Origin of the sequence: Paracoccus sp. SSJ (assembly GCF_030234105.1) — a bacterium.
Lineage (GTDB): Bacteria > Pseudomonadota > Alphaproteobacteria > Rhodobacterales > Rhodobacteraceae > Paracoccus > Paracoccus denitrificans.
This window is the reverse complement of record NZ_JASSPE010000005.1, coordinates 167,083-222,578: the sequence shown is the minus strand read 5'-3', so window position 1 is coordinate 222,578 and position 55,496 is coordinate 167,083. Positions and strand designations below refer to the sequence as shown.

The 55,496-nt window shown below is 66.5% G+C and carries 59 protein-coding genes and 1 tRNA gene (2 of these 60 only partly in view); 34 read left to right on the top strand and 26 right to left on the bottom strand.

Annotation, left to right across the window (positions count from 1 at the left end):
• The 8 genes from QPR87_RS07685 to rph form a co-directional block, all read right to left on the bottom strand.
• Positions 1-182 carry the start of an ATP-dependent Clp protease proteolytic subunit gene (locus QPR87_RS07685; RefSeq protein ID WP_011746367.1) on the bottom strand. Its footprint begins 454 nt before the window's first position, so only the first 182 of its 636 coding nucleotides appear in the window; it begins with the start codon at positions 180-182; the stop codon falls past the left edge of the window.
• Between the two features lie 75 nt (positions 183-257).
• Positions 258-1,385: an S-(hydroxymethyl)glutathione dehydrogenase/class III alcohol dehydrogenase gene (locus tag QPR87_RS07680; RefSeq protein WP_011746366.1), complete on the bottom strand. Its 1,128-nt coding sequence runs from the start codon at positions 1,383-1,385 to the stop codon at positions 258-260.
• Between the two features lie 103 nt (positions 1,386-1,488).
• Positions 1,489-2,073, bottom strand: a complete 585-nt coding sequence (gene gfa / locus QPR87_RS07675; protein ID WP_011746365.1) for an S-(hydroxymethyl)glutathione synthase — start codon at positions 2,071-2,073, stop codon at positions 1,489-1,491.
• A gap of 90 nt (positions 2,074-2,163) precedes the next feature.
• Positions 2,164-2,517: a YbaN family protein gene (locus QPR87_RS07670; protein ID WP_104493191.1), complete on the bottom strand. Its 354-nt coding sequence runs from the start codon at positions 2,515-2,517 to the stop codon at positions 2,164-2,166.
• A gap of 1 nt (position 2,518) precedes the next feature.
• The gene (hemW, locus tag QPR87_RS07665; RefSeq protein ID WP_285048994.1) at positions 2,519-3,703 is read right to left on the bottom strand and encodes a radical SAM family heme chaperone HemW; all 1,185 of its coding nucleotides are present in this window, start codon (positions 3,701-3,703) and stop codon (positions 2,519-2,521) included.
• A gap of 8 nt (positions 3,704-3,711) precedes the next feature.
• Entirely contained in the window at positions 3,712-4,086 is a 375-nt protein-coding gene (locus QPR87_RS07660) for a RidA family protein (RefSeq protein WP_285048993.1), read from the bottom strand.
• The gene (rdgB, locus tag QPR87_RS07655; RefSeq protein ID WP_104493189.1) at positions 4,079-4,684 is read right to left on the bottom strand and encodes an RdgB/HAM1 family non-canonical purine NTP pyrophosphatase; all 606 of its coding nucleotides are present in this window, start codon (positions 4,682-4,684) and stop codon (positions 4,079-4,081) included. The genes QPR87_RS07660 and rdgB overlap by 8 nt, the downstream gene beginning before the upstream one ends.
• Entirely contained in the window at positions 4,672-5,394 is a 723-nt protein-coding gene (rph, locus tag QPR87_RS07650; protein ID WP_230999684.1) for a ribonuclease PH, read from the bottom strand. The genes rdgB and rph overlap by 13 nt, the downstream gene beginning before the upstream one ends.
• An 85-nt stretch (positions 5,395-5,479) precedes the next feature.
• Between rph and hrcA the strand changes: the two genes are divergently transcribed.
• Both hrcA and QPR87_RS07640 read left to right on the top strand, forming a co-directional pair.
• A complete protein-coding gene (gene hrcA / locus QPR87_RS07645) occupies positions 5,480-6,535 on the top strand; it encodes a heat-inducible transcriptional repressor HrcA (protein WP_011746359.1) in 1,056 nt (351 codons plus the stop codon).
• Between the two features lie 7 nt (positions 6,536-6,542).
• A complete protein-coding gene (locus tag QPR87_RS07640) occupies positions 6,543-7,085 on the top strand; it encodes a nucleotide exchange factor GrpE (RefSeq protein WP_104493187.1) in 543 nt (180 codons plus the stop codon).
• 130 nt (positions 7,086-7,215) lie between these two features.
• Here QPR87_RS07640 and QPR87_RS07635 read toward each other — a convergent pair whose 3' ends face one another.
• From QPR87_RS07635 to QPR87_RS07605, 7 genes are all read right to left on the bottom strand, one after another.
• On the bottom strand, positions 7,216-8,094 hold the full coding sequence (locus QPR87_RS07635) for a ParB/RepB/Spo0J family partition protein (RefSeq protein WP_011746357.1): 879 nt from the start codon (positions 8,092-8,094) through the stop codon (positions 7,216-7,218).
• Between the two features lie 9 nt (positions 8,095-8,103).
• A complete protein-coding gene (locus QPR87_RS07630) occupies positions 8,104-8,880 on the bottom strand; it encodes a ParA family protein (protein ID WP_011746356.1) in 777 nt (258 codons plus the stop codon).
• Entirely contained in the window at positions 8,873-9,454 is a 582-nt protein-coding gene (rsmG, locus tag QPR87_RS07625; protein WP_285048990.1) for a 16S rRNA (guanine(527)-N(7))-methyltransferase RsmG, read from the bottom strand. Before rsmG ends, QPR87_RS07630 begins: the two co-directional genes overlap by 8 nt.
• Positions 9,454-11,313 (bottom strand): tRNA uridine-5-carboxymethylaminomethyl(34) synthesis enzyme MnmG, encoded by a 1,860-nt coding sequence (gene mnmG / locus QPR87_RS07620; RefSeq protein ID WP_285048988.1) that lies wholly within the window; start codon positions 11,311-11,313, stop codon positions 9,454-9,456. The genes rsmG and mnmG overlap by 1 nt, the downstream gene beginning before the upstream one ends.
• Positions 11,314-11,321: 8 nt before the next feature.
• Positions 11,322-12,581, bottom strand: coding sequence for a tRNA uridine-5-carboxymethylaminomethyl(34) synthesis GTPase MnmE (gene mnmE, locus QPR87_RS07615; protein WP_285048987.1), 1,260 nt, complete (start codon positions 12,579-12,581; stop codon positions 11,322-11,324).
• A 16-nt stretch (positions 12,582-12,597) separates the two neighbouring features.
• Positions 12,598-13,869, bottom strand: a complete 1,272-nt coding sequence (gene rho, locus QPR87_RS07610; protein ID WP_041529676.1) for a transcription termination factor Rho — start codon at positions 13,867-13,869, stop codon at positions 12,598-12,600.
• A 125-nt stretch (positions 13,870-13,994) separates the two neighbouring features.
• Positions 13,995-14,441, bottom strand: a complete 447-nt coding sequence (locus tag QPR87_RS07605) for a CopD family protein (protein WP_285048984.1) — start codon at positions 14,439-14,441, stop codon at positions 13,995-13,997.
• Here QPR87_RS07605 and QPR87_RS07600 point away from each other — a divergent pair.
• The 12 genes from QPR87_RS07600 (at position 14,440) to QPR87_RS07550 (ending at position 27,504) form a co-directional block, all read left to right on the top strand.
• Positions 14,440-14,661 (top strand): hypothetical protein, encoded by a 222-nt coding sequence (locus QPR87_RS07600; RefSeq protein ID WP_285048983.1) that lies wholly within the window; start codon positions 14,440-14,442, stop codon positions 14,659-14,661. The genes QPR87_RS07605 and QPR87_RS07600 overlap by 2 nt on opposite strands.
• Positions 14,662-15,157: 496 nt before the next feature.
• Entirely contained in the window at positions 15,158-16,396 is a 1,239-nt protein-coding gene (locus QPR87_RS07595; RefSeq protein ID WP_285048982.1) for an aromatic ring-hydroxylating oxygenase subunit alpha, read from the top strand.
• The gene (locus QPR87_RS07590; RefSeq protein ID WP_011749106.1) at positions 16,396-17,472 is read left to right on the top strand and encodes an FAD-binding oxidoreductase; all 1,077 of its coding nucleotides are present in this window, start codon (positions 16,396-16,398) and stop codon (positions 17,470-17,472) included. Before QPR87_RS07595 ends, QPR87_RS07590 begins: the two co-directional genes overlap by 1 nt.
• A gap of 152 nt (positions 17,473-17,624) precedes the next feature.
• Positions 17,625-18,224: a twin-arginine translocation signal domain-containing protein gene (locus tag QPR87_RS23740; protein ID WP_011749105.1), complete on the top strand. Its 600-nt coding sequence runs from the start codon at positions 17,625-17,627 to the stop codon at positions 18,222-18,224.
• Positions 18,225-18,236: 12 nt separating this feature from the next.
• The gene (gene fdnG, locus QPR87_RS07585; protein ID WP_502921602.1) at positions 18,237-20,708 is read left to right on the top strand and encodes a formate dehydrogenase-N subunit alpha; all 2,472 of its coding nucleotides are present in this window, start codon (positions 18,237-18,239) and stop codon (positions 20,706-20,708) included.
• Complete coding sequence (gene fdxH / locus QPR87_RS07580) at positions 20,705-21,703, top strand: formate dehydrogenase subunit beta (protein ID WP_285048979.1); 999 nt, start codon at positions 20,705-20,707, stop codon at positions 21,701-21,703. The genes fdnG and fdxH overlap by 4 nt, the downstream gene beginning before the upstream one ends.
• Positions 21,703-22,389, top strand: a complete 687-nt coding sequence (locus QPR87_RS07575; RefSeq protein ID WP_104493178.1) for a formate dehydrogenase subunit gamma — start codon at positions 21,703-21,705, stop codon at positions 22,387-22,389. Before fdxH ends, QPR87_RS07575 begins: the two co-directional genes overlap by 1 nt.
• A 24-nt stretch (positions 22,390-22,413) precedes the next feature.
• Positions 22,414-23,322, top strand: a complete 909-nt coding sequence (fdhE, locus tag QPR87_RS07570; RefSeq protein ID WP_285048977.1) for a formate dehydrogenase accessory protein FdhE — start codon at positions 22,414-22,416, stop codon at positions 23,320-23,322.
• A 19-nt stretch (positions 23,323-23,341) separates the two neighbouring features.
• Entirely contained in the window at positions 23,342-25,273 is a 1,932-nt protein-coding gene (gene selB / locus QPR87_RS07565; protein ID WP_285048976.1) for a selenocysteine-specific translation elongation factor, read from the top strand.
• Positions 25,274-25,369: transfer RNA gene (locus QPR87_RS07560), tRNA-Sec, on the top strand.
• Positions 25,370-25,389: 20 nt separating this feature from the next.
• Complete coding sequence (locus tag QPR87_RS07555) at positions 25,390-26,445, top strand: aldo/keto reductase (RefSeq protein ID WP_285048974.1); 1,056 nt, start codon at positions 25,390-25,392, stop codon at positions 26,443-26,445.
• A gap of 93 nt (positions 26,446-26,538) precedes the next feature.
• Positions 26,539-27,504 carry an NAD(P)H-dependent flavin oxidoreductase gene (locus tag QPR87_RS07550; RefSeq protein ID WP_041530001.1) on the top strand — a complete coding sequence of 322 codons (966 nt, stop codon included), beginning with the start codon at positions 26,539-26,541 and terminating at the stop codon, positions 27,502-27,504.
• Between the two features lie 120 nt (positions 27,505-27,624).
• On the opposite strand, the gene QPR87_RS07545 is transcribed toward QPR87_RS07550, so the two are convergent.
• A complete protein-coding gene (locus tag QPR87_RS07545; protein WP_011749097.1) occupies positions 27,625-28,428 on the bottom strand; it encodes a response regulator in 804 nt (267 codons plus the stop codon).
• 93 nt (positions 28,429-28,521) lie between these two features.
• Between QPR87_RS07545 and QPR87_RS07540 the strand changes: the two genes are divergently transcribed.
• The 4 genes from QPR87_RS07540 (at position 28,522) to QPR87_RS07525 (ending at position 31,794) form a co-directional block, all read left to right on the top strand.
• A complete protein-coding gene (locus QPR87_RS07540) occupies positions 28,522-28,668 on the top strand; it encodes a NepR family anti-sigma factor (protein ID WP_011749096.1) in 147 nt (48 codons plus the stop codon).
• 5 nt (positions 28,669-28,673) lie between these two features.
• Positions 28,674-29,267, top strand: a complete 594-nt coding sequence (locus QPR87_RS07535) for an RNA polymerase sigma factor (protein ID WP_011749095.1) — start codon at positions 28,674-28,676, stop codon at positions 29,265-29,267.
• A gap of 9 nt (positions 29,268-29,276) precedes the next feature.
• On the top strand, positions 29,277-31,058 hold the full coding sequence (locus QPR87_RS07530) for a histidine kinase dimerization/phosphoacceptor domain -containing protein (RefSeq protein WP_285048971.1): 1,782 nt from the start codon (positions 29,277-29,279) through the stop codon (positions 31,056-31,058).
• 103 nt (positions 31,059-31,161) lie between these two features.
• The gene (locus QPR87_RS07525) at positions 31,162-31,794 is read left to right on the top strand and encodes a LysE family translocator (RefSeq protein WP_104493173.1); all 633 of its coding nucleotides are present in this window, start codon (positions 31,162-31,164) and stop codon (positions 31,792-31,794) included.
• 4 nt (positions 31,795-31,798) lie between these two features.
• Here QPR87_RS07525 and QPR87_RS07520 read toward each other — a convergent pair whose 3' ends face one another.
• The 6 genes from QPR87_RS07520 to QPR87_RS07495 form a co-directional block, all read right to left on the bottom strand.
• The gene (locus QPR87_RS07520; protein WP_285048970.1) at positions 31,799-32,191 is read right to left on the bottom strand and encodes a GFA family protein; all 393 of its coding nucleotides are present in this window, start codon (positions 32,189-32,191) and stop codon (positions 31,799-31,801) included.
• Between the two features lie 35 nt (positions 32,192-32,226).
• Complete coding sequence (locus QPR87_RS07515; RefSeq protein WP_011749091.1) at positions 32,227-33,108, bottom strand: YihY/virulence factor BrkB family protein; 882 nt, start codon at positions 33,106-33,108, stop codon at positions 32,227-32,229.
• Between the two features lie 72 nt (positions 33,109-33,180).
• Positions 33,181-33,900 carry a DNA polymerase III subunit epsilon gene (dnaQ, locus tag QPR87_RS07510; RefSeq protein ID WP_011749090.1) on the bottom strand — a complete coding sequence of 240 codons (720 nt, stop codon included), beginning with the start codon at positions 33,898-33,900 and terminating at the stop codon, positions 33,181-33,183.
• Positions 33,893-34,489 carry a dephospho-CoA kinase gene (gene coaE, locus QPR87_RS07505; RefSeq protein WP_285048967.1) on the bottom strand — a complete coding sequence of 199 codons (597 nt, stop codon included), beginning with the start codon at positions 34,487-34,489 and terminating at the stop codon, positions 33,893-33,895. The genes dnaQ and coaE overlap by 8 nt, the downstream gene beginning before the upstream one ends.
• Complete coding sequence (locus QPR87_RS07500) at positions 34,486-35,334, bottom strand: shikimate dehydrogenase (protein WP_230999620.1); 849 nt, start codon at positions 35,332-35,334, stop codon at positions 34,486-34,488. The genes coaE and QPR87_RS07500 overlap by 4 nt, the downstream gene beginning before the upstream one ends.
• Before the next feature lie 153 nt (positions 35,335-35,487).
• Positions 35,488-35,934 (bottom strand): RrF2 family transcriptional regulator, encoded by a 447-nt coding sequence (locus tag QPR87_RS07495; protein ID WP_041530000.1) that lies wholly within the window; start codon positions 35,932-35,934, stop codon positions 35,488-35,490.
• 153 nt (positions 35,935-36,087) lie between these two features.
• Here QPR87_RS07495 and QPR87_RS07490 point away from each other — a divergent pair, with 153 nt between their 5' ends.
• The 10 genes from QPR87_RS07490 to QPR87_RS07445 all read left to right on the top strand — a co-directional run bounded on the left by QPR87_RS07490 (position 36,088) and on the right by QPR87_RS07445 (position 43,605).
• Positions 36,088-37,305: an NAD-dependent epimerase/dehydratase family protein gene (locus QPR87_RS07490; RefSeq protein ID WP_285048966.1), complete on the top strand. Its 1,218-nt coding sequence runs from the start codon at positions 36,088-36,090 to the stop codon at positions 37,303-37,305.
• Positions 37,302-38,156: a glycosyltransferase gene (locus QPR87_RS07485; RefSeq protein ID WP_230999619.1), complete on the top strand. Its 855-nt coding sequence runs from the start codon at positions 37,302-37,304 to the stop codon at positions 38,154-38,156. The genes QPR87_RS07490 and QPR87_RS07485 overlap by 4 nt, the downstream gene beginning before the upstream one ends.
• Positions 38,153-38,974, top strand: a complete 822-nt coding sequence (locus QPR87_RS07480) for an NAD-dependent epimerase/dehydratase family protein (protein WP_285048965.1) — start codon at positions 38,153-38,155, stop codon at positions 38,972-38,974. The genes QPR87_RS07485 and QPR87_RS07480 overlap by 4 nt, the downstream gene beginning before the upstream one ends.
• Positions 38,975-39,196: 222 nt before the next feature.
• Positions 39,197-39,454 (top strand): hypothetical protein, encoded by a 258-nt coding sequence (locus QPR87_RS07475; RefSeq protein ID WP_230999618.1) that lies wholly within the window; start codon positions 39,197-39,199, stop codon positions 39,452-39,454.
• Positions 39,455-39,501: 47 nt separating this feature from the next.
• Positions 39,502-39,954, top strand: coding sequence for a free L-methionine (R)-S-oxide reductase MsrC (gene msrC / locus QPR87_RS07470; RefSeq protein WP_011749082.1), 453 nt, complete (start codon positions 39,502-39,504; stop codon positions 39,952-39,954).
• Positions 39,932-40,327, top strand: coding sequence for a GFA family protein (locus QPR87_RS07465; RefSeq protein ID WP_011749081.1), 396 nt, complete (start codon positions 39,932-39,934; stop codon positions 40,325-40,327). Before msrC ends, QPR87_RS07465 begins: the two co-directional genes overlap by 23 nt.
• A 49-nt stretch (positions 40,328-40,376) precedes the next feature.
• Positions 40,377-41,003: a LysE family translocator gene (locus QPR87_RS07460; RefSeq protein WP_230999617.1), complete on the top strand. Its 627-nt coding sequence runs from the start codon at positions 40,377-40,379 to the stop codon at positions 41,001-41,003.
• Complete coding sequence (locus QPR87_RS07455) at positions 41,000-41,647, top strand: RluA family pseudouridine synthase (RefSeq protein ID WP_285048964.1); 648 nt, start codon at positions 41,000-41,002, stop codon at positions 41,645-41,647. The genes QPR87_RS07460 and QPR87_RS07455 overlap by 4 nt, the downstream gene beginning before the upstream one ends.
• A gap of 74 nt (positions 41,648-41,721) precedes the next feature.
• The gene (locus QPR87_RS07450) at positions 41,722-42,660 is read left to right on the top strand and encodes an MBL fold metallo-hydrolase (RefSeq protein WP_285048963.1); all 939 of its coding nucleotides are present in this window, start codon (positions 41,722-41,724) and stop codon (positions 42,658-42,660) included.
• Between the two features lie 108 nt (positions 42,661-42,768).
• Positions 42,769-43,605, top strand: a complete 837-nt coding sequence (locus QPR87_RS07445; protein ID WP_285048961.1) for an isocitrate lyase/PEP mutase family protein — start codon at positions 42,769-42,771, stop codon at positions 43,603-43,605.
• Here QPR87_RS07445 and truB read toward each other — a convergent pair.
• The 3 genes from truB to rbfA are packed head-to-tail and all read right to left on the bottom strand — an operon-like array spanning position 43,602 to position 45,661.
• Positions 43,602-44,498 carry a tRNA pseudouridine(55) synthase TruB gene (gene truB, locus QPR87_RS07440; RefSeq protein WP_011749076.1) on the bottom strand — a complete coding sequence of 299 codons (897 nt, stop codon included), beginning with the start codon at positions 44,496-44,498 and terminating at the stop codon, positions 43,602-43,604. The two genes, QPR87_RS07445 and truB, sit on opposite strands and share 4 nt — an antisense overlap.
• Before the next feature lies 1 nt (position 44,499).
• Positions 44,500-45,255: a phosphodiester glycosidase family protein gene (locus QPR87_RS07435; protein ID WP_285048960.1), complete on the bottom strand. Its 756-nt coding sequence runs from the start codon at positions 45,253-45,255 to the stop codon at positions 44,500-44,502.
• Positions 45,245-45,661 carry a 30S ribosome-binding factor RbfA gene (gene rbfA, locus QPR87_RS07430; protein ID WP_011749074.1) on the bottom strand — a complete coding sequence of 139 codons (417 nt, stop codon included), beginning with the start codon at positions 45,659-45,661 and terminating at the stop codon, positions 45,245-45,247. The genes QPR87_RS07435 and rbfA overlap by 11 nt, the downstream gene beginning before the upstream one ends.
• Before the next feature lie 69 nt (positions 45,662-45,730).
• On the opposite strand from rbfA, the gene dapB reads away from it, so the two are divergent.
• Genes dapB through trxA form a run of 6 tightly spaced genes read left to right on the top strand, consistent with a single transcriptional unit; the run spans position 45,731 to position 55,345 of the window.
• On the top strand, positions 45,731-46,537 hold the full coding sequence (gene dapB / locus QPR87_RS07425) for a 4-hydroxy-tetrahydrodipicolinate reductase (RefSeq protein WP_011749073.1): 807 nt from the start codon (positions 45,731-45,733) through the stop codon (positions 46,535-46,537).
• 45 nt (positions 46,538-46,582) lie between these two features.
• Complete coding sequence (gene tsaE / locus QPR87_RS07420) at positions 46,583-48,001, top strand: tRNA (adenosine(37)-N6)-threonylcarbamoyltransferase complex ATPase subunit type 1 TsaE (RefSeq protein ID WP_285048959.1); 1,419 nt, start codon at positions 46,583-46,585, stop codon at positions 47,999-48,001.
• Complete coding sequence (locus QPR87_RS07415) at positions 47,998-48,669, top strand: nucleotidyltransferase family protein (protein WP_285048958.1); 672 nt, start codon at positions 47,998-48,000, stop codon at positions 48,667-48,669. The genes tsaE and QPR87_RS07415 overlap by 4 nt, the downstream gene beginning before the upstream one ends.
• Positions 48,662-51,604 (top strand): double-strand break repair protein AddB, encoded by a 2,943-nt coding sequence (gene addB / locus QPR87_RS07410; RefSeq protein ID WP_285048956.1) that lies wholly within the window; start codon positions 48,662-48,664, stop codon positions 51,602-51,604. Before QPR87_RS07415 ends, addB begins: the two co-directional genes overlap by 8 nt.
• Complete coding sequence (addA, locus tag QPR87_RS07405; RefSeq protein ID WP_285048955.1) at positions 51,594-54,968, top strand: double-strand break repair helicase AddA; 3,375 nt, start codon at positions 51,594-51,596, stop codon at positions 54,966-54,968. The genes addB and addA overlap by 11 nt, the downstream gene beginning before the upstream one ends.
• A gap of 53 nt (positions 54,969-55,021) precedes the next feature.
• Entirely contained in the window at positions 55,022-55,345 is a 324-nt protein-coding gene (gene trxA / locus QPR87_RS07400; protein WP_011749068.1) for a thioredoxin, read from the top strand.
• Between the two features lie 3 nt (positions 55,346-55,348).
• On the opposite strand, the gene QPR87_RS07395 is transcribed toward trxA, so the two are convergent.
• Positions 55,349-55,496, bottom strand: the 3' end of a protein-coding gene (locus QPR87_RS07395; protein WP_285048953.1) for a hypothetical protein. It continues 773 nt past the right edge of the window; the window shows 148 of its 921 coding nt (coding positions 774-921); the start codon falls outside the window, past its right edge — the gene reads right to left on this strand; the stop codon is at positions 55,349-55,351.

Sequence of the window (55,496 nt, the reverse complement as noted above, 5' to 3'; positions counted from 1 at the left end):
GCCACGGTGCGCTGCGCCAGCTTGTCGGTGATCGGCCCGGCGACGATCACCGTCCGCGACTTGAAATAGAGCTTGCCGATCTTGTCGCCCTCGGGCAGGCCGAGCCCCTCGTCCTTAGACCCTTCCTGGCGGCGCTCGTCGTCATCGTCGTCATCGTCGTCCAGGTGGAAATGCTTTGCCATGATCGGTCCTTTCATGTTGACGGCGGGGCCGGTCGCCCGCCCCCGCCGTCCTTTTAACTAAGCAGCCCTTGACGATCAGTAAAGGACGACCGAGCGGATGGATTCGCCCGCATGCATCAGGTCGAAGCCCTTGTTGATGTCGTCCAGCGACAGGGTGTGGGTGATCATCGGGTCGATCTCGATCTTGCCGTCCATATACCAGTCGACGATCTGCGGCACGTCGGTGCGGCCGCGGGCGCCGCCGAAGGCCGTGCCCTTCCAGACCCGGCCGGTGACCAGCTGGAACGGGCGGGTGCTGATCTCGGCCCCCGCCGGCGCCACGCCGATGATGATCGACTGGCCCCAGCCGCGATGGGTGCATTCCAGCGCGTCGCGCATCACCTTGACGTTGCCGGTGCAGTCGAAGCTGTAATCCGCGCCGCCGATCTGGTCGAAGGGCGTCTTGGTCAGGTTCACGATCTCCTGCACCACGTTCTCGCAATTCTTCGGGTTGATGAAATGCGTCATGCCGAAATGCTCGGCCATCGGCTTCTTGTCGTCGTTCAGATCGACGCCGATGATCATGTCCGCGCCGGCCAGGCGCAGCCCCTGCAGCACGTTCAGCCCGATGCCGCCCAGGCCGAAGACCACCGCCTTGGCGCCGATTTCCACCTTGGCGGTGTTGATCACCGCGCCGATGCCGGTAGTGACGCCGCAGCCGATGTAGCAGATCTTGTCGAAGGGCGCGTCCTCGCGCACCTTGGCCACCGCGATTTCCGGCAGCACGGTGTAGTTCGAGAAGGTCGAGCAGCCCATGTAATGAAAGATCGGCGTGCCGTCGAGCATGCTGAACCGGCTGGTTCCGTCCGGCATCAGGCCCTGACCCTGGGTAGCGCGAATGGCGGTGCAGAGGTTGGTCTTGCCCGACAGGCAGGACGCGCATTGCCGGCATTCGGGGGTGTAAAGCGGGATGACATGATCGCCCGGCTTGACCGAGGTAACGCCCGGGCCGACCTCGACCACGACGCCCGCGCCCTCATGGCCCAGGATCGAGGGGAAGAGCCCCTCGGGATCGGCGCCCGACAGGGTGAATTCGTCGGTGTGGCAGATGCCGGTGGCCTTGATCTCGACCATCACCTCGCCGGCCTTCGGGCCTTCCAGGTTGACCTCCATCACTTCCAGCGGTTTGCCAGCCTCAAGGGCCACGGCGGCACGGGTTCTCATCTTGTCTTCTCCTTCATGTCGGCCCTGGGCCTGTTGTGCTTCTCATGGCCTCGGGGGCCGGTAAACCGACCCCCGCCGTTTATCGTCGTGACCTGTCAGGCGCTCAGGCCGCAAGAGCGCCGGACCGTTTCGCGATATGGGTGGCGATCGCGTCCATCAGCGGCGGCGAAAGCGCATCATAGGGCTCCAGCCCCAGTTCGCGCAATCTGGCGCGGATCGCCTCCATGCGGCTGGGATCGACCCCCGATTCGATGATCGAGCTGACGAAGGCCGCAAATTCCGGCGCCGACCAGCCGTCCTCGTCGGAAAGCTCGGTATGGACGAAGTCCAGCCCGTAGAAGGGATGGTCCCTGTTCTCGATCCGGCCATACATGTGCACGCCGCAATCCCGGCAGCGATGGCGCTGGATCGGGGCCTCGGCATTGACGATTTCGAGCTTTTCGGCGCCCTCCAGCACTTCGAGCGCATCGCGGCCCACCACCGCCACCTGCGAAAAGATCGCGCCCTCGGGCTTCCAGCATTTCGTGCAGCCGCAGACATGGTTGTGGGCGGTCTGCGCCCGGACCGCGACCCGGACCGGGTTGGTGCTGCACTTGCAATGCAGCGTGCCGCCCGCGAACCCGGGCTGGGCCGGCTTGATGCCGTTGTCGACTGCGGGGTGGATCTTCACCCCCGATGTATCCACCATGGTCCCGTTCCTCCCCTCAGACCTATGCGCCGAGGTTCGCGCCATGGCAGGGCCGGAACAAGTGGGCAAAAGGTTGTAATCCCTGCCGGCTCAGATCTCGGGGCGGGTCACCAGCCAGGCGGCGATGGCGGTGCAGGCCAATGCCTGCGCAGCGATGAAGCGCGGATCAAGGCCCAGCCAGACCGCCCATGCGACGCCGGCCGACATGCCGGCGACGGCCCAGATCTTGGCCCCGCGGCCGATGACGCCACGCTTGCGCCAGGCGCGGATCGGCGGGCCGAATTGCGGGTGGCGCATGATGCGCGCGCCCAGCCGGGGGGACGAGCGCATGAAGGCCCAGACCGCAAGCAGCAGGAACGGCACGGTCGGCAGGACCGGCACGAAGACCCCGATCGCGCCCAGCGTCAAGGTCAGCCAGCCCATGGAGAACCAGAGATATCGCATCTTACTCCGCCAGTTCGCGCAGGATCGCATTGAGCACGGGCCGCCCCGCCGCCGTCGCCGCCAGACGGTCGCCCCGCAGCGAGATAAGCCCCAGCTCGGCCAGATTCATCAGCCGATCCTGCGGCAATTCGGCGCCATGCGCCAGATAGCGCGGGACATCCAGCCCCTCGACCAGCCGCATGGACATCAGCAGGTATTCCAGCGCCCGGTCGGAAAGACCCAGCATCTCGCGCTGGCTGTCGCCGTTGCCGCGCGCCTCGACCGCCTCCAGCCACGCGCCCGGCGCAAGATGCGCCTCGGTCGCCCAGCGGCCCGAGGGCAGCGTCAGCCGGCCATGCGCGCCCGGACCCACGGCGGCCCAATCCCCCTGCCGCCAGTAGATCAGGTTGTGCCGGCTTTCGGCACCGGGCCGGGCGTGGTTCGAGATTTCATAGGTCGGCATCCCGGCCGCCGCGCAGATCTCTTGCGTGTCCAGATACATGTCCGCGGACAGATCGTCGTCGGGCAGGCCCTTGAGCCCGCCTTTCGCGTGCCGGGCGCCAAAGGCTGTGCCGGGCTCGATGGTCAGCTGATAGGCCGAGAGGTGATCGACGGCCATGCCGAGCGCCTCGCCCAGCTCGCGCCGCCAATGGGCGCGATCCTGGTCCTGGCGCGCATAAATCAGGTCGAAGCTGACCCGCGTGAAACAATCCCGGGCGATGTCGAAGGCCGCACGGGCCTCGCCCGCCGAATGCATCCGGCCCAGCCGGCGCAGGTCGTCGTCGTTCAGCGCCTGCACGCCCATCGAGACGCGGTTGACGCCCGCATCCGCATAGGCGCGAAAGCGGCCGGTCTCGACGCTGGTCGGGTTGGCCTCCAGCGTGATCTCGATGTCATTGGCAAAGGGCCATGCGGCGCGTGCCGCCTCGATCACGCCGGCGACCGTCTCGGGCGCCATCAGGCTGGGCGTGCCGCCGCCGAAAAAGATGCTGTTCAGCACCCGGCCCGGCGTTTCGCGCCCCAGCCGCGCGATCTCGGCGCGATAGGCGGCCAGCCAGCGGCCCTGCTCGATCGTCGCCACGACATGGCTGTTGAAATCGCAATAGGGGCATTTCGCGGCGCAAAACGGCCAATGGACGTAAAGCCCGAATCCGCCCGCCCGCCAATCCTCGGCAAGGGGCGCGGTGCTGGCGGCTGGGGCTGGCATGGGCTGGTTCATTCCCGATAGGCGGTCACTTCGATCTCGACCTTCATTTCGGGTCGGATGAGCCCGGCGACAACCATGGTCGCGGCCGGTAACGCATCCTTCATCGCCTCGCCCAGCACCGGGGCAATTTCATCGATCAAGGCCGGGTCGGTGATGGTGTATTGCACCCGCACGATATCCGACACCGCGAAACCCGCCTCGGCCAGCGTGGCGAAGATGGTGGCAAAGGCGTTGCGCGCCTGTTCGGCGGCGCTGTCGGGCATGGCCATGGCCGCATAGTCATAACCCGTCGTGCCCGAGACGAAGCACCACGGCCCCTTCACCACGGCCCGGCTGTAGCCAAGCGCGGATTCGAAGGGCGAGCCGGTCGAGATCCTATGCAAAGAGCGTCTCCAGCTTGCGAAAGGCGCGGGCGCGGTGGCTGATGGCGTTCTTCTGCTCGGACGGCATCTCGGCATAGGTCACATCGTGGCCGTCGGGCACGAAGATCGGGTCGTAGCCATGGCCATGCACACCGCGCGGCGGCCAGACCAGGCGACCGGGTGCCACGCCCTCGAAGATCTCCTCATGCCCATCGGGCCAGAGCAGGATCAGCGTGGCGCGGAACTGGGCGGTGCGAGGCTCGGGGGCACCGCGCTCGTCCAGTTCGGTCCAGGTGCGGGTCATGGCCTGCATGAAGTCACGGCCATTCGGCGTCTCTGCCCAGTCCGCGGTATAAACGCCGGGCGCACCGTCCAGCCCGTCCACCGTGATGCCGCTGTCATCGGCCAGCACCGGCAAGCCGGTCGCCTGCATGGCGGCGCGGGCCTTGATGCGGGCATTGCCGATGAAGCTCGACTCGGTCTCGGCCGGTTCGGGCAGGCCCATCTCGCCGGCCGAGGTCACCTCGATGCCATGCGGGGCCATCATGGCGCGGATCTCGTCCAGCTTGCCCTTGTTATGCGTGGCGACCAGCAGCTTTCTTTCGGTCAGCCTGCGCATGCCACGGCCTCGTTCTGGGCGCGGACCAGTTCGGAGATGCCGGCTTCGGCCAGATCGAGCAACTGGTTCATCTCGGGACGCGAGAAGGTGGCACCCTCGGCCGACATCTGCACCTCGATCAGCCGCCCTGCCCCGGTCATGATGAAATTGCCGTCGGTGCCGGCCTCGCTGTCCTCGGCATAGTCCAGGTCCAGGATTGGCTGCCCGGCATAGATGCCGCAGGACACAGCAGCGACATGGTCCATGATCGGATCGGCGGTGACGATGCCGGCCTTGAGCAGCTTGTTCATCGCCAGCCGCAGCGCCACCCAGCCGCCGGTGATCGCGGCGCAGCGGGTGCCGCCATCGGCCTGGATCACGTCGCAATCGACGACGATCTGCCGCTCGCCCAGGGCCCGGCGGTCCACCCCGGCACGCAGCGCACGGCCGATCAGGCGCTGGATTTCCTGGGTGCGGCCGGATTGCTTGCCGGCCGCCGCCTCGCGCCGGTTGCGGGTGTTGGTCGCGCGCGGCAGCATGCCGTATTCTGCCGTCACCCAGCCCTGGCCCGACCCTTTCAGGAAGGGCGGCGCCTTCTCCTCGATGCTGGCCGAACACAGCACGCGGGTGTCGCCGCAAGAGATCAGGCAAGAGCCCTCGGCATGGCGCATGATGCCCGTTTCGATTGAAATCGGGCGCATATCACTTAAATTCCGGCCAGAGGGGCGCATCATTCATTCCTTTCGGGGGTTTTGCCGTCCAAATACAGGTCCGAAGCCCTAGACCGCAACCCGAGAACGTCCTGACAGATTGCCCATGCTAGAAACCGCGCTGCTTTCCGATCTCAACGACCGCTCACGCGAGGTTTTCCGCCGCGTGGTCGAAGCCTATCTCGCCACCGGCGAGCCGGTCGGCTCGCGCACGCTGACCCGGGAAATGTCCGAGAAGCTCAGCGCCGCGACGATTCGCAACGTGATGCAGGACCTGGAGCTTCTGGGTCTTCTGGATCACCCGCATATCTCGGCCGGGCGCATGCCGACGCAATTGGGGCTGCGGCTGTTCGTGGACGGGCTGATGGAGGCCGGGCCGGTCTCGTCCAGCGACCGCGAGATGATCGAGGAAACCCTGGGCGACGACAATCGCGATACCGGCGTCATGCTGGACCGGGTCAGCACGGCGCTGTCGGCCCTGACCCGGGGCGCCTCGCTGGTGCTGATGCCCAAGCAGGAGGCGCCGGTGCGGCATATCGAATTCGTCAGCCTGGCTCCCGACAGGTCGCTGGTCGTGCTGGTCTTTGCCGATGGCCGGGTCGAAAATCGGGTCTTTACCCCCCCGCCCGGTCATACGGCCAGTTCAATGCGCGAGGCGGCGAACTTCCTGAACGCCGTAGCCGAGGGCCGGACCCTGGCCGAGCTGCGGCGCAGCGTCGCACATGAGATCGAGGCGAGCCGTCAGAAGCTGGACAGCGTGGCGGCCCAGCTGGTCTCTTCGGGCTTGGCGCAATGGGAGGGGGAAAGCAGCGATCCGCGGCTTATCGTGCGCGGCCGCGCCAATCTTTTGGCGCATGAGCTGGCCGATCTCGACCGGATCCGCACCTTGTTCGACGACCTGGAACGCAAGCGCGACATCGCCGAGTTCCTGGAACTGGCCGAACAGGGCGAGGGCGTGCGCATTTTCATCGGTTCCGAGAACAAGCTTTTTTCACTTTCCGGTTCCTCTCTCGTCGTTTCGCCCTATATGAATGCCGACCGAAAGATTGTTGGCGCGGTCGGCGTCATCGGTCCGACGCGGCTGAACTATGGCCGCATCGTGCCGATCGTGGACTATACTGCGCAGCTTGTCGGCCGGTTGATCTCTGGCCGGAAAGGATGATGAGGACATGACGAACGAAAACCCGAACGGCAGCCCGCTGGATGAGGAGATCATCGACCCGCCGGCCGATGAGGTGCCCTCGCCCGAAGTCGAGGCGCTGATCGCCGAACGGGACGAATATCGCGACCGCTTCATGCGCGCGCTGGCCGATGCCGAGAACGCCCGCAAGAGGGCCGAAAAAGATCGCCGCGATGCCGAGCAATATGGCGGCTCGCGCCTGGCGCGCGACCTGCTGCCGGTGCATGACGCACTGACCCGCGCGCTGGAAGCCGCCAGCGAGGATCAGCGCGCCGCCGCCGCCGCGCTGATCGAGGGCGTCGAATTGACCCTGCGCGAATTGAACAACGTTTTCGCAAAGCATGGCATCAAGGTCATCACCCCGGCCCCGGGCGAGAAATTCGATCCCCAGCAGCACGAGGCGATGTTCGAGGCCCCCGTGCCCGGCACGGTTGCCGGCAGCATCATCCAGGTCATGGATAACGGCTTCATGCTGCACGACCGACTGCTGCGCCCGGCCAAGGTCGGCGTCAGCTCGACCCCCGCAAGCTGAGCCGGTTACGGCGAGATACCCGGCAGCACAAAGCCCCGGAGTGATCCTCCGGGGCTTTTTCTTGGTGGCCAGTGCCGATGATACCAGCTTTTCTAGTGTCTTTTTGCTTGAACTATACTAGATATGGTGTTCAGTCGCCGGCAAGGATCTGGCAAAGACGATCAAGCTGATCAAGGTCGCGATAGGTGATCACAAGCTGGCCACCGTCGGTCCCGGAATGGTTGATCGCCACCTTCATCTTGAGATGCGCGGTCAAATCGCCTTCCAGCGCGCGGGTGTCGGCATCCTTTTCCTGGCTGGCGCTCCTGGATTTCTGCGCCTTGGGGCCTTCGGCTTGGCGACGCACCAGTTCTTCAGTCTCGCGCACGGAAAGGTTCTTCTCGATCACCTTGCGCGCAAGCTCGACGGCATTGGATGCGGTAATCAGCGCCCGGGCATGGCCGGCAGTCAGCTTGCCTTCCTTGAGCCAGGCCTGCACCTGTTCCGGCAGGTTCAGCAGCCGCAGCAGGTTGGCGATATGGCTGCGGCTCTTGTTAAGCGCCTCCCCCAGCTTTTCCTGGGTGTGGCCGAACCTGTCCATGAGCTGGCGATAAGAAGCCGCCTCCTCGATCGCGTTCAGGTCGGCACGCTGGATGTTCTCGACAATGGCGACTTCCAGCACTTCCGTATCGTTCAGATCGCGAACGATGACCGGCACCTCATGGAGCTGGGCGATCTGAGCGGCACGCCAGCGGCGCTCACCAGCAACGATCTGGTAAAGGCCGCGATCGGTCGGATGCGGGCGCACGATCAACGGCTGCAGCATGCCGCGAGTCTTTAGCGAATCGGCAAGCTCCTGCAACGCTTCAGGGGCAAAACTGCGGCGAGGCTGATCCGGGTTCGGCGTCAGCTGTTCGACCGGAAGGATCTGCCGGGGCGCGGGACGCTCGGAAGGAATCAGATCCACATCGGCCATCAACGCCGACAATCCACGGCCCAGACCGCGCTTTTCAAGCTTGTTCTCTGCCATGATTCCTCCTCAGGCGGTCGCGAGTTGACGGGACAGGAACTCCCTTGCCAGATCGCGATAGGCGTGGCTTCCCTTGGAGTTCGGATCGTATTGCAGCACCGGCATGGCGTGCGATGGCGCCTCGGACAGCCGCACATTGCGCGGAATCACCGTGCGATAGACCAGGCCGGAAAGCGTGCTGCGCGCATCCGCCTCGACTTGCTGAGACAGGTTGTTGCGATTGTCGGACATGGTCAGCAGCACGCCCTCGATGCGCAAATCGGGATTTGCGGTTTGCCGCACCTCGCGCACCGTCATCAACAGCTGCGAAAGCCCCTCCAGCGCATAGAACTCGGCTTGCAGCGGCACCAGGACGCTGTCCGACGCCACCATGGCATTCACGGTAAGAAGGCCAAGCGCCGGCGGACAATCGATCAGAATATAGTCGAATTCCGAAGGAGCCGACAGTTTCCGGCGCAAAAGCTGGGTCCGACCGGGTCGGTTGGAGAGCTCGAAATCCGCCGAGGCAAGGTCGCGGTTCGACGGCACGACGCGGAGATTGGCAATCGCCGTGTCGCGCAGCGTTTCCTGCAATGCGCGCTCCCCGGTCAGCAGGTCATAGGACGTCAGCTCGCGTTCTTCCAACGGCACGCCCAAACCAGTGGAGGCATTGCCCTGCGGGTCAAGGTCAATAATGGCGACGCGCTGACCTTGTTCGGCCAAGGCCGCACCAAGATTGATTGCCGTGGTAGTCTTTCCGACCCCACCCTTCTGGTTTGCAACAGCAATGATGCGTGTGTCAGGCATGGCGGAGTCCCGTGATTTCCAGAATGGCCGCGTCAGGATCTGTCGCGCTTTGGTGGGTTTTCAGGTCGAACTTCCAATCGCTTTGCGCCTGAGAAACCTCGGCTTGCCAGTTTCGGCCTTTCATCAGCCATGCTGTTCCAGACGGGCTCAGGTGCCGCTCTACATATGCCATGAGCTGCGGAAGCGGAGCAAGGGCTCTTGCACTGAGATTGGCGGCATCGAGCCGATCCAAAGCCTCGATGCGTTTGCACAGCACCTTTGCGTGCGGCAGTGCCAGCTCGCGAATGGCATTGCGCAAGAACGCCGCCTTGCGCTGGTCGCTTTCCACCATGGACAGCTCCAGATCGGGCCGCATGATCGCGACCACGATGCCGGGAAGCCCGCCACCGCTGCCCAGATCGACCCAGCTTCCTTGTGCATTCTTCGCGATCTCGACCAGATGCAAACTGTCAGCGATATGACGCGCCTCGATCTGATCAATTGTCGAAGCAGCAATCAGATTGATGGCCGGATTCCATTTCCGCAACAGCCCGGCATAAGTCGCGAGGCGTTCTGTTTCACGTGAAACACTCATCAGGCGCTGCGGCGATTGCCGGCACGGATCACGGCGAGGATCAAGGTCAGCGCAGCCGGGGTCATCCCCTCGATATTCGCAGCGGCAGCCAGCGTTGCCGGGCGATGTTGGTTCAGCTTGAATTTGAGTTCGTTGGACAGGCCAGAAAGCGCGTCATAATCAAACTCGGCTGGTATGGCTACTGCCTCTTCCTTTCGGAGCAGCTCGGCATCCTTGCCCTGACGGTCCGTATACTGATGATAAAGCGCATCTGTGGCCAACTGGCGGATGATGGCGGGATCTTGCAATACAAGCTGATCATCCAGCGCAAGGACTTGATCTTGCGGTATTTCCTGCTGAGCCAGCAGAGCAAACAGGCTGCGTCGAGCCCCATCGTGACGCACCTCGATCCCCGAACGGGAAAGCTCCGTCGGAGTAAAGGATATGGACTCGGCACGGTCCCGCGCCGCAGTATAGCGCCGCATCTTTTCAGAGAATGCCGCTCTGCGCTCCTGGCCGACACAGCCAATATCGATACCAAAAGGCGTCAAACGCTGATCAGCGTTATCCGCGCGAAGCGAGAGCCGGAATTCGGCACGCGACGTGAACATGCGATAGGGCTCGCTGACACCGCGCGTGGTGAGATCATCGATCATCACCCCGATATAGCTTTGCGACCGGCTGAAATGCAACGCCTCGCGGCCTTGCGCCTTCAATGCGGCATTGAGACCAGCGACCAGCCCTTGCGCCGCCGCCTCTTCATAACCCGTCGTGCCATTGATCTGCCCGGCCAGGAACAGCCCTGACAAATTCTTGACCTCCAGCGACGCAGCCAAGGCACGCGGGTCAACATAGTCATATTCCACCGCATAGCCCGGCTGCACGATCTGCGCCTGTTCAAGACCACGGATTGAACGAACGTAAGCGAGTTGGATATCTTCCGGCAAAGACGTCGAAATCCCGTTTGGATAGACAAGATCGCTATCCAGACCTTCCGGTTCCAGGAAGATCTGATGCGATTCCTTATCGGCAAAACGGACGACCTTGTCCTCAATCGAAGGGCAGTATCGCGGTCCCACGCCATCGATTCGCCCCCCATACATCGCTGATCGCGCAAGGTTTTCGCGAATTATTCGGTGCGTGTCGGGGTTGGTATGCGTGATCGCGCAGCTGACTTGCGGAGCTTCCGGCACCGTATTCAGGTAAGAGAACATCACCGGCTCTTCATCACCCGGCTGCTGATCCAGGCTCTCCCAATCGATGGTCTGCCGCAGAATGCGCGGAGGCGTTCCAGTCTTCAATCTCCCCAGCGGCAGGTTCAACGGGCGGAGCGAAGCGGCCAAGGTCACGGAGGCGGACCCGCCCCAGCGGCCTGCTTGGCGGCTGATTTCCCCTATGTGAATCAAACCGTTCAGGAATGTTCCGGTGGTCAGGATGATCTGCCGCGCCTGCAATTCGCTACCATCGGCCAGCCGCAAGCCAGTGACTTGGCCACGCTGATGCAGTAATTCGGCAGCCTCGCCCAGGATCAGAGACAGACCGTCCTGTCCGGCCACTATCTTCGCCGCAGCCGAACGATAAAGCTTGCGATCCGCCTGTGCACGAGGCCCTTGCACAGCAGGACCCTTGCGTCGGTTCAAAAGCCGAAACTGAATGCCGGCGGTATCGGCGAGCTTCCCCATGACTCCATCGAGCGCGTCGATTTCTCGGACCAGATGGCCCTTTCCCAGCCCCCCGATCGCAGGGTTGCAGGACATGGTGCCGATATCGTCGCGGTGCAACGTGACCAGCGCGGTTTCCACACCCATGCGGGCCGCAGCCATGGCCGCTTCCACGCCGGCATGGCCTCCACCAATCACGATTACGTCGAATTGTTTCACGTGGAACCTTACTTTCCGATACAGAAGGAACTGAAGATCTCGTCCAGATAATCCTCGGCCCCGACCCGCCCAACCATCATCGCCAACGCTTGCGCTGCCTGCCGCAAGGCTTCTGCCAGAAACTCCGGTGCCAAGCTGCCTTCAATCTCCAAAGCCGCCGCCGCGCGCTGCAAGGCTTCTGCCTGTCGCTTATGCCCAACCAACCCGGAATCGGCAGCCCTGACTCGCAGCCGATCATAGACCAAATCCAGAAGCTCCGCGACCCCTTCCCCGGTCAGGCCGGAAATGGCATTTTCCTCGCCCCGGCCCAGATCCGCCTTGGAACGGACGATGATATCGCCCTCCATCACGGCTTCTTCAGGAACACCATCGACCGACAAATGGATGCGCAGATCCGCTTCCGCAGCCCGTTGCACAGCTCGTGCAACCCCCATCGCCTCTACCGGATCACTGCTCTCGCGCAGGCCGGCCGTATCCAGGAAAGTTACCGGCAAGCCACGCAAATCCGTATGCAATTCAAGGATATCCCGCGTGGTCCCCGCAATCTCTGAAACCAGCGCGATTTCCCTTTGGCCGATCCGGTTCAGCAAAGTCGATTTCCCGGCATTTGGCGGTCCAATGATGGCCACTTCATAGCCCTGGCGCAGCCGTTCGGTGGCCGGATAGCTTGCCAACATCCCCTGAATATCGCTGCAGACCGTCTTTATCAGTTCCAACGCCTCTTCAGGAACCTCATCAGGCACTTCCTCATCGGCAAAATCGATGCTGGCCTCGATCAATGCGCCGGCGCGGATCAGTTTGGACCGCAGCTCGTCGGCCTTGCGTCCCAACTCGCCTTCCGTCGCTCGCATGGCAAGCTTGCGCTGTGCCTCGGTCTCGGCCGAAAGCAGGTCAGCCAAACCTTCGGCTTCGGCCAGATCGATGCGACCGTTGAGGAAGGCGCGCTTGGTAAATTCGCCTGCTTCGGCGCGCCGCAATCCCCTTGCCAGCAACGCCTGCGACAGTCGGCTGGCGATGACGGGCGCGCCATGCAGATGCAGTTCGGCCACTTCCTCGCCGGTAAAGCTGTGACCTTCCGCAAACCATATCACCAGCGCGCGGTCGATCAGGTCGTCGCCATCCCGCAACGCCCGCAACGCCACCATCCGGGGCGTTGCAACTGGTCCAGCCAAGGATTCCAGTGTCGTATGCGCCTTCGGTCCGCTGAGGCGGACAACGGAAACGCCCCCTCGACCGGGCGGGGTCGCCTCGGCAAAGATCGTATCCACCGCATCCTCCGCGCCGTCAGGCGTTCATCGAATCGAAGAATTCGCCATTGGTCTTGGTCTGCTTCAGCTTCGAGATCAGGAATTCGATGGCATCCGTGGTCCCCATCGGGTTCAGGATACGCCGCAGCAGATAGGTCTTTTGCAGATCCTTGGCATCGACCAGCAATTCTTCCTTGCGGGTGCCGGACTTGAGAATATCCATGGCCGGGAACACGCGCTTGTCGGCCACCTTGCGATCCAGCACGATCTCGCTGTTGCCGGTGCCCTTGAATTCCTCGAAGATCACCTCATCCATGCGCGAGCCGGTATCGATCAGCGCCGTAGCGATGATGGTCAGCGAACCGCCCTCTTCGATATTGCGGGCCGCGCCAAAGAATCGCTTCGGACGCTGCAAGGCATTCGCGTCGACACCGCCGGTCAGGACCTTGCCCGAACTGGGCACCACGGTATTGAAAGCCCTACCAAGTCTCGTGATAGAATCCAGAAGGATCACAACATCTCGTTTATGCTCGACAAGGCGCTTGGCCTTCTCGATCACCATCTCCGACACGGCGACGTGCCGGCTGGCCGGTTCGTCGAAGGTCGAGGAAATCACCTCGCCTTTCACGGAACGCTGCATATCGGTCACCTCTTCCGGCCGCTCGTCGATCAGCAGCACGATCAGATAGCATTCCGGGTGATTCTTCTCGATCGAATGGGCGATGTTCTGCAGCAACACCGTCTTGCCGGTGCGCGGCGGCGCCACGATCAACGAACGCTGGCCCTTGCCGATCGGCGCCACCAGGTCGATGATCCGGGCCGAACGGTCCTTGATGGTCGGATCCTCGATCTCCATCTTCAGGCGTTCGTTCGGATAAAGCGGGGTCAGGTTGTCGAAGGCGACCTTGTGGCGGGCTTTCTCGGGATTCTCGAAGTTGATCTTCTCGACCTTGGTCAGGGCGAAATACCGTTCGTTCTCGCCCGGGGCGCGGATCACGCCCTCGACCGTGTCGCCGGTGCGCAGGCTGTGCTGGCGGATCATGTCGGGGCTGACATAGATGTCGTCGGGCCCCGGCAGATAGTTCGCCTCGGGCGAGCGCAGGAAGCCGAAACCGTCCTGGACAACCTCCAGCACGCCGTCGCCGCCGATCTCGAAGCCTTCCTCGGCATGCTCCTTGAGGATCGAGAACATCATCTCGCCCTTGCGCATGGTCGAGGCGTTCTCGATCTCCCACTCCTCGGCCATGGCCAGCAGGTCGGCCGGGCTCTTGGCCTTGAGATCGGACAGGTTGAGGCGTTCTTCGGTCATGTCTAGCCTATGGGCGCGCACTATCCGACGCATGATCGGTCCGCGCAGAAAACTGTGTCAGGAAAAACCCCACCGGACGGCGGTTGCGGGTCACATAGGCAGAATCCGGGCGCGAGTCAATTCTTCTAGAATTTCACGATCACCGACAGCACGATCAGGACCATGAGAAGGGTCGGAACCTCGTTCATCATGCGATAGCGCCGGCCGCTTAGCCCCTGGCCAAGCAGAAGCGCCTTGCGCTGGCCGGCCAGCCACATGTGAAACCAGGTCATTCCCAGCACCCCGGCTGCCTTGGTCCAGGGCCAGATCATCGTCCAGTCCACGATGCCAGGCGTCAGCACCAGCGCAAGACCTGCGATCCATGTGACGATCATCGCCGGATTCATGATCAGGTGCAGCAACTTGTCTTCCATGATCCGAAAGGATTGCACCGGCTCTTGCCCAAGATGGCCGCGTTCGGCGTGATAGACGAACAGCCGGGGCAGATAGAACAGTCCAGCCATCCAGGAAAGCACCGCCATGACATGCAAGGCTTTGATCCAGGGATAAGCGAGCGGCAGGAAATCGGTCATGTCACACCTCCGGCGCACCTTCTCTCTATCAAAAAGAAATAAAGATAAAGATAAGGATGTTGTTGTGGTTGGCCCTGTGGATGACGGGAAACCCCCGTTTCACGACAAAATTCCCCAGCTGGCGGCATTTGGGGAAAAAACGTGCCCTAAAGATCTGTTATTGAAAAAACGTCAAGGAAACAGCGGTATAGCTGGAATGCACCTGTGGATAAGTTTGTGAAAATTTTTCTTTTCTACAGCTTGTGGGCTGTTTGTGACAGGTTTTGGACATGTGGAGAAACCGGCTTCGTTCATGCTCTGTCCTCTCATCGGATCTGGAGGGCAGGAGGAAGGGGCGCGATCTCCACAGATCCCGCCCCCTGAGTCGCCCCGGCTTATCCACAGGGTTATGCGCGCGGGGTCTCCCCGCGACCGGACGGAGGCCGTCCGTCCCGTCCGTCCCGGGAACAATCCCTTGAAAAACCCCCGGGGAAAGGGTTGCTGCAAGCCGCCGGCGGCGGATCGAAAACAGGATCATCTGCTTGTCGCGATATTCGGCTGCCTGCGCACCGTTTCGCTCTGCGGTGTGCCGCTCGCCTCGTTGCGGCACGCTGCGGCGAGGCGCAAAACCGGCCGATGTCCGTTTCCGTCATCCGGGCGTCGCATTTGGCAAGTTGCGGCCGGGCAAAGGGGTGCAATGCTTTGCGCAGGATGCCCCTTTGTGACGGAATCAAGCCATGCTGAACACAGCTGAAATCCTGGACCAGCTCGCCAACCGGCGGAAGAACTTCTCGCTCAGCCGCGACCTCTACTGCGACGAGGGCGTCTTTCATGCCGATCTGGAAAACCTCTGGTATCGCGAATGGCTCTTTGCCATTCCTTCCTGCGACATCCCCAAGACCGGTAACCACGCCACCCTGCAGATCGGCGAATATCCGGTGGTGATCGTGCGCGGCGCCGACGGGCAGATCCGCGCCTTTCACAACGTCTGCCGCCATCGTGGCCAGCGGCTTTGCCCCAAGCAGAACGGCACGTCGCCCAAGCTGGTCTGCCCCTATCACCAATGGACCTATGACCTCGACGGCAAGCTTCTGTTCGCCCGCGACATGGGCCCCGATTTCGATCCGTCGAAATTCAGCCTCAAGCCGGTGCATTGCCGGACCGAGGGCGGCATGGTCTTCATCTGCCTGGCCGACAATCCGCCGGATTTCGAGCAGCTCGGCGGTTTCCTGCGCGACTATGTCGGCGCAAGCGACCTGTCGAACGCCAAGGTCGCCTTTACCTCGACCATCGTCGAGAAGGGTAACTGGAAGCTGGTGATCGAGAACAACCGCGAATGCTATCACTGCGGCGGCAGCCATCCCTCGCTTTGCCGGACCTATTCCGACAACCCGCTGATGACGGTGATGGAGGGGCCGAATGCCGCCTCGCCCGAGATCCTGTCGCATTGGAACCGCTGCGACAAGGCCGGCCTGCCCGCGCGCTTCGTGAACGAGCCGGGGATGCAATGGCGCTTTGCCCGCGTGCCGCTGCTGAACAATGCCGAAAGCTTTACCATGTCCACCAAGGCGGCGGTGAACCGGCGCATGGGCACGATCCCGTGGAACGATGCGGGCAGCCTGATGTTCTATCACTTCCCGTCGAGCTGGAACCACTTCCTGCCCGACCATGCCATCGTGTTCCGCCTGCTGCCGATCTCGCCCACCGAGACCGAGGTGACCTCGAAATGGCTGGTCCACAAGGATGCGGTCGAAGGGGTCGACTACGACCTGCAAAAGCTGACCGAGGTGTGGCTGGCGACCAACGACGAGGACCGCCGCGTGGTCGAGGAGAACCAGAAGGGTATCCTGTCCCCCGCCTATGAGCCCGGCCCCTATTCCCCCAACCAGGAAGAGGGCGTGATCCATTTCGTCGACTGGTATGTGCAGCAGATGATGGATCGCCTGTCGCCGCGTCCGGCCATGGCGGCGGAATAATGGCAGTCCTGGTCAAGGCATTCGGCGACCGGCCGTGGAAGGATGACGAGCCGCTGGAATGCGCGATGGTTGTGCCCGAGACCTCGGACACCGCCACCTTCACCTTCCGCGCGCCTTCTGGGGCCTATTTCGACTACCAGCCCGGCCAGTTCGTCACGCTGGACCTGCCGGTCCCCGGCGGCAACGTGCAGCGGACCTATACGATCAGCTCCAGCCCCTCGCGGCCGCTGTCGATCTCGGTCACGGTCAAGGCGCAGCCGGGCAGCGTCGGCGGGCGCTGGATGATCGACCATCTGCGGCCGGGGATGCGGCTGAAGGCCTTTGGGCCGGCGGGGATCTTTTCCTTCGTCCGGCACGAGGCGCCGAAATACCTGTTCATCTCGGCCGGCTCGGGCATCACGCCGGTGATGTCGATGACCACCTGGGCCTGGGATTCGGGCGAGATGCCGGACATCGTCTTCGTCCATGCCGCGCGCGCCCCGGCCGACATCATCTTTCGCCAGCGGCTGGAGGGCATGGCCGACCGTGTTCCGGGCCTGCAACTGCGCTTCGCGGTCGAGGAATCCGACCCGTTCCGCACCTGGCACGGTTATCGCGGCCGGCTGAACCAGATCATGCTGGGCCTGATGGCGCCGGATTACCTGGAGCGCGAGGTGTTCTGTTGCGGACCCGAGCCCTTCATGCAGGCGGTGCGCGACATGCTGATCGCCTTGGGCTTCGACATGGACCACTATCACCAGGAAAGCTTCGGTGCGCCCATCCGCAACGAGGCCGAGGCGCCGGTGCTGGACGACGTGGTCCCGGACGAGGAAAGCGCTGCCCAGATCACCTTCGAAAGCTCGGGCGTGGTGGCGAAGTGCCAGGAAACCGACACCGTGCTGGCAGTGGCCAAGGCCAACGGGCTCAACATCCCCTCGGGCTGCACCTTCGGCCTTTGCGGCACCTGCAAGGTCAGGAAAACTGCCGGCGAGGTGCATATGGTCCATAACGGCGGCATCACCGACGAGGACATCGAGGAAGGCTATATCCTGGCCTGCTGCTCGCATCCGATCGGTGCGGTCTCGGTCGAGGTCTGAGCCTCCGTTATGCAACAATAAACACAACGGAATAACAAGAACTTGAGGGCGCGGCCACGGCTGCGCCTTTTTCGTGCCAAGCTTGACAGAACTACCATACCGCGCGATCCTGACCCCGTACCTATCTCTTCGACAGGCAAAAGGAGGGCACGATGAATATCGACCTCTCGCGGCGCGGTTTCCTGAAACTGGCGGGTGCGGGTGTCGCGGCGACATCGCTGGGGGCCATGGGCTTCGGCGGAGCCGAGGCGGCGGAACAGGCGCATGTGCGCGCCTTCAAGCTGGCCTCGACGACCGAGACGCGCAACACCTGTCCCTATTGCTCGGTGGCCTGCGGCATCATCATCTATTCGGACGGCGACCTGAAGGCCGGCGAAGAGGCCAAAGTGGTGCATATCGAGGGCGACGCCGACCATCCGACCAACCGCGGCACGCTTTGCCCGAAAGGCGCGGCGCTGAAGGATTTCGTCAATGCCGAGACGCGGCTGACCACGCCCCGCATTCGCCGCCCCGGCGCGGCGAGCTTCGAGGAGATTTCCTGGGAAGAGGCGCTGGACAAGATCGCCCGCGCACTCAAGGACGACCGCGACGCCAACATGGTGCTGACCAACGACGACGGCGTGCCCGTCAACCGCTGGACCACCACCGGCTATCTGGCGGCCTCGGCCACCACCAATGAAACCGCATGGCTGACCTACAAGGTGGTCAGGTCCATGGGGATCGTCGGATTCGACAACCAGGCGCGCGTCTGACACGGCCCCACGGTGTCCAGTTTGGGCCCGACATTTGGCCGTGGAGCGATGACCAACTCCTGGACCGACATCAAGAATACCGACCTCGTTGTCGTCATGGGCGGCAATGCCGCCGAAGCGCATCCCTGCGGCTTCAAATGGGTGACCGAAGCCAAGGCCACGCGCGGCGCCAGGCTGATCGTGGTGGATCCGCGCTTTACCCGCACGGCTTCGGTAGCCGACTATTATGCGCCGATCCGGCCCGGTTCGGACATCGTCTTCCTGATGGCGATGATCAACTGGCTGATCCAGAACGACAAGGTGCAGTGGGACTATGTGAAGAACTTCACCAACGCCCCCCTGATCGTGAAGGACGAATACGGCTGGAGCGACGGGCTGTTCACCGGCTACGACCCGGAAAAGCGCGATTATGACAAGTCGAGCTGGGACTACGTGATCGGCGAGGACGGCTTTGCCGCCGTGGACATGGCGCTGGAGCATCCGCGCTGCGTCTGGAACCTGCTCAAGGAGCATGTCTCGCGCTACACGCCCGAGCTGGTCGAAGAGGTTTGCGGCACGCCCAGGGACCGCTTCCTGAAGATCGCCGAGATGATCGGCGAATGCTCGGCGCCCGACAAGACCATGACCTCGATGTATGCACTTGGCTGGACCCAGCACTCGAAAGGGGCGCAGAACATCCGCGGCATGGCGATGCTGCAGCTGATCCTGGGCAATATCGGCGTCCGGGGCGGCGGGATGAACGCGCTGCGGGGCCATTCCAACATCCAGGGCCTGACCGATATCGGGCTGATGTCGAACCTGATCCCCGGCTATCTGAACATCCCGACCGAGAAAGAGCCGGACTGGCAGACCTACATGTCCAGCCGCAGCTTCAAGCCGCTGCGTCGGGGCCAGACCAGCTATTGGCAGAACTATCCCAAGTTCATGGTCAGCTTCATGAAGGCGATGTGGGGCGACGCGGCCACGGCCGAGAACGACTGGGCCTATCACTACCTGCCCAAGCTGGACGTGCCGACCTATGACATCCTGCGCATGTTCGAGCTGATGAATGCGGGACAGGTGAACCTGTATTTCTGCCAGGGCTTCAACCCGCTCCTGTCCTTTCCGAACCGGGCCAAGGTCACGGAGGCGCTCAGCAAGCTGAAGCTTCTGGTGGTCATGGACCCGCTTGAGACCGAGACGGCGCATTTCTGGGAAAACCACGGCGAGCACAACGACGTGGACACCGCCTCGATCCAGACCGAAGTGCTGGAACTGCCCTCGTCCTGCTTTGCCGAGGACGACGGCGCGCTGGTCAATTCGGGGCGCTGGCTGCAATGGCACTGGTCGGCGGCGACCCCGCCCGGCCAGGCCAGGCATGACACCTGGATCATGGCGCAGATCTTCCTGCGGGTGAAAAAGCTCTATCAGGAAGAAGGCGGCGTGTTCCCCGACCCGATCCTGAACCTGACCTGGAACTATGCCGATCCCGACGAGCCCTCGCCCGAGGAACTGGCCAAGGAGATGAACGGCCGGGCGCTGGAGGATGTCTACGACACCGCCGACCCGACGAAACTGCTGACCGCCAGGGGCAAGCAGCTTCTGAACTTCAGCCAGTATCGCGACGACGGCTCGACCATGGGCGCCTGCTGGATCTACTCCGGCTGCTGGAACGAGGACGGCAACAACATGGCCCGCCGGGACAATGCCGACCCCGACGAGACCGGCGCCTATCCGAACTGGACCTTTTCCTGGCCGCTGAACCGGCGGATCCTCTACAACCGGGCCTCGGCGGATATGCAGGGCCGGCCCTGGGATCCCTCTCGCAAGCTGCTGGAATGGGATGGCGAGAAATGGACCGGCTACGACGTGCCCGACATCGCGCCCACGGCCAAGCCCGGCGATGTCGGTCCGTTCATCATGAACCAGGAGGGCGTCTCGCGCCTGTTCACGCGGGGCATGATGCGCGACGGTCCCTTCCCGACGCATATGGAGCCGTTCGAGTCGCCCATCGCCAACGTGTTCAACCCGCAGATGCGCGGCAACCCGGTGGCGCGGGTCTTTGCCAGCGATGCCGAGCAATTCGCCACCAGCGAGGAATTCCCGATCGCGGCGACCTCGTATCGCCTGACCGAGCATTTCCACTACTGGACCAAGCACAACCGCATCAACGCGGCCTTGCAGCCCGAGTTCTTCGTCGAGATCAGCGAAGAGCTGGCCGCCGAAAAGGGCATCCGGCGAGGCGGCTGGGTGCGGGTCTGGTCCAAGCGGGGCGAGGTCAAGGCCAAGGCGTTGGTGACGGGGCGGCTGAAGCCGATGCAATGCGGCGACAAGCTGGTGCATGTCATCGGCATCCCGCTGCATTGGGGCTTCATGGGTGCGGCGCGCAAGGGGTTCGGGCCGAACAGCCTGACGCCCTTTGTCGGCGACGCCAATGTGGAAACGCCTGAATTCAAGGCGTTCCTGGTCAATATCGAACCCGCGACAGGGGAGGCCGTGTCATGACGACGGAACCGAACCTCGACAGCCCGCGCACGGCGGTCTCGAACCCGCCGGTGCAGCCGATGCAGGCCAACCTGGGGCCGGGCGATGTCGTCCGTTCCTCGGCTATGCCCGACCTGCCGCCGCCGACGCGCGAGTTGACGCCGGTGGCCAAGCTGATCGACGTGTCGAAATGCATCGGCTGCAAGGCGTGCCAATCGGCCTGCGCCGAATGGAACGACACCTATCCCGAGATCGAGCAGAACGTCGGCCTTTACGAAAACCCGCACGACCTGACGCCCGACATGTTCACCCTGATGCGGTTTTCCGAATACGAGAACCCGCAGACCGGCGATTTCGAATGGTTGATCCGCAAGGACGGCTGCATGCATTGCGCCGATCCGGGCTGTCTCAAGGCTTGCCCGGCCCCCGGCGCCATCGTGCAATATTCGAACGGCATCGTGGATTTCATCCACGAGAACTGCATTGGCTGCGGCTATTGCGTGACGGGCTGTCCGTTCAACATCCCGCGCATCAGCCAGAAAACCCATGTGAGCTACAAATGCACGCTGTGTTCGGACCGGGTGGCGGTAGGCCAGGGTCCGGCCTGCGCCAAGGCCTGCCCTACCCAGGCCATCGTCTTCGGCACCAAGGAGGACATGCTGGCCCATGCCGAAGCGCGGGTCGAGGACCTGAAGTCGCGCGGCTACGACAATGCCGGCATCTATGATCCGCAGGGGGTGGGCGGCACGCATGTCTTCTATGTGCTGCATCATGCGGACCAGCCCTCGCTTTACTCCAACCTGCCCGAGGAGCCGCGCATCTCGCCGGTGGTCGAGGGCTGGAAGGGCGTGACCAAGACGCTGGGCCTGGCCGCCATCGGTGCAGCGGCCATCGGCTCGGTCCTGCACGGGCTGATGACACGCGCCAACAAGGTCTCGGCCGAGGATGAAACCCATGCCGAGGAACTGGTCGAGGCGCGCGAACCCCCGGTCCCGCCGGGAAGGGAGGTGCTGTGATGCCGAAACGCATGTTCTCGCAACCGGGCGACCATATCGAAAGCCGGCATCCGGTCACGGTCAGCCGCTATCGCGGCATCACCCGGCTGAACCACTGGGTGACGGCGGCCAGCCTGATCGTGCTGCTGCTTTCGGGGCTGGCGCTGTTCCACCCCTCGCTCTACTTCCTGACCGGGCTGTTCGGCGGCGGGCAGACGACGCGCTGGCTGCATCCCTTTGTCGGCGTGCTGCTATTCTTCAGCTTCCTGTTGCTGTTCCTGCAGATGTGGCGGCTGAACCTGCCCCGCCCCGAGGATCGCACCTGGGTCAGCCATATCGGCGAGGTCGTCCGCGGCGAAGAGGAGAAACTGCCCGAGCTTGGCAAATACAATGCCGGGCAGAAATTCGTCTTCTGGGCCATGTCGGTGCTGATCGTGGTGCTGATCGTGTCGGGCGTGATGATCTGGCAGCAATATTTCCCCGACCTGGTCTCGATCCCGGTGCGGCGCTGGGCGGTGCTGATCCATGCGCTGGCGGCGGTGGCGATCATTCTGACCTTCATCCTGCACGTCTATGCGGCGATCTGGACGCGGGGCACCATCCGCGCCATGACGCGCGGCACGGTGACCGGCGGCTGGGCCTGGCGGCACCATCGCAAATGGCTGCGCGAACTGGCTGGACGCGAGGGAGGCGGCCCGGCAGAGTAGAGCAAAGCGATCCGAAAGGAAGCCATGTCCACTGCCCTGAAACCCGATCCCGCGATGATCGGCGGCGTCGCCAAGGTTCCGCTGGCGCGCCTGCCCCAGCCCGTGGCGCTGTTCTCGACCCGCGCCGAGCGGTTCGATTTCCTGGCCGGGCACAGCCCGAACCTTGCGCCCTACCTGCGCTTTCTGGCCGGCATCTGCCGGGCGCAGGCCGATCTGGCCCGCGAATTGCCCCAGCCCGAACCGTTGCCGCCCGAGCGGATCGAACTGGCCCGCGCCAGCCGCATGCCGCCGCTCGACCGCAATGCCATGCGCGAGGGGCTGGCACAGGCGCTGCCCCTGCTGCTGGAGCGGCTCGCGTCCCTTGAGATGCCCGAACCCGCCCGGCTGGCGCTGGCGGCATTGCAGGCGGCAGAGCCCTCGGATCTGGGCTGGGTGATGGGCAATGTGCTGGCCGACACCATCCCCGAGGACAGCGTGGCCCCGCATCTTTTCGCCGCCGCCGCCTTGCAGGTCCATGCCGCGATGCAGGCGGCGACGCTGGATGCCGCGCAACTGGTGCCGATCCGCACCGGTACCTGCCCGGCCTGCGGCGGCCGGCCGGTCGCCAGCCTGGTGACCGAAAGCATCGGCGCCGAAGGGGCGCGCTATTGTTCCTGCGCCACCTGCCAGGTGCTGTGGAACGAGGTACGGGTGAAATGCCTCTGCTGCGGCTCGACCAAGGGCATCAGCTATCGCTCGGTCGAGACCGGCGAGGCCACGGTCAAGGCCGAGGTCTGCCGCGAATGCGATCGCTGGGTCAAGGTCCTGTATCAGAACCGCAATCCCTCGCTGGAACCCGTCGCCGACGATGTGGCGAGCCTGGGCCTCGACCTGATGATGCGGGACACCGAATGGAAGCGGGGCGGCTTCAACCCCTTCCTGACCGGCTATTGACGGTGGTGCGGCGCGGCTCATGATCGTCGGCACGGCAGGTCACATCGACCATGGCAAGACGGCGCTGGTCCGGGCGCTGACCGGGGTCGAGACCGACCGGCTGGCCGAGGAAAAGGCCCGCGGCATCACCATCGAGCTGGGCTTTGCCTATGCCGATCTGGGCGGCGGCGGCGTGACGGGCTTCGTCGACGTGCCGGGGCATGAGAAATTTGTCCATACCATGCTGGCCGGCGCCGGCGGCATCGACCTTGCCCTGCTGGTCGTCGCCGCCGATGACGGCATCATGCCGCAGACGCGCGAGCATCTGGCCATCCTGGACCTTCTGGGCATCACCCGCGGCATGGTCGCGCTGACCAAATCCGACCTGGCGCCGCCCGAACGCATCGCCCGGCTTTCCGCCGGGATCGCCGAATTGCTGGCCCCCACCGGCCTTGCCGGTGCGCCGGTCTTTCCGGTTTCGTCGCTGACCGGCGCGGGCATCGACGCCTTGCGCGCCGCGCTGGTGCAGGCCGAGGCCGAAACCGGCGCCCGCGCCGCCGAGGCGCGCTTTCGCCTTGCCATCGACCGCAGCTTCACCCTGGCCGGGACGGGCACCGTCGTTACCGGCACGGTGCTGTCGGGCCGGGTCGCCCTGGGCGACCAGATCGCCATCAGCCCCTTGGGCCTGCCGGCCCGGGTGCGCGGTATCCACGCCCAGAGCCGCAAGGCCGAAACCGGGCTTGCCGGCCAGCGCTGCGCCCTGAACCTTGCCGGCGAGGGGGTGACGCGCGAGGCGATTCACCGCGGCGACGTGGCGCTGGACCCCGTGCTGCACGCGCCGACCCAGCGCATCGACGTGATCCTGCGCGCGCTGGACGGCGAGCCCAAGCCGCTGGCCACCTGGTTCCCCGCCCGCCTGCATCTGGGTGCTGCCGAAACCGGCGCGCGCATCGTGCCGCTGGAGGGGCCGCTGGCCCCGGGCGAGGAGGGGTTGGCGCAGCTTGTCCTGGACCGTCGCCTGGCCGCGACCGTGGGCGAACGCTTCATCCTGCGCGACGTTTCGGCCCGGCGCACAATCGGCGGCGGGCGGCTGGTCGACCTGCGCGCGCCCGCCCGCCACCGCACCCGACCCGAGCGTCTGGCCGTCCTGCGCGCCATGGCCCTGCCCGATCCTGACAAGGCGCTGGCTGCCATGGCCGGGCTGGCGCTGGTCGACCTCGACGCCTTCGCCCGCGACCGCGCCTTGTCGCCGGCCGAGCTTGACCGGGCCATTGCCTCCTCGGGCATCGCCATCGTTCCGGGCACGCGACAGGCGCTAAGCCCCGCCTGGCTGGGTGCGCTGCGCGAACGGATGCAAGCGGAACTGGCCGCCTTTCACGCCGAGAACGCCGATCTTCAGGGGCTGGGCCGGGAAAAGCTGCGGCTCTCGCTGGACCCGCGCCTGCCCAAGCCCGATTTCGCCGCCTTCCTGCGGGCCGAAGCGGCGGCGGGGCGCATCGCGCTGGACGGTGCCTTCATCCGCCTGCCTGGCCACCTGCCCCGCCTCTCGCCCGAGGACGAGGCTCTGCTGGAGCGCATCCTGCCGCGCCTTGTTGGCGAGGAACGCTTTCGCCCGCCGCGCGTGCGCGACTTTGCCCAGGAATTCGGCGCCGACGAGCCCGAGGTCCGCCGCATCCTGCGCATGGCCGCGCGCCAGGGCCGCATCGACCAGATCGCCCATGACCATTTCTTCGCCCGCGCCACCACGGTCGAGATGGTCGGCATCATCCGCGACATCGCGGCCCAGGCGCCGGACGGCTGGTTCACCGCCCCGGATTTTCGCGACCGGGTGCGGAACGGGCGCAAGGTGGCGATCCAGATCCTTGACTTCTTCGACCGGCTCGGTCTGACCTTGCGTCGGGGGGATCTTCGTCGCATCAACCCTCACCGGATCGACCTGTTCACCCCGGACGGGCCGGACGGTCGGGGATAGGGAAGAGAAGCGTCCCCGGTGGGGCGGCCGGACTTCAAATCCGGTTGGGGCAGTGAGCCTGTCCCGGGTGGGTTCGACTCCCACTCTCTTCCGCCAGATGCGACGAAAGGACGGCAATGGACAGCACCACGCTCGGCACCAGCGATCTTCGCGTCAGCGGGGTTTGCCTGGGCACGATGACCTTCGGCAACCAGACGGCAGAGGCCGAGGCGCATGCGCAGATGGATCGCGCGCTGGCCGCCGGCATCACCTTTTTCGACACGGCCGAGCTTTATCCGGTGAACCCGGTGCGGCGCGAAACCGTGGGCCTGACCGAAGAGATCGTCGGCGCCTGGCTTTCCGCCCGCGGCACCCGCGACCGGGTGCAGATCGCCACCAAGGCGACGGGCCCCGGCGACAAGGTGCGGGCCGAGGGCTTCGACGGTGCCATCCTGCGCCGGATCATCGATGCCTCGCTCAGGCGGCTGAAGACCGACCATATCGACCTCTACCAACTGCACTGGCCGGTGCGCGGCAGCTATGCCTTTCGCCAGAACTGGCGCTACGATCCCTCGAAACAGGATCGGGCTGCGACGCTTGCGCATATGGAGGACGTTCTGGCGGCGCTGGACGAGGCCGTGCGCGCCGGCAAGATCGGCGCCTTCGGCCTGTCGAACGAATCCGCCTGGGGCACGGCGCGCTGGATCGACACCGCCGAGCGCATCGGCGCGCCGCGCGTGGCGAGCATCCAGAACGAATATTCGCTGCTCTACCGCGCCTTCGACACCGATCTGGCGGAACTGGCGGTGAACGAGGGCGTGACGCTTTTGGCCTATTCGCCGCTGGCGGCGGGGCTTCTGACCGGGAAATACCTGGACGGGGCCGAGCCGGCGGCCAGCCGCGTCGCCGCCGACCGCGCCACCGGCGGGCCGGGCGATCTGGGCGGACGACGCACCCCGCGCGCCGATGCCGCCGTCGCCGCTTGGCGCGGGCTGGCGGCCGAACTGGGGCTGGATCCGATCCACATGGCCATCGCCTTCACCCGGCAGCGGCCCTTCCATGCGATCCCGATCATCGGCGCCACCGATACGGCACAGCTCGACCATCTGCTGGCCGGGCTGGATCTGCGGCTGTCCGACGAGGCGCTGAAGCGTATCGACAGGCTGCATCGCAGCCACCCGCTGCCCTACTGAACCGCAGGCCCGGGCGCTTGCGACGCCACGGCAGGGTTGGCAGCGTGGCAGGGCGCGGGCAATCTGCCCAGGTCACCTGCCCATGAGGATTTCATGCTGCCCCCGATCCTGTCGCATCTGCGCATCCCCGTCGTCGCCTCGCCCATGTTCATCGTATCGGGCCCCGAACTGGTGATCGCGCAATGCAAGGCCGGCATCGTCGGCAGCTTTCCCGCGCTCAACGCCCGCGAAAAGGACGGCGAGCCGCCGCTGCTCGACGCCTGGCTGACCCGGATCCAGGACGAGCTGGACCGCCACAACCAGGCCAATCCCGACAATCCCGCCGCGCCCTTCGCGGTGAACCAGATCGTGCATCGTTCGAATGCACGTCTGCAGCGCGACATCGAAATCTGCCACAAGCATCGCGTGCCGATCTGGATCACCAGCCTCGGCGCCCGCCCCGAGGTGAACGCGGCGGCGCATGATTGCGGCGGCATCGCGCTGCACGACATCATCAACAACAGCTTCGCCAGGAAGGCCGTCGAGAAGGGCGCCGACGGGCTGATCGCGGTGGCGGCTGGCGCCGGCGGCCATGCCGGGCCGCAATCGCCCTTTGCGCTGGTGCAGGAAATCCGCGAATGGTTCGACGGCCCGTTGCTGCTGTCAGGCGCGATCGCCACCGGCCGCGCGGTTCTGGCGGCGCAGGCGATGGGCGCGGATCTTGCCTATGTCGGCAGCCCCTTCATCGCCACCGATGAGGCCAACGCCCAGCCCGAATACAAGCGCATGATCGTCGATTCCGGGGCCGAGGACGTGGTCACCTCGTCGCTGTTCACCGGGGTTTCGGGCAATTACCTTGCGCCTTCGATCCGCGCGGCCGGCCTCGACCCGGCCAGCCTGGAGCGCGGCGACGTCTCGGACATGAATTTCGCCGATGCCTCGTCGCGGCCCAAGGCGTGGAGCCAGATCTGGGGTTCGGGCCAGGGCATCGGTGCGGTGCGCGAGGTGGTGCCGGCGGGGGCGCTGGTCGACCGGCTGGCGCGGGAATATGCCGAGGCGCGGGCGGCAATCTGCGCCTGATGACGAAAGGCAGGCAGGTTGCCTCCTGCCCGCCGCTTCTTCGTTCTTCAAATACTCATGCGGCCGTGCCAGCGGGCCGATCGGTTCCGTCGTAGAACCAAAGGCTCGCAAGGAACCGCGTCAGGCGACGCTCAGCCCCTCGGTCGAGGCAAAGAACATCGCCTGGCTTACCGCCGAACGCACCTGTTCCTCGGAATAGGGCTTCGAGATCAGGAAGGCCGGTTCCGGCCGGTCCCCGGTCAACAGCCGCTCGGGGAAGGCGGTGATGAAGATCACCGGAATATCGCCCATGCTGGACAGCAGCTCGTTCACCGCCTCGATGCCGGACGAGCCGTCGGCCAGCTGGATATCGGCCAGGATCAGGTCCGGGCGGCTTTGATGCGCCAGGTCGATTGCGGCGGCATGGGTGCGGGCGATGCCAGTGACATCGTGGCCCATGGCCTGCACGATGCCCTTCAGGTCCATGGCGATGATGGTCTCGTCCTCGATCACCATGACCTTGCCGGTCAGCGCCTGGCTCATCTCGTTCAGGGCGATCTGCACCAGTTCCTCGGCCTCGGCCTGCGGGCATTGCATGACTGCGGCGATCTGGTCGTAGCGCAGTTCCTCGATGGTGCGCAAAAGCAGCGCCTCGCGGGAATTCGGGGTCAGGCCGCGCAGATGCGCCTGGGCGCTGGCCTCGCGCGGGGACTGCGCCTCCAGCTCGACCGGCTGGCCCGAGCTTTGCCAGATGGCATGGAAGGTGCGGAACAGCCCGATGCGGGTGTCCTCGCCATCCATCAGGCTGCGATCGGTCAAGATCGCCTCCAGCGTGGCGGCGGCGTAATTGTCGCCGGCGGTCTGGCTGCCCGTCAGCGCACGCGCGTAGCGCCGCAGATAGGGCAGTTCCCGGCTGATGGACTGGGCGAGATCCGCTGCGGTCATGGCTACCTCGAAAAAAGCGTCGTGTGTTGGAACCTGATCGGATAGGTAACGGTTAGGCAAGGTGCGCACAAGATTACCGGGAATAACTAAAAAATGAATACCAGGCGTGAGGAACGCAGGCGAGCAGCCATAGAAAAGCAGATCGACGAGAATCTGCGCCGAGTCTACGAGCAGGACACGACCCAGCAGATTCCCGACAGGTTCCTGCAATTGCTCGACAAATTGCGCGAGCAGGAGTGAACTGCATGACCGATCGAAAATCGGCGCGAACCGCCCGTTCCGGCGCCCATGGCGATCCTCGGGACGAGCTGGTCGATCATCTGCCGGCGTTGCGCGCATTCGCGCTGTCGCTGACGCGCGAGGGGGCCTCGGCCGACGACCTGGTGCAGGACACCATCGTCAAGGCCTGGACCCATATCGACAAGTTCCAGCCCGGCACCAACCTGCGGGCCTGGTTGTTCACCATCCTGCGCAACACCTTCTATTCCGCCCGCCGCAAGACCAAGCGCGAGGTCAGCGATACCGACGGGGTCCATGCCGCCCGTCAGGCCACCCGGCCCGAACATGACGGCCGCCTGGCGCTGAACGATTTCCGCGCCGCCTTCGAGCAATTGCCCGACGAGCAGCGCGAGGCGCTGATCCTGGTGGGCGCCTCGGGCTTTTCCTATGAGGAAGCGGCGGCGATGACCGGGGTCGCCGTGGGCACCGTCAAGTCGCGCGCCAATCGCGGCCGCCGCCGGCTGGCCGAGCTTCTGCAACTGGAGGAGGGCGAGGAGCTGGAGATGACCGACCGCGCCACGCTGGCGGTGATGGCGCAGAACACCCCGATCCTGCGCTGAGATACCGTCGTGCTGCGGCGGCTGCTGGACAAGCTGGAATTCACCAAGGGGCTCGGCTTCCGGCTGGGCGGCCTGTTGTCGGTGGCGATCCTGCCCATCGGGCTGATCTCGGTCATCCAGACGCTGCACCTGTCGCGCGAATACCAGCGATCCTCGGAAATCGCGCTGCTGGGCCGCACCGCCACCGCCGCCGCGGGAGAGCGCGCGCTGTTGCAAAGCGCGCTCGGCACCGCCGATGCGCTGGGTCCGGCGGTGCTGGAGACGATGGACCGGCCGCAAGCCTGTTCCGACATCATGCGCGGCCTTGTCCAGCGCACGGTAAACTTCGTCTATGCCGGGTTCACCCGGCTGGACGGGGTGACGGAATGTTCCTCGGTGCGCGGGGTGCATGACCTGACCGGCGAATCCGCCTTTCAGCAATTCATCGACAGTCCCGGCACGCTGGTCACCACCAGCACCGACGGGCCGGTCACCGGCAAGTCGGTGGTGGTGGTGATCCAGCCGCTTTATCGCGGGGTCGAGCTTCTGGGCTTCATCGCCGTCTCGATGTCGCACGACCTGCTGCGCTCGACCCATGTCTCGGGGCTGGGGACCGATGGCGCGCGCATCCTGACCTTCAACAACCAGGGCGAGGTCATCTCTTCGGACCGCGAGGGCGAGGGCGACATCGCCGAAGTGCTGCCGCGCGGCAAATCCCTGCCCTCGCTGCTGTCGCGCAGCGAGACGACCTTTCGCGACATCTCGAACTCGGGCGAGCGGCGGGTGTTCAGCGTCGTGCCGGTGGTGCCGGGCCTCGTCTATGCGCTGGGGTCGTGGAACCGGGCCGAATCGGGCATCACCGGCATCGACATCACCCGGCGCACGGCGCTGATCCTGCCGCTGATCCTGTGGGCCGCCTCGCTGGCCGTGGCCTATTTCGCGGTCTATCGCCTGGTGCTGCGCCATATCCGCGAGTTGCGCAGCCAGATGCGCCGCTTTGCCATCGGCGACCGCTCGGCCCCGCCGCCGGTGCTGGCCGACGCGCCCGCCGAGATCGAGGACATGAGCCAGACCTTCCACAACATGGCCCGCATCCTGATCCGCGACGAAGAGGCGATGGAGGCCGCCGTCAACGAAAAGACCGTGCTGCTGAAAGAGGTGCATCACCGGGTCAAGAACAACCTGCAATTGATCGCCTCGATCATCAACATGCAGATCCGGGTGATCGACCACGACGATGCCCGGCGCGTTCTGCGCTCGGTGCAGGATCGGGTGGCGTCGCTGGCGACGATCTATCGCAACCTCTATCAGGCCGAGCATCTGGATTCGGTCGAGGCCGACCGGCTGATCCGCGACATCATCAACCAGATGACCAACGCCTCGGTCGGCCCCGGCGCCGGGCTGCGCATCGACACCCGGTTGGAGCCGCTGGTGCTGATGCCGGACCAGGCGGTGCCGCTGAGCCTGCTGGCGACCGAGGCCTTCACCAATGCGCTGAAATACTCCGGCGTCTCGGACCCCGAGGCCGAGCCGTGGGTGCGGGTTTCGCTGCGCGCGGACGGGCCGGGCCATGCCGTGCTGGAGGTCGAGAACTCGATCGGCGCCAGCAGCCTGGCCGAAGGCACCGGCCTGGGCAGCCAGTTGATCGAGGCTTTCGCCACCCAGTTGGAGGGCGAGGCCGAGCAGGAGATGGGCGACGGCCGTTTCCTTTTGCGGCTGCGGTTCCGGGTCGAGAATCTGCCCAAGCGCGACGGGGCCGAGATGCCGCAGGTGGTGCTGACCTCGGCCGCGCGGCCGGGATCGCGGCACTAGGGACGGGGTCTCGCGGCGATCCGCGCCCGGCCATTGCTGCCTGCGCTGCCGCCTGTTACCGTCACGGCGGCGGCGGTGCCCGCCCTTCGGCAAGGAAACCGCGATGCCCGATCCTGTGAACCTGCTGGCCTTTGCCGCCATCTCGCTGGGGATGGTGCTGACTCCCGGCCCCAACATGATCTACCTGATCTCGCGATCCATCTGCCAAGGCCCCCTTGCCGGGCTGATCTCTCTGGGCGGGGTCGCGCTGGGGTTCGTGTTCTACATGCTCTGCGCGGCGTTCGGCATCACGGCCTTCGTCATGGCCGTGCCTTATGCCTATGACGCCTTGCGGCTCGCGGGGGCCGCCTATCTGCTTTACCTGGCCTGGCAGGCCGTCAGGCCGGGCGGACGCTCGGCCTTTCAGGTCCGCGACCTGCCCAGGGACAGCGCGCGCAGGCTTTTCGCCATGGGTTTCGTGACCAATCTGCTGAACCCCAAGATCGCGGTCATGTATCTGTCCTTGCTGCCGCAATTCGTGACGCCGGGCCAGGGCAGCATTCTGGCGCAATCGCTGGCGCTGGGGGCGACCCAGATCGCCGTCAGCGTCACCGTGAACGCGATCATCGCCCTTGCGGCGGGCAGCATCGCGGCCTTCCTGACCGGGCGCCCGCTTTGGATGGTCGTCCAGCGCTGGCTGATGGGAACGGTTCTGGCGGGGCTTGCGCTGCGGATGATGGCCGAGACCCGCCGCTGACCCCTTATTCCTCGGAGTGGCCCGTGGCGGCCCGATCCCGTTCGTATCGTCTGGCGAGCGGAAACGGCGGCAGCCAGGATTCGCGACGGATGGTCCATAGCTCATAGGTCGGCACCAACCGATCCGGGGCATCCAGCGAGCCCAGGTTCACCTCGATCTCGTCCCCGCTGCGCGCAAAGACGGACGATCCGCAGCGGGGACAGAAGAACCGCCCGGCATAATCGCGGGTTTCGCCCTGGATCGTCACCGCGTCCTGCGGAAACACCGCCGAGGCGTGAAAAAGCGCCCCGTGATGCTTGCGGCAGTCGAGACAATGGCACAGGCCGACCCGCCAGGGGTGCCCGGATGCAACGATTCGAACCTTGCCGCACAGGCAGCCGCCGGTGAAACGGTCCATGCCGCGCCTCCTTCAAGATCGGGCTGGCAGGCCGATCACGATGCCTTGCCCGCGTCCTGCTTTCGCGCTGCCTGCCGCATCTTCTTTGCGGCGATGAAGCGGCGGCGGCGGGACAGTTCCACGTTGATCAGCGCCCCCAGCATGACCGTGAAGCCGCCCAGATAGAACCACATCAAGAGCGCGATCACCGCGCCGATCGAGCCATAGATGCGGTTGTAGCTGTTGAAGCTGGCCAGATAGGCCGAGAAGCCATAGGACGCCGCCGCCCAGGCCAGCGCCGCGAAGACCGAGCCCCAGGTGAAGATCGCGGTGCGCGGCGTCTTCACGTTGGGGCCATAGCGGTAGAGGATGCCGATCACCACCAGCACGATGAAAAAGATCGCCATCCACGGCAGGGCGCCGATCAGCCAGTTGCGCAAGGGCACGTCGGGCAGGAAGTTGAAGGCGATGGGCACCACGACGATGGTGACCAGCCCCAGCGCGATCACCAGCACGATGACCAGCGTCAGCACATAGGCCAGCAGGAACCCCATGACCGTGGAATGCGAGCGCACGCCATAGGCCGCGTTCAACCCCCGGATCAGCCCGTCCACCCCGGCACGGGCCGAGACGGTGGCGATAAGGAAGGAAATCGCCGTGGTCCAGCCCAGTTGCGTGCGTCCGGCCGCCACCAGGGCGCTGATCTGGCCATAGATGATGTCGGCGGCGCTTTGCGGGATGAAGCCGTCCGTGGCGTGGACGTATTGCTCGATCACCTGCGGGTCGTTCCACAACCCCCATAGCGCAAACAGCGCGGCAAGCCCGGGAAACACCGCGAACATGGCATAGAATGCCACCCCGGCGGCGATCAGGCTCATGTGGATCTTGTCCATCCGTTCAAAGATCGCCAGGACGAACTGCCACCAATCCCTGATCAAGATCCCGTCCTCTTTGCTTTGCCTGCCGGTCCTGCAGGGGAAACCCGCTTCCCCGTCGCAAGGGTTCCGGCCCTATTCGTGGTTCGCGTCCCCATAGCGCAGCCAGACCGCTTTTTCGCCCATTTTCGCGACGAAGGCGGCATGGGCCTCGGCCTCGGCCTCGGTGATGCGGGGTGCAAGCGGACGCGGCCTTTGACCACGCGGCGTCCCGCCCTCGGCCTGCGCTCCCGTGCCGGTGCCGCCGTGCATCGGGCCGCTTTCCAGCACCAGCCCCGGCTGGCGTCCGCCCCGCAACGCCAGATAGACCTCGGCCAGCAATTCGCTGTCCAGAAGCGCGCCGTGCAGCGTGCGGTTCGAGTTGTCGATGCGGAAGCGCCGGCACAGCGCGTCCAGCGAGTTCTGCGCGCCGGGGAACATGCTGCGGGCGATTTCCAGCGTATCGACCGCGCGGGAATAGGGCATCGTCGCATGCCCGACCATGCGCAGCTCGGCGTTCAGGAACTTCATGTCGAAGCTGGCATTGTGGATCACCAGCTTTGCATCATCGCCGATAAAGGCGACGAAATCCGCCGCGATCTCGGCGAATTTGGGCTTGTCGCGCAGGAAGTCGTCGCCAAGCCCGTGCACCTCGAATGCCTCCTGCGGCATCGGGCGCTCGGGGTTGATGTAGACGTGGAAGGTGCGCCCGGTGGGCAGATGGTTCATCAGTTCGACCGCGCCGATTTCGACGATGCGGTCGCCAGTGTCGGGGTCGAAGCCGGTGGTCTCGGTGTCGAGGACGATCTCACGCATGGGGGCGTTTTGCCATGATCCGGGCACAGATGTCCATGATCGCCGCCCGCGCGCCCGTGAGCGTATCCGATGGGATCACCCAGTCCGCCCGCTTGCGCTTTTCGGCATCCGGCATCTGTCGCGACAGGATCATGCGGAAATTCTCTTCGGTCATGCCGGGGCGGGCCAGCACCCGTGCGCGCTGCACCTCGGGCGGGGCAGAAACCACGGCGACCCCGTCCATCTGGCGCTCCGATCCGCCCTCGAAAAGCAGGGGGATGTCCAGCACCACGATGGGCGCCGCCTCGTGCGCGGCGATGAAGGCGGTGCGATCCTCGGCCACCAGCGGATGCACGATGGCCTCAAGCCTTGCAAAGCCCGTGGGATCGGCGGCAAGCGCCTCGCGCAGCGCGGCGCGGTCGATGCCGCCGTCCTTCAGCACGCCGGGAAAGGCCGCGGCCACCGGAGCGACCGCCGCGCCGCCCGGTGCATAAAGCCGATGCACTGCCGCATCCGCGTCCCAGACCGGATGGCCAAGGTCGCTGAACATCTGCGCGGCGGTGGACTTGCCCATGCCGATGCCGCCGGTCAGGCCCAGAAGGTAGCTCATGCCAGCACGGCCCGGCGCAAGTCGTCATCGACCTCGGGGCGCTGGCCGAACCAGCGCTCGAACCCCGGCGCGGCCTGGTGCAGCAGCATCCCCAGCCCGTCCACGACCTCGCAGCCGCGCGCCTGCGCCTCGGCCAGAAAGGGCGTCATCAGCGGCGTATAGACCAGATCGGTGACCAGCGTGCCCGGCGCCAGCGCCTCCAGAGGCACGCGCAGCGGCGGCTTGCCCTCCATGCCCATCGAGGTGGCGTTGACCACGGTCATCGCGCCTTCCAGCATGTTGCCGGCCTGCGCCCAGTCATAGACCACGACCTTGGCGCCGAACTCGGCCCGGATCTGTTCGGCCCGGATGCGGGTGCGGTTGGCGATGCGCAACTCGGGCACCCCGCTTTCCAGAAGCGAGGCGACCACGGCCCGCGCCGCGCCCCCCGCCCCGATCACCGCCGCCGGCCCCAGGTCGGGGATCCAGTCCGGCGCATGCTGGCGGATATTGGCGATGAAGCCGTAGCCGTCGGTATTGTCGGCATGGATCTTGCCGTCGGCGCGAAAGATCAGCGTGTTCGCCGCCCCGATCAGCGCGGCGCGGTCGGTGACCACGTCGGCCAGCGCCAGGACGCTTTCCTTGTGCGGGATGGTGACGTTGGCGCCGACGAAGCCCATATGCGGCATGGCGCGCAGCACCTCGGCCAGATGCTCGGGCATCACCGGCAGCGACACGTAATGCCCGGCGATGCCATAGCGTTCCAGCCAGTGGCCATGCAGCCGGGGCGAGCGGGAATGCGCGACGGGCCAGCCGATGACCCCGGCAAGGGGGGCGTGTTTCGGGGTGGGCAGAGTGTCAACCATGGCAGACCTGCAGTGCTTTCCGAAGGGGCGGAGCCCCGGCATCGGGATGGATCGAACGTCGCGTCACAACTGCAACCCGGCCGCCCCGGGGTCAAGCCGCATCGCCTGTCACGGGCGGCGCCATGGCAGGAATGCAACCCTGGGGGTGCAAGCTCAGACCGCGCTCATCTCGGGCAGGCCACCCTCGGCCACCAGATCCTCCAGCGTCAGGGATTCGATCAGCAGCAGATAGGACCAGAACACCTGGCCGAACATGCGGCGCAGCCGGCAGGTGGCCTCGTCGGTGCAATCCTCGCAGCGTTGATAGGACCGGCGCGACAGGCAGGGCAGCGGCGCAATCGGCCCGTCGACCTGGCGCAGAAGCTCGCCGATGGAAATCTCCTTCGGCCGCTTGATCAGCACATAGCCGCCCGCCCGGCCCCGGCGCGAGCCGACATAGCCGGCATTGCGCAGCTCCAGCATGATATGTTCCAGAAAACGCTTGGGCGCGCCGGATCGCTGCGCGATCTCCTCGATCGTCAGGGCATTGCCGCCGGCGGCGACCTCGTCTGCCAGGGCCATCAGTGCCTTGATGGCATATTTCGTCTTCTGCGAGATCATAAAGGGAATCCTTAGTGTTCGCCGGCCCATCATGCAATGTTTTCGGCAAGAATTTGCAAGTGGCGCGGGGCCGACAAGGAACCTTCTTCCGAACGTCATCGTTCTGGCACATTGTCCGCGCATCCCTGCCGGGCAATAGCAAGGAGTCAGATGATGCGCATCGCAGTCCTCGGGGGCGACGGATTTGTCGGCTGGCCGACCGCCCTGCACCTCTCCGATCTGGGCCATGAGGTCCATATCGTGGACAATCTGTCGCGGCGCTGGATCGATACCGAACTGGGCGTGCAATCGCTGACGCCGATGGATTCCATTCAGGAGCGTTGCCGGATCTGGCATCAGCAGACGGGGCGCAGGATCCATTTCCACCTGCTGAACCTGGCCACGGAATACGAGCGGCTGAAATCCTGGCTGGCCGAGCATCGCCCCGATGCGGTGATCCATTTCGCCGAGCAGCGCGCCGCGCCCTATTCGATGAAGACCGACCGCCACAAGGTCTATACCGTGGGCAACAACATCAATGCGACGCATAACCTGCTGGCGGCGCTGGTCGAAACCGGCATCGACGCGCATCTGGTGCATCTGGGCACCATGGGGGTCTATGGCTATTCCACCGTCGGCGCGCCGATCCCCGAGGGCTATCTGGACGTGTCGATCAACACGCCTGCCGGCCCGCGCGCGCAGCAGATCCTGTATCCGACCCGGCCCGGCTCGGTCTATCACATGACCAAGAGCCTCGATCAGATCCTGTTCCAGTTCTATGCCCAGAACGACGGGCTGCGCATCACCGACCTGCATCAGGGCATCGTCTGGGGCACCCATACCGACCAGACCCGCCGCCACGAGCAGTTGATCAACCGCTTCGACTATGACGGCGACTATGGCACGGTGCTGAACCGTTTCCTGATCCAGGCCGCCATCGGCTATCCGCTGACCGTGCACGGCACCGGCGGCCAGACCCGCGCCTTCATCCACCTCCAGGATTCGGTGCGCTGCATCGAACTGGCGCTGAAGGATGCGCCGCAAGCGGGCGAGCCGGTGCGCATCTTCAACCAGATGACCGAGACGCATCGCGTCCGCGACCTTGCCGATCTGGTCGCCCGCATGACCGGGGCCGAGGTCGCCTATCTGCCGAACCCGCGCAAGGAGGCCGACGAGAACGAGTTGGTGGTCAAGAACGACCAGTTCCTTGCGCTGGGCCTCAAGCCGATCACCCTGGCCGAAGGATTGCTGTCCGAGGTGGTCGAGGTGGCCCGGAAATACGCCCACCGCATCGACCGCTCGCGCGTGCCGGCCGTCTCGGCCTGGACCAAGGACATCGCCCGGCGCGTCGAGCACGACCCCGAGGGCAAGAGGCTGCGTTCGGTATCGTGACCCCCGAAGGCATTCACCCGGCAGGCAAGGCGCGGTCGGACCGCGCCTTTGTCACCCTGGCGACCAATCCCGACTATGCGACCGGGGCGGCGGCGCTGTTCCGCTCGCTGCGCCGCACCGGGACGACGGCCGATCTGGTCCTGCTTTATACCGACCTGCCCCAGGCGACGGTGGACGGGCTGCGCATGCTGGACGTGCGCGCGGTGCGGGTGGACCTGCTGCCGACATCGGACGGCTTCAACGCCTTGCATGCCCGCGACCGGCTGCACGGCGCCGCGCCCTTTACCAAGGGCGAAAAGCCGCCCTTCCACACGCCGCTGGACAATTTCGCCAAGCTGCGGCTGTGGCAGCTGGACTATGACCGGGTGGTGTTCATCGACGCCGATGCGCTGGTCTTGCAGAACATCGACCGGCTGTTCGACTATCCCGAGTTTTCCGCCGCGCCGAACGTCTATGAAAGTCTGGCGGATTTCCACCGCCTGAACTCGGGCGTCTTTACCGCGCGCCCCTCGCAGGCGACGTATCGGGCGATGCTGGCCCGTCTGGACCAGCCTGGCCAGTTCTGGCGCCGCACCGACCAGACTTTTCTGGAAAGCCATTTCCCGAATTGGCACGGGCTGCCGGTCTTTGACAACATGCTGCAATATGTCTGGCTGAACCTGCCGCAGCTATGGCGCTGGCAGGATATCCGCGTGCTGCATTACCAGTATGAAAAGCCCTGGCAGGATCATGCCAAGGTCGAGCAGCTGCGCCCGCTGGTCGAGCTGTGGCTGGCCCATGCCGGCGATGGGCCGGTGCCGGACCCGCGCGACCTGCCGCCCCCGCCCGGCAGCGTATCCGGTGCGGCATGAGGATCGCGCTGACCGGCGCCTCGGGCCTCGTCGGGCGCTGGATCCACCGCGCCGCGGTGCAGGCGGGCCATCAGGTCACGACCCTGCCCGGTTGGCGCCTGGGCGGCGTGCCCGGCCTGACCGGATGCGACGCCTTGATCCATGCCGCCTTCCAGCACGCCCCCGGCCGCTATCGCGGCGGCGAGGGTGCGGACCCCGAGGGCTTCATCCGCGCCAATCTCGATGGCTCGCTCATGCTGTTCCGGGCGGCGCGGGACCAGGGCGTCGGGCGGGTGATCTTTCTGTCCTCGCGCGCCGTGCATGACGGCCACCCCGAGGGCATGGCACTGCCGGACGAGCTTTCGCCCCTGCCGACAAGCCTTTACGGCCGGGTCAAGGCCGATGCCGAGGCGGCGCTGGCTGCCATGTCGGGACCCGGCTTCCTGACCGCCAGCCTGCGCCCGACCGGCGTCTATGGCCCGGGCCTGCCGCAGAAATGGGCCGGGCTGATCGGCGATTTCCTGCACGGCATCACCCCCGCCCCCCGCGTCGCGACCGAGCTGCATGGCGCCGACCTGGCCCAAGCCGTGCTGCTGGTGCTGGCCGATCCGGCCATGGCGGGCAGCTACAACGCCAGCGATCTGGTGCTGGACCGCAGCGACCTGCTGGCCGAGGTCGCCCGCCTGACCGACTGCGCGACGCCCCTGCCCGCGCCCGCCGATGCCGGGGCGCTGCGCCGCCCCCTCTGCGCCAGGTTGCAGGCGCTGGGCTGGCGACCCGGCGGCATGGCGCGGCTGCGCCGGGATCTGCCGGAGATACTGGGCGATCTGCAACCATAGGCAGAGATACGCCGACCCGGACCCGCTTGCGGTGTGGAGATCTTCCTTTGCGCAATCGTTCAGGTATTTGTTCGTTTTGTCCTTTTATGACGAGCCTCCCTGATGCGTATCCTTTCGATTTTTTGCGGTTTGTCCTTTGCGGTGATGGCAGGCTATTTTCTGGCCTTCGCGACCCTATCCATGCCCGCCACTGCACCCATGCCGGCAACCGATTCCCTGCCGTTGGACCGTTCCTTCGGACCAATATGCTGGGTGGCGCTGGGGCTGGCACTGCTGAGCGGCGGGCTCGCCTGCCTTTCGCGCTGCGAGGGCTGGGCGGCGCTGGCCATCGGCTGCGGCATCTTCGTGCTCTGCCATCTGGCCATGCTGGCCGGGCTGGGCGGAACCGGGGTGCCGGCGCTGTTGTGCCTGATCGCGGCGGGTTTTGCACTGGTGCCGCTGGTGCATACGCCAAGCAGCTATTGGCGCGTCGCGGGCTGAAGACGGCGCGGGGTGACAGCCCGGCAAGCCGCCGCTAATCTGGCGCCATGCCCGATTACGACGATCTTGCCGCCCGCATCCAGGCCCTGACCCATGACGAGACCGACGAGGTCGCGCTGATGGCGACGCTCGCCTGCGAGATCCACCACTCGGACGAGCGATTCGACTGGACCGGATTCTATCGCGTCACCGCGCCCGAGCTGCTGAAGATCGGTCCCTATCAGGGCGGCCATGGCTGCCTGGTGATCCCGTTTTCGCGCGGGGTCTGCGGCGCGGCGGCGCGGACGCGGCAGGTCCAGCTGGTGCCGGATGTCGACGCCTTTCCCGGCCATATCGCCTGCGCCAGTTCGACCCGCTCGGAACTGGTGATCCCGGTGATCGGCGGGGGCGAGCGGCTGATCGGCGTGCTGGATATCGACAGCGATCAACCCGACGCTTTCACGCGGGACGATGCCGACCGCCTGCAGGAGATCCTGGATGCCACATTCGGACGCGACTGAATTCACCGGCCATTGCCTTTGCGGCGCCATCCGGTTTCGCGGCACCTATGACGCGACCAACGACCTCAAGGCCTGCCATTGCGGCCAGTGCCGGCGCTGGTCGGGGCATTACTGGGCCGCCATCCTGCCGAAATCGCTGGAGATCCAGGGGCAGCCGAAATGGTATCGCGCCTCGGACATCGCCCGGCGCGGCTTTTGCCCGGAATGCGGCAGCTCGCTGTTCTGGCAGCGCGACGGCTCGGACATCATCGACGTGGCGGCGGGCGCCATCGACAGCCCGACGGGGCTGCGCCTGCTGGGCCATATCTTCGTCGCCGACAAGGGCGACTATTACGAGATCGCCGACGGGTTGCCGCAAGATCCGCGCGAATAGTTGACGCCGCGCGCCGCCCGTCCTAGGCGGCAGGAAAAGGGGGCGCGCGATGATCTGGGACACCTTGGCGAATTTTCCGCTGCAGCAGTTGCTGGCCTTCATGGCCGGGGCATTGGTGCTGAACCTGGCGCCGGGGCAGGACGTGTTCTTCGCCAGCGCCTGCGGCATCCAGAACGGCCCGCGCGCCGGGGCCTTGGCCGGCTTCGGCGTCGGGCTGGGCGTGATCTGCCATGTGGCGATGGCGACCGTGGGCCTTGGTGCGCTGGTGGCCGCCCATCCCGGCGCGCTGGTTGCGATCAAATATGCCGGCGCGGCCTATCTGCTGTTCCTGGCCTGGAAAAGCTGGAACGCGGGCGAGGTCGATCCCCGCGCCCGCGCCGCCAGCCGGCCCTGGAACATCATCCGGCGCGGGGCGCTGTCGAACCTGCTGAACCCCAAGCCGGTGCTGTTCCTGCTGGCTTTCCTGCCGCAATTCACCAAGCCGGAATATGGCCCGATCTGGCAGCAGATCCTGGGGCTGGGGCTGATGTTCACCCTGTCCGGCACGCTGGTCACCATGGGTTACGGGGTGGTCGGCGGGTTGGCCGGCCATGTGATCGGCAAGCGGCTGGGCATCGTGAACCGCATCGCGGCGGTGATGTTCGCGGGCCTTGCCCTGCGGCTGGTCTGGAAATGAGCTTTCTCTACCAGCCGACGGCCGAACAGCCGCGCGTGATCCATGCCGATCACGAGATCCTGGTGGTCGAAAAGCCGGCTGGGCTGCTTTCCGTTCCCGGCCGGGGCGAGGATCGCGCCGATTGCCTGATCGAGCGGCTGCGCGGCGCCTTTCCGACCGTGCTGCTGGTGCATCGGCTGGACATGGACACATCGGGCGTGATGGTCTTTGGCCTGACCCCGCATGCGCAGCGCCACCTGTCCAGGCAGTTCGAGGATCGGCGGACGAAAAAGACCTATGTCGCGCGGCTCTGGGGCCGGCTGGAGCCGAAAACCGGCATGGTGGACCTGCCGCTGATCGTGGACTGGCCGAACCGTCCGCGACAAAAGGTCGATCATGCCGAGGGCCGGCCGGCGCAGACGGAATGGCGGGTGGTCAAGGCGACGGATGCCGAGACGCGGGTGCGGCTGATGCCCATCACCGGCCGCAGCCATCAGTTGCGCGTGCATATGGCCCAGCTTGGCTATCCGATCCTGGGCGATCCGCTTTATGCGGCCGGTGCGGCGGCGGATTTTCCGCGGCTGATGCTGCATGCCGAAAGCCTGCGCTTCAAGCATCCCGAAACCGGGGTGATGCAAAGCTTTACCGCGCCCGCGCCCTTCTAGCCGGTCACGCAGGTTTCATGCCGGAACCCGCCGCCCTCGCGTAAGGTTGCAGAAGAACCAAGCAGGAGGGAGAGATGTTCAGGACCGATATCAGCCGCCGCCAAGCCATGCTCATCGGCGGCGCGCTGCCCATGGCTCTGGTGCTGCCCGCGCATGCCCAGACCGCCCCCGCCCAGCCGGCGGGCGAGGCGCCCGCCTTTCTCGGCCGCGCCAACACGATCCAGCTGGGCGGCTTCGAGGTGACGACGTTGTTCGGTGGCGGGAGCATGAGCGACAACCCGATCGAGACCTTCGGCCTCAATGTCGATCCGGCCGAGTTCGAAAGCCTCAGCGCCGAGAATTTCATCCCCGCCGACCGCAGCGGCGGCTCCTATACGATGACGCTGGTGCGCACGCCCGATGCGCTGGTGTTGTTCGACACCGGCATGGTCCCGGCCAACAACGCCGCCTCGATGGCGCAGGCCGGGGTCAAGCCCGAGGACGTGACCCATGTCGTGCTGACCCATATGCACGGCGACCATATCGGCGGGCTGATGGATGGCGAGGCTCCGGCCTTTCCCAATGCCGAGCTGATCCTGCCCCGCCCCGAGAACGACTATTGGGCGGCCAATCCCAGCGAGGCCTATACCGCCAAGGTGGTGCCGCTGCTGGACAAGGCGCGGCAGATCGAGGGGACCGAGGAAATCCTGCCCGGCATCAAGGCCGAGCAGGCCCACGGCCACACGCCCGGCCACACCACCTATCTGCTGGAAAGCGACGGGCAGCGGCTGCTGATCACCGGCGACAGCTTCAACCACTATGTCTATTCGGTGCAGCGCCCGGCCTGGCATGTGCGCTTCGACGTGGACAAGGAACAGGGCGCGGCCACGCGCCAGGCGGTTCTGGCCCGGCTGGCCGAGGAAAAGATCCCCTTCATCGGCTATCACATGCCCTTCCCGGGCTTGGGCTTCATCGCCCCGAACGGCGAGGGTTCCTGGCGCTTCGTGCCCGCGACCTATCAGTTCGCCGGCTGACGGCCTTCGCGCCACGGCAGGCCCGTGGCGCGGCAGGGTCGAGAAAATCGTTCACAATTTGTTCCGGCCTGCTAGGGTGGCATCAAGAGTCCTTGCAGGAGAGGCGCGATGCCGGATCAACAGGCCAAGTTCGAGAAACTGAAGGCGTTGCACCAGACGGAGGGCGCCTTTGTCATGCCCAATCCCTGGGATGCGGGTTCGGCCCGGCTGCTGGCCAGCCTGGGGTTTCAGGCGCTGGCGACCACCAGCGCCGGCTATGCCTTTTCCAAGGGCAAGCTGGATTCCATCGCCGACCTTCAGCGCGACGAGATCCTGGTCAACGCAGCCGAGATCGTCGGCGCGACCGACCTGCCGGTCTCGGCCGATCTTCAGGACGGCTTCGGCGCCGCGCCGGAAACCTGCGCCGAAACCATCCGGCTGGCCTGCCGGGTGGGGTTGGTCGGCGGCTCGATCGAGGATGCGACGGGGGACGCCGGCGATCCGATCCACGACCTGTCCCTTGCGGTCGAGCGCGTCCAGGCGGCGGCAGAGGCGGCGCGGGGCCTGCCTTTCCTGCTGACCGCACGGGCCGAGAACTTTCTTTGGGACCGGCCCGATCTGGATGACACGATCAGGCGGCTGCAAGCCTTTTCCGCTGCCGGGGCGGATGTGCTCTATGCGCCGGGATTGCCGGATATCCAGGCGATCCGCACCGTCTGCGCCGCCGTGGACAAGCCCGTCAACGTGGTCATGGGACTGGCGGGTCCGACCTGGTCGGTTGCCGAACTGGCGCAGGCCGGGGTGCGGCGGATCAGCGTCGGCGGCTCTTTCGCGCGGGCGGCCCTCGGCGCGCTGATGCGCGCCGCCGAAGAGGTGAAAACGGCCGGCACCTTCACCTATGTCGCCCAGGCGCTGCCCGGCGCCACGGTCGCCCGTATCATGGCGCCCGGCGGCGAGGGGGTCTAGCCCAGGTTGAACACGCGCGAGGGCTGCACCTCGCCGCCCATGTAGCGACCGATGCACAGCGCGCGACCGTTGCGGCTGACCCAGACTTCCTCGCCGAATTCGGCATGGCCCAGCACCTGGCCGGGATTGCCGTTCAGGATGCGGGTGGCGCCGATCTCGGTCGCCTGCATCTCGGGCAGGTCGGCCAGCGCGGCTTGCAGGGGCAGCAGCGCCGCCTCGATCTCGGCCTGGTTGGCACGGTCGATGCGGTCGAAGGCAAAGCCGTCCCCGGCCTCGAAGGGCCCCGACCAGATGCGGCGCAGTTGCGCGACGTGGCCAAGGCAGCCCAGCTTGCGGCCAAGGTCGCGGGCGATGCTGCGCACATAGCCGCCCTTGCCGCAGACCATGCGCAGCTCGGCGCTGTCGCGGGCCGCGCCCAGCAGCTCCAGCGATTCCACCCAAAGCGGACGGGCGGCAAGCTCGACCACCTCGCCCTCTCGCGCGAGGTCATAGGCCCGCGCGCCATCGACGCGCACGGCCGAGACGGCGGGGGGAACCTGCATGATCTCGCCGGTGAATTCCGGCAGGGCGGCGCGGATCGCCGCCTCGTCCGGGCGCGCGTCGCTGGTTTTCACCACCCCGCCCGAGGCATCGTCGGTCGAGGTCTCGGCGCCCCAGCTTACCGTGAAGTCATAGGCTTTCAGCGCGTCGGTCAGGATCGGCACGGTCTTGGTCGCCTCTCCCAGCGCCACGGCCAGCACGCCGGTCGCATCCGGGTCCAGCGTCCCGGCATGCCCGGCCTTCTTCGCGTCCAGTGCCCAGCGGACCTTGCCGACCACGTCGGTCGAGCCGATACCGGCCGGCTTGTCCACGATCAGCCAACCGTGGATCTCGCGTCCCTTTTTTCGCGCCATTCTAGTTCTGTCCTACATATCCGATGATCGGCCCCAGCCGCCGCCCGAAATCGGCGCGGCCCAGGCCCGGGGCGTATAGCCGCGAAATCGAGCCGTCGAAATACAGCGCATCCCGCGCCCCCAGCCCGTCCCGGAACAGCCGGCCGAACTGGTGAAAGGTCACCGCCCGGTCCGAGATGGCGAACCATGCCGTCTGTCCGTCGGGCGAGACGCCGACGCCGTTCCTGATATAGCGGCTGTCGCTGTCCACCAGGAAACGCGGGTGCAGCGCGCCGTCGATGACCAGCATCGGCCCCGATTGCGTGGCGAGGCGGCAATCCGGGGCGGCCTTGGCAAAGGCGCGGCTTTCGATCACCTGATAGGGTCGCGCGCCGCCGGCGCAAAAGACGCCGTTCGGCAACATGCCGAAATTGCCCCCGCCGCCGGCAGTGACCAGGTCGTGCTGGCTGACGCCGTCGCTGACGTAAAGCCCGACCGGGGAGAAATCCGGGTGATACATGCCGGCATTCATGGCGAAACCCAGGCTTTCGCCTTGGGCCAGGGTGCGGCGGACGGCGGTGAAATCGCCGAGCGTCCGGCCATCCGGGCCGTTCAGCCACAGCCGCAGGCCCGGCTCCTGCCCCGCCGTCAGCGTGCAGATCACATAGCCCTGCCCGTCGAAGTCGCGCTTTTCGCAGATCCCGGCCAGGGCGGGCAGGGTCATGGCGATCAGCGCGCCAAAGGCCAGGCCCAGCCGGCGCTTGAGATCAATCTTCATCGTCTTCCGGGTGCGATTCGACGTCGCGCCGCACCCGGTCTTCGGACAAGAGGCGGCGGGTGTCGTCCATGCGATCGAAGGTCTCGTCCAGCACGAATCGCAGCTGCGGCGCGTATTTCAGCGTCATCGCCTTGGCGACCAGATGGCGCAGCTCGCCCGCGTTGCGGCGCAAGGCGGCCAGCGCCTCTTCGGCATCATGCCCGCCCAGGGGCAGCACATAGGCCGTCGCGACCTTGAGGTCGGGCGAGGTCCGCACCTCTCCGACCGTGATCGAATGCCGGTTCAGCTCGGGGTCGTGGACATCCCCCCGCAGGAGGACGTCGGAAAGCGTGCGGCGGATCAGCTCGCCCACGCGAAGCTGACGCTGCGAGGGGCCGGTGCCGGAATGAAAGCGGTTCTGTGCCATGCGCGCAGATGTAGGGGGTCGCGGCCCGCGCCGCAACGGGATAGACATGCCGGAAACGGGGGATCGAGCATGGAAAAACCGGGAATCGTCATTACGGGTGCGTCGGGCCGCATGGGGCAGATGCTGGCGCGCACCGTTCTGGGGTCGGATCAGGCCCGTCTCGTCGGTGCAATCGAGCGCGAGGGCAACCCCTGGGTCGGCCGCGACCTGGGCGAGGCGATGGGGGGACCGGTGCTGGGAATCACGGTCACCGACGATCCGGTCGAGGCGATCGCCAAGGCGCAGGCGGTGATCGACTTCACCGCCCCGGCGGCGACGGTGGCCTTCGCGGAACTGACCGCGCAGGCCCGCGCCGTGCATGTGATCGGCACCACGGGGTTCGAGCCGGCCGACCTGGACAAGCTGAAGGCCGCCGCCCGCCACGCCCCGATCATCCGCGCCGGCAACATGAGCCTGGGCGTCAATCTGCTGGTCGGGCTGACCCGCAAGGTCGCCGCCGCGCTCGGTGAGGACTGGGACATCGAGGTGGTCGAGGCGCATCACAGCCGCAAGGTCGATGCGCCCTCGGGCACCGCGCTGATGCTGGGCGAGGCCGCCGCCGAGGGGCGGGGCCACGGCCTGGACGATCTGCGCACCCCGGCGCGCGAAGGCATCACCGGCGCCCGCGCGCCCGGCAGCATCGGGTTTTCCGCCATCCGCGGCGGCGACATCGTGGGCGAGCATGACGTGATCTTCGCCACGGCGGGCGAGCGTGTGATCCTGCGCCATGTCGCCACAGATCGCGCCATCTTTGCCCGCGGTGCGCTGCGGGCGGCGCTTTGGGGGCAGGACAAGGGGCCGGGCGAATACGACATGGCGGATGTTCTGGGGCTTTGACAGACCCGCATCTCGCATTAGGCTTCCCGCATTAGGTTTTCCGTGATGACCCTGCTTGCGACGCTTGACGATGCCGATGCCGACCTGACCGCCTGCCTGGCGCGGGTGATGGCGGCTGTCCTGAAGCCCGGCGACGTGGTGGCGTTGCAGGGGCCGGTCGGTGCGGGCAAGACGCATTTCGCCCGCGCCTTCATCCGAGCCCGGCAGGGCGAGGCGGCCGAAGAGGTGCCCAGCCCCACCTTTACCCTGGTCCAGACCTATGCCGACCCGCTGGGGACCGAGATCTGGCACGCCGACCTTTACCGCCTGACCCATCCCGAGGAACTGGCCGAACTGGGCCTTGACGAGGCCATGCGCGAAGCCGTCGTGCTGGTCGAATGGCCCGAGCATGGCAGCCCGCTGGAGGGCGCGCTGACCATCGGGCTGGAGCCGATGGCGGATGCGCCCGACCTGCGCCGCATCACGCTGGCGGGCTCCGAGCCGCATTGGGGCCTGATGACCCGCCTGCCCGCCATCGCCAAGCTGATCCATCGCGCCGGGTGGTCTGGGGCGCGGCTAAGGCCGCTGGCGGGCGATGCCTCGTCGCGGCGCTATTTCCGGCTGGTCGAGGATGACGGGCGCAGCGCCGTCCTGATGGATGCCTCGCCCGGCGTGACCGCGCCCTATGTCGCCATGACGCAATGGCTGAGGGCGCTGGACCTGCATGCGCCCGAGATCCTGGCCACCGACCAGGCGCAGGGGCTGCTGCTGATCGAGGATCTGGGCGACGATCTGGTGGCTCGCGTGCTGGAATCGCGGCCCGAGCTTGCGCCGCGCATCTATGACCGCATGACCGACCTGCTGGTGCAGTTGCACGGCCGCGAGCCGCCGGATTTCGTGCCGCGCCTCGATGGGCCGGAACTCGCGCATCAGGTCGGGCTTTTCGCCGAATACTACCCCCCTGCCGTCGGTGCGCCCGGCAAGGGCGCCGAGGTCGCCGCGGTGATCGAGCGGCTGCATGCGGAACTGGCCGCCGACCTGCCCCCGGTGCTGGGCCTGCGCGATTTCCATGCCGAGAATGTCGTCTGGCGGGACGAGGCGCCGCTGGGCCTTCTGGACTTTCAGGACGCGGTGGCGGTGCATCCGGCCTATGACCTGGTCTCGGCGCTGCAAGATGCGCGCCGCGACGTCGCCCCCGAGATCGAGGCGGCGCAGGTCGCCCGCTATATCGCCGCGACCGGGGTGGACGAGGCGCGTTTTCGCGCCGCCTATGCGCTGCTGGGGGCGCAGCGCAACCTGCGCATCATGGGCATCTTTACCCGGCTGGCGCAGCGCGAGGGCAAGCGGCGCTATCTGGCGATGATGCCGCGTGTCTGGGCGGCGATCCGGCGCGACCTGGCCCATCCGGCGCTGGCCCCGCTGGCCGCCGCGCTCGAAGGCATCCCCGCCCCCACGCCCGAGGCGATCGAGGGCATCGCCGGATGAGCCTGCCGATGATGATCTTTGCCGCGGGCAAGGGCACCCGCATGGCGCCGCTGACCGATGCGGTGCCGAAACCGTTGATCCCGGTCGGCGGCCAGACGCTTCTGGACCGCGCGCTGGCGCTGGGGCGGCAGGCGGGCGTCGGTCGGGTGGCGCTGAACATCCATCATCTGGGACACCAGATCCGCGATCACGTCGCAGGTCGGGACATTGCCGTTTCCGACGAATCCGACCTGCTGCTGGAGACGGGGGGCGGCTTGCGCAAGGCGCTGCCGCTGCTTGGCCCCGGCCCTGTGGTCACGATGAACCCGGATGTGATCTGGACCGGGCCGAACCCGATCTGCGCGCTGCTGGACGGCTGGCGCGAGGACATGGACGCGCTCTTGATGCTGGTGCCGCTGGGCCGGACGCATGGCCGGCAGGGCGGCGGCGATTTCAGCCTTGGCCCCACAGGCAGGCTGATCCGCAAGGGCGATCTGGTCTATGGCGGAGCGCAGATCATCCGGCCCGACCGGCTGGCCGAGATCCCCGAACCGGCGTTCTCGCTCAACCGGCTCTGGGATCTGATGATCGCCGAGGGCCGGGCTTACGGCCTGATCCACCCCGGCGCATGGTGCGATGTCGGTCGCCCCGACTGCATCCCGCTGGCCGAGGCGCTGCTCGATGCCTGACTGGCAGAACGGCGTCTTTGCCCTGCCTTGCGGCGCCGATTTCCCTGGTGCCTTTGCCGAGGGGCTGATCCGGCGCATGCGTCACCGCCCGCCGCAAGAGATGGCGCGGGTCACGGTCTATGCCAATTCCGGCCAGTCGCTGATGGCGCTGCGCCAGGCGCTGCTCCAGCGCGGGCCGCTGCTCTTGCCCCGGCTGCGGCTGATCGCCGATCTGGGCGGCGGTGCGGCCACCACGCCCCTGGCGCGCCGACTGGAACTGGGCCGGCTGATCGACGCAGCGCTGCGCGCCCAGCCGGATCTGGCTCAGGGGCAATCGGTGCCGGAACTGGCTGCCTCGCTGGCTGGGCTGATGGCCGAGATGCAGCTGGAGGGGCTGGACGCGCAGGCGCTGGACCGCATCGACGCCAGCGAACACGCCCAGCATTGGGGACGGGCGCTGGCGTTCCTCAAGATCGCCGCCGGCTACTACCTGTCCGACCCGCCCCAGGATCGCGAGGCCCGGCAGCGCGCCGCGGCCGAGGCGCTGGCCGCAGCCTGGGCGCGGGGCGAGATGCTGCCGCAGGGCCCGGTGGTCGTCGCCGGCTCGACCGGCTCGCATGGCGCGACGCGGGACTTCATGCGCGCCGTCGCCCGGCTGCCGATGGGCGCGGTGGTGCTGCCGGGTTTCGATGCGGACCTGCCGCAGGGGGTCTGGGACGGGCTCGACCAACGCTCCGAGGATCACCCGCAGGCGCGCTATGCGCCGTTGGTGGCCGAGTTCGGCGCACCGGCGGAATGGCTGGCAGACACCGCCCCCGACCCGGCACGCAACCGACTGATTTCGCTGGCGCTTCGCCCGGCCCCGGTCACCGACCAGTGGATCGAGGAAGGCCCGCGCCTTGGTCCGCTGGCCCCCGCGACCGAACGCCTGACCCTGATCGAGGCCGAGCAGCCCGGCGAAGAGGCCGAGGCCGTCGCGCTGATCATCCGCGAGGCGGTCGAGCGCGGCCAGCCGGTGACGCTGATCGCCGCCGACCGCATGCTGACCCGCCGTGTGCAATCGGCGCTGGATCGCTGGGGCATCATTCCCGACGATTCCGCCGGCCAGCCCTTGCCGCTGACCGCGCCCGGCCTGTTCCTGCGCCATGTCGCCGACCTTTTCGGCGCCGAGATGATGCTGGACGCGCTGCTGGTGCTGCTCAAGCATCCGGTCACCGCCACCGGCCTTGGCTCCGACTACCGGCGCGAGCACAACCGCCATACCCGCGATCTGGAGCTGCATTTGCGCCGCAACGGCCCGGCCTTTCCCGACGGCGCGGCCTTGCGGGAATGGGCGGACCGGGGCGACGCCTCCAGCAAGCCCTGGGCGCTGTGGCTGGCCGGGCTGCTGGACCGCATCGTGCCGCTGGCTCAGGACCGTGCCCCGCGCCCGCTGGCTGATCGGTTGCGCGATCTGCGGGCCTTGGCCGAGGATCTGGCAGCCGGCCCGGGCGGCGATGCCGGTGCGTCCGAATTGTGGGCCAAGGCCTCGGGCGGCTTGGCGCGTTCGGTGCTGGACCATCTTGCCGCCCATGCGCATCTGGGCCACGACCTGCGGCCGGGTGAGTTCTGCGACCTGCTTTACGACGAATTGCAGGGCCAGGCGGTGCGGCAGGACGTGGCCGCGCATCCGCTGGTGCGGTTTCGCGGCCCGCGCGAGGCGCGCACCGAAGCCGTGGGTAAGGCCGCCGGGCTGGTGATCCTGTCGGGGTTGAACGAGGGCGGCTGGCCGCAGGCGCTGCCGCCCGATCCGTGGCTGTCGCGCCCGATGCGGCTGGCGGCGGGACTGACCCTGCCCGAGCGCCGGGTGGGCCTTGCCGCGCATGACTTCCAGCAGGCCGTCGGCGCAGGCGCGGTGGTGCTGACCCGCGCCCGCCGCGATGCCGAGGCCGAGACCATCCCCTCGCGCTGGCTGAACCGGCTGGTGAACCTGCTGGGCGGGTTGCCGGACCAGCAGGGGCCGCAGGCGCTGGCCGAGATGCGCCGGCGCGGCCGATACTGGCTGGACCTGGCTGAATTGCAGGCCCGGCCGCGGATACGCCTGGCGCCGGCGCCGCGCCCCTCGCCCATCCCGCCGCCGCCCGCGCTGCGCGAGCTGTCGGTGACCGAGGTCAGGACGCTGATCCGCGACCCCTATGCCGTCTATGCCCGCCGGGTGCTGGGCCTGCGCGCGCTGGACCCGCTGCGCCCCGAGCCGGATGCGGCCGAGCGCGGCAACGTGCTGCACCATATCATGGACCGTTTCCTGCGGGGGCTTCCCGACCTGCCCGAGACGCCGCAGGCGATGAAGGCGCGGCTGCTTGCCATTACCGACGATGTGCTGGAGGCCGAGGTGCCCTGGCCCTCGGCGCGGCTGTTCTGGCGGGCGCGCATCGCCGGCATCGCCGACCGGCTGATGGCGGACGAGGCCGAAAGGCTGTCCCGCGGCACGCCCACCGTGGTCGAGGAATATGGCGAGCAGGGCATTCCCGGCCTGGATTTCCGGCTGATCGCCCGGCCCGACCGGCTGGACCGGCTGCATGACGGCCAGGTGCATGTCTATGACTACAAGTCCGGCAAGCCGCCGACCGACAAGCAGATCGCGCATTTCGACAAGCAGTTGCCGCTGGAGGCCGCCATGGTCCGGCACGGTGCCTTCAGGACGCTGGGACCGGCCGAGGTCGAGGGCATCAGCTATATCCAGCTTGGGGGCGAGGGCAGGACCGAACCCCGCGAATTCTCCGCCGGCTTCGCCGAGGAGACCTGGGCCGGTTTCGTCACCCTGATTCGCCGCTATCTGGGCGGCGAGCGCGGCTTTACCGCGCGGCTGGCCATGGAGCGCAGCGATCACGCCAGCGATTACGACCACCTGTCGCGGCATGGCGAATGGGACACGACCGAAACCCCGCAACCGCAAAGGTTCGGCGATGATGGATGAGGCCACCCTTGCGCAGGTGCGGGCGGCTGACCCGCATCGCTCGACCTGGCTGACGGCCAATGCCGGCTCGGGCAAGACGCGGGTGCTGACCGACCGGGTGGCGCGGCTGCTTCTGGCCGGGACGGCGCCCGAGCGCATCCTGTGCCTGACCTATACCAAGGCGGCGGCGAGCGAGATGCAGAACCGCCTGCTGGCGCGGCTGGGCCGATGGGCCATGCTGCCCGAGGCGGAACTGCGCGCCGAACTGGCGCGGCTGGGCGAGGCGGGCGGCCCCGACCTGCCCGCCGCGCGCCGGCTTTTCGCCCGCGCCATCGAGACGCCGGGCGGGCTGAAGGTCCAGACCATCCACAGCTTCTGCGCCGGGGTCTTGCGCCGCTTTCCGATCGAGGCCGGCGTGCCGCATGGCTTTACCGAGCTTGACGACCGCAGCGCCGCCCTGATCCGCGCCGAGATCATCGAGGAAATGGCCCGCGACCATGCGCCCGAGTTGCAGGACCTGCTGGCGCTGCATTCGGGCGAGAGGCTCGACGCCTTCCTCGCCGGTCTGCGCGGGTTCGAGGCCCCTGCGGACCGGGACGCGCTTTGGGCGGCCTGCGGGCTGGCGCCGGGCGAGGATATGCAGTCGCTCTTGGCGGAATGCTTTGCCGATGGCGCTACGGTGATCGCCGCGCTGGTCCCGCATCTGCTGAAAAGCGGCGCGAACGACCAGAAGGCGGCGGCGAAGCTTGCGCCCGGCAATTGGGTGCAGCCTGGGCCGGCGGAACTGGCGATCCTGGAATCCGTGCTGCTGACCGGGGCAAGCGCCAAGGAACCCTTTACCGCGAAATACGACAGCTTCCCCACCAAGGCGCTGCGCAACGGTCCTTGCGCGGAACTGCTGGACGACCTCGCCATCCTGATGGAGCGGGTCGAGGCCGCCCGCCCGCGTCGCATCGCACTGGCCCATGCCGAACGGACGCTGGCGCTGCATCGCTTCGGCCATGCCTTCCTGAACCGCTATCGCGCGCAGAAGGCGGCGCATGGCCGGCTGGATTTCGACGACCTGATCGACCGCACCGCGCGGCTTCTGTCGGAAAACAGCATGGCGCAATGGGTGCTGTTCCGCCTGGACGGCGGCATCGACCATATCCTGGTCGACGAGGCGCAGGACACCAGCCCCGCGCAATGGCAGGTGATCGAGCGGTTGACCGACGAGTTCACCTCGGGCCAGGGCGCGCGCGACCAGACCCGCAGCCTGTTCGTGGTGGGCGACCCGAAACAGTCGATCTACAGCTTCCAGGGCGCCGACATCGCGGTTTTCGAGGCTCGCCGGACCGGCTTTGCGCAAGCCTTCGACGCTGTGCAAGAGCCGATGCAGGTGCTGGAGCTGCGGCATTCCTTCCGCAGCTCGACCGCGATCCTTGCGCTGGTCGATCAGGTCTTTGCCGGCGATGCGGCGCGCGGCCTGGGCGATCCGCCGCAGCATCGCGCCTTTCGCACCGACATGCCGGGCCGCGTGGACCTGTGGCCGGCGATCCCCAAGCCCGAAAAGCCCGAGCCGGGCGATTGGACCGACCCGGTGGACCTGCCGGCCGAGAACTCCGAGACGGTGCAACTGGCCCGCGCCGTCGCCCGCGCCGTCGGCGAGATGCTGGGCCAGCCGATCTTCGACGCCAAGACCGGCAGGCTACGCCGCATCCGCGCCGGCGACGTGCTGATCCTGGTCCAGCGCCGCTCGGAACTGTTCGCCGAGATCATCGCCGCGCTGAAAGCCGCGAACCTGCCCGTCGCCGGCGCCGACCGGCTGAAGCTGGCCGGAGAGATGGCGGTGCAGGACATCCGCGCCCTGCTGTCGGTGCTGGCCACGCCCGAGGACGACCTGTCGCTGGCCGCCTGCCTGCGCTCGCCGCTGTTCGACCTGTCCGAGGAGGAGCTTTACCGGCTTGCTGCCGGGCGCAAGCGCGGCCAATACCTGTGGCGGCGTCTGCGCGAGTCGCATCATCGCCATGCGGTCGAAGTGCTGTCCGACCTTATGGGCCAGACCGGCTTCATGCGCCCTTATGACCTGATCCAGCGCCTGCTGATCCGGCATGGCGGGCGCGAGCGTCTGGTCGCCCGGCTTGGCCCCGAGGCGCAGGACGGCATCGACGAGCTGCTGTCGCAGGCGCTGAGCTATGAAAGCTCGGAAACGCCCTCGCTGACCGGCTTCCTGGTCTGGCTGACCGGCGACGATGTCGAGGTGCGCCGCCAGCCGGGCTCGGCCGGGGATGGCGAGGGGCTGATCCGGGTGATGACCGTGCATGGCTCGAAGGGCCTGGAAAGCCCCATCGTCATCATGCCCGACGCGGCCAAGCGCAAACCCCCGCGCGAGGCGCCGGTGCTGCCCGGCCCGGACGGGCTGTCCCTGTGGCGCGGCAGGAAGGGCGAACGGCCCGATCCGGTCGAGGAACGGGCCGCCCAGCAGACCGAGCGGCAGTTGCAGGAACGCAAGCGGCTGCTCTATGTCGGCCTGACCCGTGCCGAAAGCTGGCTGATCGTCGCCGCGGCGGGCGAAACCGGCGCGGACGAGGACAGCTGGCACGCCATGGTCGAGGCCGGCATGGGCCGCGCCGATTTGACCGAGACGCGCCTGCCCGCCCCATGGGGTGGCGAGATCCGACGGCTGTCCTTTGGCGACTGGCCTGAAACCGCGCCGGATGCGGTGCTGGCGGAAAGACCCCTGCCGGCCGAGCCGGACTGGCTGCGCGCCCCGCCGCCGCCCGCGCCCGGGAAGGTCCGACCCGTCGCTGCGACGGCCTTGGGCGGTGCCAAGGTGATCGGTGCGGCGGGCGAGGGCGATGCCGAGGCGGCGATGCTGTTCGGCACCAGGCTGCATCTGCTGCTGGAGCATCTGCCGGGCCGCGACCCTGCGGATTGGCCCGAACTGGCCCGCGACGTGCTGGCCGATGCCGAGGGCGGCCTGCCCGGCCCCGACGAACTGGCCGCGCTGCTGACCGAGGCCCGCGCGGTGATCGAGGCGCCGGATCTGGCACAGGTCTTTGCGCTCTCCGACACGGCCGAGGTGCTGGCCGAGGTGGCGCTGGCTGCGCCCGTTCCGGGCATCGGCACCATGACGGGGGCGGTGGACCGGCTGGTGGTGGAACCGGGGCGGATCCTGGCGGTGGACTACAAGTCGAACCGCGAGGTGCCGGATACACCCGACGCGGTGCCGCTGGGCATCCTGCGGCAGATGGCGGCCTATCGCGCGGCGCTGCGGCTGATCTGGCCGGCCATCCAGGTCGAGGTCGCGGTGCTGTGGACGGCCTCGCGCAGCCTGATGGCGCTGCCCGACGACCTGCTGGATCGGGTGATGGCGGGCCTTGACCCCAACCGCCCCGGTGCCTAGCTGTTGACGCATATGCCCCGCCGGTGCCAGCCGGCACATCGCAGGAGAGCCCCATGGCCAACACCCAAGCCGTATCAGACGCCGAATTCGACAGCGAAGTCCGTCAGTCCCCGACCCCGGTCGTGGTCGATTTCTGGGCCGAATGGTGCGGGCCCTGCCGCCAGATCGGTCCCTCGCTGGAAGAACTGGCCGCCGAATACGAGGGCCGCGTCAAGATCGTGAAGGTCAATGTGGACGAGAACCCCGAAAGCCCCGCCGCGCTTGGCGTGCGTGGCATTCCGGCGCTGTTCCTGTTCAAGGACGGCCAGGTCGTGTCGAACAAGATCGGCGCCGCCCCCAAGGCCGCGCTGAAGGCCTGGATCGACGAATCCATCTGATCCCTAGGTGCCGGGGGCGGTGCCGATCGGCCAGCCGCCCCGGCGCATCGCCGCCAGGATCCGCGCCCCCGCATCGGGCCGCGTGGCGTTGATGGCGTTCTGCTGAAGAAACCAGAACAGGTAGCGGTCGAAATCCGGCGCATGGCTTTCC

Coding starts and splice junctions, on each gene's coding strand:
- QPR87_RS07575 (WP_104493178.1), top strand. CDS start 21,703: ATGCCGAAACGCATGTTCTCGCAACCGGGCGACCATATCGAAAGCCGG.
- QPR87_RS23740 (WP_011749105.1), top strand. CDS start 17,625: ATGAATATCGACCTCTCGCGGCGCGGTTTCCTGAAACTGGCGGGTGCG.
- rph (WP_230999684.1), bottom strand. CDS start 5,394: ATGCGCCCCTCTGGCCGGAATTTAAGTGATATGCGCCCGATTTCAATC.
- QPR87_RS07465 (WP_011749081.1), top strand. CDS start 39,932: ATGCCACATTCGGACGCGACTGAATTCACCGGCCATTGCCTTTGCGGC.
- QPR87_RS07600 (WP_285048983.1), top strand. CDS start 14,440: ATGTCACACCTCCGGCGCACCTTCTCTCTATCAAAAAGAAATAAAGAT.
- QPR87_RS07525 (WP_104493173.1), top strand. CDS start 31,162: ATGCCCGATCCTGTGAACCTGCTGGCCTTTGCCGCCATCTCGCTGGGG.
- hrcA (WP_011746359.1), top strand. CDS start 5,480: ATGCTAGAAACCGCGCTGCTTTCCGATCTCAACGACCGCTCACGCGAG.
- QPR87_RS07540 (WP_011749096.1), top strand. CDS start 28,522: ATGAATACCAGGCGTGAGGAACGCAGGCGAGCAGCCATAGAAAAGCAG.
- QPR87_RS07640 (WP_104493187.1), top strand. CDS start 6,543: ATGACGAACGAAAACCCGAACGGCAGCCCGCTGGATGAGGAGATCATC.
- QPR87_RS07450 (WP_285048963.1), top strand. CDS start 41,722: ATGTTCAGGACCGATATCAGCCGCCGCCAAGCCATGCTCATCGGCGGC.
- hemW (WP_285048994.1), bottom strand. CDS start 3,703: ATGCCAGCCCCAGCCGCCAGCACCGCGCCCCTTGCCGAGGATTGGCGG.
- QPR87_RS07445 (WP_285048961.1), top strand. CDS start 42,769: ATGCCGGATCAACAGGCCAAGTTCGAGAAACTGAAGGCGTTGCACCAG.
- msrC (WP_011749082.1), top strand. CDS start 39,502: ATGCCCGATTACGACGATCTTGCCGCCCGCATCCAGGCCCTGACCCAT.
- fdxH (WP_285048979.1), top strand. CDS start 20,705: ATGACGACGGAACCGAACCTCGACAGCCCGCGCACGGCGGTCTCGAAC.
- truB (WP_011749076.1), bottom strand. CDS start 44,498: ATGGCGCGAAAAAAGGGACGCGAGATCCACGGTTGGCTGATCGTGGAC.
- QPR87_RS07555 (WP_285048974.1), top strand. CDS start 25,390: ATGGACAGCACCACGCTCGGCACCAGCGATCTTCGCGTCAGCGGGGTT.
- trxA (WP_011749068.1), top strand. CDS start 55,022: ATGGCCAACACCCAAGCCGTATCAGACGCCGAATTCGACAGCGAAGTC.
- addA (WP_285048955.1), top strand. CDS start 51,594: ATGATGGATGAGGCCACCCTTGCGCAGGTGCGGGCGGCTGACCCGCAT.
- dapB (WP_011749073.1), top strand. CDS start 45,731: ATGGAAAAACCGGGAATCGTCATTACGGGTGCGTCGGGCCGCATGGGG.
- QPR87_RS07670 (WP_104493191.1), bottom strand. CDS start 2,517: ATGCGATATCTCTGGTTCTCCATGGGCTGGCTGACCTTGACGCTGGGC.
- dnaQ (WP_011749090.1), bottom strand. CDS start 33,900: ATGCGTGAGATCGTCCTCGACACCGAGACCACCGGCTTCGACCCCGAC.
- QPR87_RS07480 (WP_285048965.1), top strand. CDS start 38,153: ATGAGGATCGCGCTGACCGGCGCCTCGGGCCTCGTCGGGCGCTGGATC.
- QPR87_RS07500 (WP_230999620.1), bottom strand. CDS start 35,334: ATGGTTGACACTCTGCCCACCCCGAAACACGCCCCCCTTGCCGGGGTC.
- QPR87_RS07605 (WP_285048984.1), bottom strand. CDS start 14,441: ATGACCGATTTCCTGCCGCTCGCTTATCCCTGGATCAAAGCCTTGCAT.
- QPR87_RS07495 (WP_041530000.1), bottom strand. CDS start 35,934: ATGATCTCGCAGAAGACGAAATATGCCATCAAGGCACTGATGGCCCTG.
- QPR87_RS07435 (WP_285048960.1), bottom strand. CDS start 45,255: ATGAAGATTGATCTCAAGCGCCGGCTGGGCCTGGCCTTTGGCGCGCTG.
- QPR87_RS07460 (WP_230999617.1), top strand. CDS start 40,377: ATGATCTGGGACACCTTGGCGAATTTTCCGCTGCAGCAGTTGCTGGCC.
- coaE (WP_285048967.1), bottom strand. CDS start 34,489: ATGAGCTACCTTCTGGGCCTGACCGGCGGCATCGGCATGGGCAAGTCC.
- fdhE (WP_285048977.1), top strand. CDS start 22,414: ATGTCCACTGCCCTGAAACCCGATCCCGCGATGATCGGCGGCGTCGCC.
- rsmG (WP_285048990.1), bottom strand. CDS start 9,454: ATGAGTGTTTCACGTGAAACAGAACGCCTCGCGACTTATGCCGGGCTG.
- QPR87_RS07630 (WP_011746356.1), bottom strand. CDS start 8,880: ATGCCTGACACACGCATCATTGCTGTTGCAAACCAGAAGGGTGGGGTC.
- QPR87_RS07635 (WP_011746357.1), bottom strand. CDS start 8,094: ATGGCAGAGAACAAGCTTGAAAAGCGCGGTCTGGGCCGTGGATTGTCG.
- tsaE (WP_285048959.1), top strand. CDS start 46,583: ATGACCCTGCTTGCGACGCTTGACGATGCCGATGCCGACCTGACCGCC.
- QPR87_RS07455 (WP_285048964.1), top strand. CDS start 41,000: ATGAGCTTTCTCTACCAGCCGACGGCCGAACAGCCGCGCGTGATCCAT.
- QPR87_RS07590 (WP_011749106.1), top strand. CDS start 16,396: ATGGCAGTCCTGGTCAAGGCATTCGGCGACCGGCCGTGGAAGGATGAC.
- gfa (WP_011746365.1), bottom strand. CDS start 2,073: ATGGTGGATACATCGGGGGTGAAGATCCACCCCGCAGTCGACAACGGC.
- QPR87_RS07490 (WP_285048966.1), top strand. CDS start 36,088: ATGCGCATCGCAGTCCTCGGGGGCGACGGATTTGTCGGCTGGCCGACC.
- QPR87_RS07520 (WP_285048970.1), bottom strand. CDS start 32,191: ATGGACCGTTTCACCGGCGGCTGCCTGTGCGGCAAGGTTCGAATCGTT.
- addB (WP_285048956.1), top strand. CDS start 48,662: ATGCCTGACTGGCAGAACGGCGTCTTTGCCCTGCCTTGCGGCGCCGAT.
- QPR87_RS07415 (WP_285048958.1), top strand. CDS start 47,998: ATGAGCCTGCCGATGATGATCTTTGCCGCGGGCAAGGGCACCCGCATG.
- QPR87_RS07595 (WP_285048982.1), top strand. CDS start 15,158: ATGCTGAACACAGCTGAAATCCTGGACCAGCTCGCCAACCGGCGGAAG.
- rdgB (WP_104493189.1), bottom strand. CDS start 4,684: ATGCGCAGGCTGACCGAAAGAAAGCTGCTGGTCGCCACGCATAACAAG.
- QPR87_RS07535 (WP_011749095.1), top strand. CDS start 28,674: ATGACCGATCGAAAATCGGCGCGAACCGCCCGTTCCGGCGCCCATGGC.
- QPR87_RS07545 (WP_011749097.1), bottom strand. CDS start 28,428: ATGACCGCAGCGGATCTCGCCCAGTCCATCAGCCGGGAACTGCCCTAT.
- rho (WP_041529676.1), bottom strand. CDS start 13,869: ATGACCGAAGAACGCCTCAACCTGTCCGATCTCAAGGCCAAGAGCCCG.
- selB (WP_285048976.1), top strand. CDS start 23,342: ATGATCGTCGGCACGGCAGGTCACATCGACCATGGCAAGACGGCGCTG.
- QPR87_RS07550 (WP_041530001.1), top strand. CDS start 26,539: ATGCTGCCCCCGATCCTGTCGCATCTGCGCATCCCCGTCGTCGCCTCG.
- QPR87_RS07680 (WP_011746366.1), bottom strand. CDS start 1,385: ATGAGAACCCGTGCCGCCGTGGCCCTTGAGGCTGGCAAACCGCTGGAA.
- rbfA (WP_011749074.1), bottom strand. CDS start 45,661: ATGGCACAGAACCGCTTTCATTCCGGCACCGGCCCCTCGCAGCGTCAG.